The organism is Bacillus sp. FSL W8-0223 (assembly GCF_038006805.1).
Classification (GTDB): domain Bacteria; phylum Bacillota; class Bacilli; order Bacillales; family DSM-4216; genus Bacillus_O; species Bacillus_O smithii.
On the sequence record NZ_JBBOVX010000001.1, the window covers coordinates 3023273 to 3080943 of the forward strand.

Genomic DNA, 57671 nt, shown 5'->3' on the forward strand with positions numbered 1-57671 from the left:
ACCACTTTCTTAATATTTCTTGGGTTATTCACTTGATATAAGTAAATGGAATCTTCCTTTTTGTTAATAATCTGATTCAATTCAAACATACATTTCGTTAATTTTCCAGTTGAAATTTCCCCTTCAAACACAGAATTTTGTGTCCAGTCTAGATACTCACGAAGTTTTTTGCACACTTTTCCAACTCGTTTTTTGTCAACATCATACGTAATAATCACAAACATCCTTACCACCACGCTTTTAAAGGTTTATACTTTTCATCATCTATGACATGCTTCACTAACTTATAGCATTCTAACCGAATTAGGTAACGGTAAGAAGTGCTTCGTTTAAGGGCTCTGTGCTTAATGGTTTGTTTTAAACGTTCTTCCCATGCCATAATAAACTTCTTTTTCCCTTCTTCATTAAGATGACATATTTCTCCTTCCAAATAATCAAAATGCTTTTTAGTCAGCTGTCTTTTGTTTATAAGTGAAAATATGATCGGGTCCACAATGAGTGGTTTGAAAATTTCAGCAATATCTAAACTTAAAGAAAATCGTTTTGTAGACGGTTCATGCAAATAACTTATAGTAGGATTCAATGGAGTTTTATAAATTTCACTAAGTACAGTGCGATACATCAGTGTATTCCCAAATGAAATAAGAGCATTAATAGGATCCCTAGGAGGATTTTTTTCCCGCTTTTCTAGTACAAAATCTTGTTTAAAAATATGGTTAAAGGCTTGATAGTATATATGACGAATTTGTCCTTCTCTTCCCATTAATTCTTGAATGGTTGTTGCCTTTGACAATTGATCGTATAAAACTTGAATGTTCTGAATGTACTCCATCGTCTGTGCCTTATAATTTCTTAAATTTCGTAGCATATGATGAACAGCCCCATGCAAAAATTGATAGGCAATATATAATCTTTTATACTTATCTAAGTAATGCTCACTTTGTTTGACAATGACATACCCTGATTCCTTTCTTTCTCTTGGATAATATGTTCCAGCAAAAAAACCATAGTAATTATAAAATTGCAGTAAAATTCCATATTGGCTTAAATATGTTAATAATTTAGTATTTAAATCAATTTCGCCAAACAAATGTAACGTTCTAATTTTCTCAATGGGAAGAGGAATCTGATTCCCTTTCTCGTCTTCAAAGTAAACCGTATTGTTTTTCCTTTTTAATCTGCCATTTGAAAAAACATAATGATCACGCATCATCTTCATCAACCTCCTTTGCATAACAAAAACCATAATAGGCACAGGACTTGCAATAAGGAACATTGATCACAGCTGGTGGGGATGGTTTATTGATAATTTGATAGATTTCTGCAATAGCCTTTTTCATTTTTTTCTCCATTTCTTTTGTTAAAATGACTTCAACTGTTTTCTTCTCCTTTGTGTAACTGATTAGACCTTTTTTCACAACTCCTCTTAACGAAAGCTGATATAAATAAAAGAGCATTTGCAGCTTATCGGATTCCATCATCTTGCTGGAAAGCTTGATTTCTCTGACATATTCTCCATCTATTGCATCAATTTTAAAAGCATTGTCTATTAAAAGTTCCTTTTTTTCTAGGCGAGGATAAGCGGTTTCATGAAGAACACTGCCCTGCAATACTCGGTCAGATTCATCTTCCATTCCAATTCCTTTTTTGTATAACCACAATTTTCGTTTACATAAACGATAATAAGCAAGATCAACTCCGCCCACCGATGCCGTTTGCTGCATTTATTTTCATGCCACCTTTCTACAGAAAAATCGATTCCGATTGGAGGACTAAACCCTTCTCAGGATTATAATCACAGTGAATATAATATAATCCCTTTAGTCCTTCCAGCTCTGTTAATCCGACTTTTTCTGCCCGGAACTTGTTCACTCCTACACTGTATGCTTCAATTTTATTTCGATATCTTCTTTTGTCTTGTGAAGTTTGAGCATTCTGCCATTCATCCAGTTTTTCTTGAAATTCTTCTTGTTTTGCAAACGAAATAGGAATGGCCTGCACTTGATGGATATCCCGCAATAACTCCTGAGCTTTTCCTTTTTTGAAATCAGGATCATAATGAGGTCGATTCTTTAATTCTTCTAATGTTTGATCAAATTCTTTTTTAAAACTACTATTCTTCAAATTTTTCTCATCATAAAGATCTCGTATCATTTTTTGCTTTGTTGACTCCAATAACAAACCGCCTGGATGTTCTTTCAGCAATGCGAGGCTTCGATCATAAATATCACGATGATACACACCACCCGATTTATTTTTACTTATTCCGGAGACATCCTCTGTAAAAACATGAATATTCGCTTTATCAACAGGTTTTAACCCTTTACGATTGCACCGTCCGTAACGTTGAAATTGACTATCTAATGTGGACATTTCTGTATACAGTAAATCAAAGTCTACATCAAGACTGGCTTCAACAAGTTGAGTCGTTACCCAAATTCCACAAACATTTCTTGTTGTAAAGTCCATAATCTGTTTTTCCAAACGGGCGCGATCCATTTTGGTAAAACGAGAATGTAATAACCATACAGAGGCCCCCATTTCTGATAGATGATCATAAACTTGACAAGCCCGATCTATGGTATTGCAAATGACAAGAATCTTCTTCGAAAAATGATTGCTTGCGATTTCCTCCAATACAGAATCTTCCAGTATTGATTGTTCTCTTACCAAGACATTATGTCTTTTCACTGAATCATCAATAAATTCTTTGTATATAAGAGGTACATTTGATGAAGAAAGTTCTCTTTGAAGTGCTTTAAAATAAAAGTCTGGAAGAGTTGCTGTCATAATCATAAAAGAGCCTCCTATTTTATCAATCATGGTCATGGCTCTAATCAGAACAGCAGCAATTTTAGGATCATAGGCTTGAAGCTCATCAATAATAACTTTTGATGTAGCCATTGTGGCATATTCTTTTTCAAACCCTAGATAATAAAAGGGAAACTTTAATATTTGATCGATTGTTGAGATTACGAGCTTATTCGCATATTCTTTTGACTGGCTATGTACTTTTTCTAAAATTTTGTCGTTTCCTTCTACTTGATCATAAAGATAATCGAGGCTCGTGGAATGAAGTAGGCCTGTTGCTTCTTCTCCCAGATCGACATCTTTTTTAGTAAAAGCTATATTATCTTCTCTCGTGATCCGATTATACATAGCGTTTATGCTCACACGTAGAGGAAGAGTAAAAAAACCTTTCTTTTTTCCCAGCCACAGTAAACCTGCTTCTGTTTTTCCCATACCTGTCTGAGCGACAACCACTAAATGATGATTTTGATGAGACTCAGTAAAGACTTGAAGAGGGTTTTTATTTACTTTTAATCGCTCACGGAAGTATCGGGTTACATGGGCACCTACATCCATTTCGGTTGCTAATTCGATGGGAACGTGGGCTGAAGCCGCATGATCAAGTCGATGTAAAAAGCCTTTTAATAGTATGTACCGATAGTACATATCATCAGAAGGAAGAATTCTACGCTCTATTTTACTAATTTTGGATCTTCGAATTTTTCCATCAATGGGCAAACCAAATTGTTTCTCAATTTCCTCTTTTAACGGCAAAATGTTTTGCTCATAATTGGCTATGATTTGTTGTTTATCCGGTAGAATTCCCCGTTCATGATGATAGGCTACAATTTGAGCTAACAGTTTGGTTTCCTCTTTATCCAAGCCTAATTCCTGAAAAGGAATCGCCATAACAGATAGCAAATTATGCGGGATATTGTACGAACTAGCCTCTGATAAAAGGGATTTTCCTATTACCTTTCGGATTTTATTCTGAAAAACCGCATCTACTTTTCCGATATCATGGTATCTTACCGCCCATTCAAGCAGCTCCCAATCTCGTTCCGACAACAACGGAATAGAAGATTGGTATAATTTCTTAAAATCTTCTAAACGTACAAGTAGCTCATTGGTATGTTCTTGAATCGTTTCCACTGGAGAAGATTTCGCATAAAAAATCATAAAATTCCTCCTATTTTATAGAGGAAAGCGATGAAAACTTTCCTCTATAACAAGATGTTTACGGAAAAAGAACCAAATCCCCATATGGATCCAGTGACACTAATTCAAACTTTTCAATAGGTTCCCCAGCCAGCATATATCCAACAGGAATTTTATTCCAAACTCTTACACCTTGAATAATACGGTACGTCCAATTTAGCTTATACGGAAAGTAAGTTTCATCTGTTATCATTTTCATTGGAACATAAGCATTGTATTTTAAAACAGGTTCATCCTCGCAATCACTTAATTCAACCATTTCACAACGATCGATTCGAACTAAATCTTCCCATCTTCCCAGACTTAAATGAGTGGTAGTGGTTTTTAAGTTTCGCTCAAGATCCAACAGGACTCTCTCATCAGCCTGTACATGAATAAGCAGTTCAACATTATAGAGCATATGCATATAGATCGGCATAGTGGTCACATCTGCCAAATTTGGTTCAAAACCTAGACCATCAAAAGTTAAAGCGAATTCCTTCGTATGATCCTTCTTAAAAAAGTAATGAGTTTGATAATCAGTGACCAACGTATCATATTTTCCTTGAATGCTTATTTTCATTGGGATGAGAGAATTTGCTTTTAACACCGCATGAAGCATCCCTTTTACAGTTGAATAAGGAGGAAGAGGATACGTTTCCGACACTTTGAAAGCAAACGGCTTCTTATAACAAGCTGTTTGCTGATAAAGTTCTAAACGAAGTGCCTTCATTATTGATTCACTCCATAGTGGGATCGAACCTCATTTTTCAGCTCCGTAAAAAAGTCTTCTATTGATCCTGCCTTTCTGTTTAATACACTGTCAAACTCTGCTTCATTTCCAAATACGCCTGAGACATATCCAATATAGGTTTGATCTCGAATGGATTGGCCGACAAAAGTTGTTTCTAATACATCATTTAATCCTTTCACATTCATCATCCATTTATGTGCTTTAGTCTCTAATTTGATCCTTCCTAAGAAAAACGGATTAGCAATCGGATATAATCCACCTATAACAAACAGAGGTGCTAAACTTTCTTGGCGGCCACGTATATTTCGGTTTAATAATTTAATAATTTCAAGCAACTGTTCTACACGGGTGTACCGGATTTCTTTACTCAACTCTATATCTCCATCGATCCCCACTTTATCTAAATCAAGGGTCATTGTATAGGTATACAAACTTTCATGTTGTTCAATATTGGCAAGATTCGGAGTTTCATCAATCCGCTCGGCAAGCCCCATATTATTGAGAAATTCCATATCACTACGGTATGGTTCGAGGGAAACGGCATGGGAAAGCCGAGCAACGGCCGGACGTTTTTGAGATGATTTTCCTGTCTTTAAATAACCAAAAAAGTCCATTTCAACGGAATCGGCAATCGTCACATCTTCCCGAAATTGCAATGTTCCTTTTGTCTTATCAACCGTTTGAAGATTCCATTCAAACCACTCGTTTCCAAGACGGACAATATCGTAACGAATGCTTTGCCTTGAAGCAAAAGTTAACACATCTCCATTTCCCCTGTGAATCTTCTTTAATTCTGAAATGTTGGCAATTCCTTCGCCATAATTTAAAGAATTTCCTTGAAATACGACTGTAAAAGATAATGCCTTACCCATTTGTTACATCTCCTTCAATTTTGATTTGTTCTTGTCCAATTAGACCGGCAATAAATGCACTTGATATCGTTTCAAAGTCCAATCCCTCTTCTTTAAACGAGTCCACAAAAATAGAAGGTACATCAAGTCCCGCAGCCATATGTATACGGAAAATCGTGTCCATAAATCCACTTTTATTCCCCGCTTTTGCCGCATTCAGCAAACGATAAGCAATTCCATCTATCTTTTTCTTGCCGCTGGCTCGATAAGGCTCTCCCTCCTGTTCAGCAATACGGTCTTTCATTAATTCATTTCGCAAATCGCACCCGCGATAATAAACATAAGATATCGTTTTATCATAATTCTTCATATCTTCCACTCCTTTCTTCGCTTGAAGAATTCGTTTTCGTTCACGTGTTGCAAAAAGGGCTCCTTTTGCATGATAAGGATTCTTAATCGCCACACGCAAATAGTCAAAAATAATTTCTTTCGGATCAATTCCTTTCAATATGGCTCTAAAAAATGCATCCTTAAATTCACGGTAATAAAGTAATTCCAACGATTTTCCATAATTCGCAATATATTGAGTAAGATAGGCCGGCATATGATAATAATCAAGTAAAGTTTTTTTTATTTTTGTATCATTACTTGAATAAAACTCAAGAAAAAAATAAGAACTTTTTATTTTCTTCGCTTTATCAATTGATTCTTGCAAAAGTCCAACAATTGCTTCCTCAAAACTGGAACCTTCTCCTCGAAGCTTTTGGTAAGTAAGATTTTCTTTAATCACTTCCGCAAAATGTTTTTGCGAAAGAATCATTCCCGCGTAGCGAAGAGTTTCACTCGCTTGTTCATTTCCTAATCTTCTTGAATAGAACGCCATACCAAAAGGAGCCATAAACATGACTAATCGAGCCACAGCACTTATGGGAACCGGGAGTTTTTTATCAAAATTCCAGTTGAAATTAACAGCATTGTCCTTTGAAAAAGCAAGAGGTAAAAAAATCTTTTCTTCATAAGATTGAGTCGCAATTAATCCTTCTATAAAAGAACAAGGTAACATTTCATTATGAAGATAGTCCATAACTTGTTCTTTATCTGTAAACTTCTTGATTGGCTTTAACAAATTTTTAAAAGGTTTATAGTTTTTATGTTCTTCAAGAAAAGCAACAATCTCTTCAATGCGGGTCGCTGAATCAAGTTTTTCAGCGAACATCAACTCTAGTTTTGCTGGTTGAATAAAATCTGCTTCAATTTTTCGAATATGCTCTTCTGTGCTTTTAGAAAAAAAACTTTTCTGAAGAATGGACGTTTGTCCATAAAAAGGGATTAAAATCATTGATTTTACATAATTTAACGTTAGCTTTTCATTAATAAATGGAGTAGAAGCAATGTCGCCATATTCTTCTATGCATTCTTTAATGAAGGAAGCTTCCTCGGGCTTTTTTATTTCTTTTAGCTTTTCCAATAATTCTTTTAATCTCTGGCATTCCTCTGTTTCAGAAAAATATTTTTTCACTTTTTTATATTGTTCGTTTAGAATTTTTCGAACTTCCGCTGCGAATTCTTTTGTCCGTTCCGGTTGTTTTTTGGCTTGATTGGAATACCACATCGTTTTTCTGACATCACGTTTTACAACACTAAACTGATCAATCAAACCTCTGATAAATTTTTCAGCAAGAGTATCAAGAATTTTATCATTTAACTGAACACCGGTGGAAGTTCGCGGTAACTCTTCTTCCGAGTAGAGCTTAGCCAAACCTATACATCCGGCAGCCATCGGCCACTGTTCCCCGTCAATGTGAATTTGCATTGTTACACCTTCTCACATTCATATTCCACTAAACCAAAATAAGTAGTTCTTTTACCAATACCCAACTGATAAAGTAATTGCAAGTCTTGAGGATTTCCTTCCAACATAAATAGACCTCGATAAGTAGTGAAATATAGATAAACATTTTTATCTATATGTCGATTTCTTTCTTTAATCACCATTTTCCTCATTTGTATCGGGGTAAAATGAAGAGGTTCATAAAGATCTCTGCCCGTAAATTGTTGAATTTGTAAATTTGCATAATAATTCAGTTCTTGTTCATAGCCAGGGTCCGTTGGAGCCAGCGGCTTTCCATTTTTATCTTCAACTAAAATAGGGGAGCACGTCCGAAATACTACCTTGCGACTTATAATGGTAGGCTCCTTTAGCAATTGAAAGTTTGATTGACGCCACACTTGATCATGTACAAAGAATTCTTTCATTTGTCGAAGACCGTTAAAAGCATGGACAACAAACTCCATATCAGGACTACTGATAGTGATGGTTATTCCATCAAGACTAATCGCAGTATCATGAAGGGTGAAATTGTGCAAGTAAGTTGCGAACGAAAAAGGTTTTATCTTATTTTCCGATTGCAAAAAAAGCTTGTTATAATAGCTCTCATTTACCGAACGAACTGCTTCTTTTATTAAACTATACACCCTCATACGGTAAGCCTTATCCAGTTCGCTTAATCGATAACTAACAGAAAATCGCATACGACACCTCCTATTTTTACAATCTCAGCTTTCGCAGTCCAAAATCTTGTTTAAATGCTTGATGTAAATGGTTTTGGGAAGTACAAAATTATCATTTGACATTTTTTAAAACATAAAGAAAGACACCTATTCTTTTGGTAAAATATTGGTGACGAAACCAAATCCAAAAGAAAGGTGTCACCACTATGATAACGAATAAAGACTACTTTGCGCAATTACCAAAAGAAATTAAACAAGGATTTTCCGAATTAAATATTGGATATCATTTAAGAAAAGCGAATATTACGAAACTTTCCGGGTATTCTTGTCTTACTGTTTTCAAACTGATTTTTCTTTTAGTCTTCCAATATAAGAACTGGTTTCGTGCTTTTATGAGTAAACGATCTCAGGATCTGCCCGGAAAGGATACAGTCTATCGCTTTTTAAATACACCAACCTATCATTGGAGAAAGTTTCTGCTTTCATTAAGCAGTGAAATGATCCGTCTGCTTCAACCATTAACTTCAAAAGATCGTGTCACAGCTTTTGTGATTGATGATTCTGTCTTTTCAAGAAACCGTAGTAAGTCGGTTGAACTGTTGGCTAAGGTTTTTGATCACTCTACCCATCAGTACTTGAAAGGGTTTCAAATGCTTACCCTTGGCTGGACCGATAGTTTTACTTTTATTCCCGTTGATTTTGCTCTTCTAAGTTCACCGAAAAAGGAAAATCGCCTGCAAGAAATCAATACCAATATTGATAAACGAACATCTGGCTATAAGCGTCGCCAGGAAGCTCTGAAATCAAAACCGGACGTGGCTTCAGCTTTACTTGATCATGCGCTTGAAAAAGGGATTATAGCTGACTATGTTCTCATGGATTCCTGGTTTACACAAGCGCCTTTAATTGAGAAGATTACGAACAAAGGGTTATTTGTCATTGGCTTGGTGAAGCAATTAAAGCAGCGATACGTTTACAATGGTGAACGTTTCACACTGAATCAACTTTACAAATTGGCAAAACCTCACATGGGTAAAAAAGACATTCGCGGATCCGTTTATGCTACTTTAGACAATGGAATTCCAGTAAAAATTCTATTTGTACGAAACCGTAATAAACGGAGCGAATGGCTTGCCATTCTCAGCACAGATACAACATTAGAAAATGAAGAGATCATTCGTATTTACGGCATGCGTTGGGACATTGAAGTCTTCTTCAAATGCAATAAATCCCTTTTAAATTTAGAGAAAGAATTCCAGGGACGTTCCTACGACATGTTAATTAGCCATACAACCATTGTTTTTACACGATATATTCTCATTGCTTGGCAAATGCGAAAAGAGGAGGATCCTAAGACGATTGGCAACCTTTTTTACATCCTTTGCGAAGATGTAAAAGACATAGATTTTATTACTGCCCTTCAATCACTTATTGACCTTTTCCAAACTTTGGCGGAAGCCGAGGTTTCTTTGAACATGGACATCTTTAAAAATCAAATGAATAAATGGTTGGCCACTATACCTAATTATATCAAGCAATGCTTAAATATTTCTGTGTGCGAAAGTTGAGTTACAATTTAAAACTCTCAAGTAAAAATTAGCACTTTATACCTAGTATTTCAATCCTATATTGCCAAAATTTTAATATTTTCGACATGAACTAAATTTACTAAAAAATAATCGTACACAATTTCTAAATGTGTAAAACTCATTTTCAATTGATAAATCTAAAAAAATAAATCGATCCATTTGTTTAATTTTTTATAATCTAAAAAATATATTGGCCAATAAAGGATGACCCCTAGACAGAAAACAAAATTTTTTGTTCCACTCTGGTTTGTAAATCAATTTGAAACTTGAAAAAAGACGGAGAAAAGTGTTTCTTCCCCGTCTTAGCGATGATCAGTTTATTTAGTAGGTTAATAATTGTGCGCCCATTTGTCCTAATGACATTTTGACAACAGTAAAAGCTCATTGAAACGAATAAAAGTATGGATTCAAATCAAAATCCCTTTTCGCTATAACCTGATTAAGAAAACGGAACATGGACCGTCACTGTCCCATCCACGATGGCAAGGGAGGTATCTTCTGCTTTCTTTCCATTTACCCAAATATCTACCGGTTCCTCGGTCCCATGAATTTTTAACATCAAGTTGTCCCAATACGGCTTATATCCTCTATGGACTTTTTCAAATTCTACTTGGACGTTTCTTTCTTCCTTCCTCACACAAATGCTTTCTTCCCAATACTTCCCCTCTCGATACTGAAATGTTTCGCCGTCGTCTTCATAGATCGTTCCCATAAAAGGATCGGAATGAAGATAAATGTTTACCGTCAGCGTATCTGTTTTCTCGTAAGCTGATTTTTTTCCTTCTTCTTCCGGAATGATCGATCCTGCTTTCACAAACAGCGGCAAAGTAGCAAGGTCCGCTTCCACCATGATATAAGTTCCGCCTTCGTATGTTTTGTTTGTCCAGTAGTCGTACCAAATCCCTTTTGGCAAATATACCACTCGATGATACGTGCTTGGAAGCGTGATCGGGGCGACCAAAAGATGTTCTCCGACTAAAAACTGATCGAATAAATTGAACACATTCGGATCATCCGGATATTCCATCACCAACGGACGCATCACCGGCACACCGGTCAAGTGAGCGGCGCGAAAAAGTGTGTAAAAGTAAGGGAGCATGCGATAACGAAGCTGAATATAGGTTTTCACGATCGATTCAATTTCTTCTCCAAAAGCCCAAGGTTCTTGACGGACGGTATCAATATTGCTGTGGTTGCGGAAAAAAGGCATAAAGGCGCCAAGCTGCGTCCAGCGGGCTAACAGATCTCCCGTTGCATCATGAGCAAAACCGCCGACATCCGAACCGGTCAAAGCTATCCCGGACATGCCAAGATTTAAGCACATCGGCATCGTCATTTGCAGATGCTCCCAAAAACTTCGATTATCCCCTGTCCAAACGGCCGCATATCGTTGGATCCCCGAAAAACCGGCACGTGTAAGGACAAATGGGCGTTTGCCGTTTAACTGATTTTTCAATCCATTATACGTAGCTTCTCCCATAAATAAACCGTAGACGTTATGGAGTTCACGATGAGTTTTCGGGTTTCCGTCATTTTCATGGATGACTTTTAAGTCCATCGTCTTTGTTTCGTTGAAAACGGCCGGTTCGTTCATATCGTTCCAAATTCCTTCTATACCGAGATCTGTGTAAAATGTTTGTTTTTTTCCCCACCACTTTCGCACTTTTTCTTGAGAAAAATCAGGAAATGCGCTTTTTCCCGGCCACACATCGCCGAAATAAACATCGCCTTCTATATATTTACAAAATTGATCAAGGCGGATGCCTTCTTGATATATCGGATATTCCGGATCTTCTTTCACCCCCGGGTCTACGATCGGCACGACTTGGATACCCGCTTTTTTCAAATCTTGAACCAGCTTTCTTGGGTTCGGAAAGCGCCTTTTGTCAAATGTGAATACGCGGTATTCGTCCATGTAATGAATATCCAAATAGATTGCGTCAAGCGGAATTTCTTTTTCCTTAAAGGTTTTGACGAGATCACGAACTTCCGCTTCCGTTTTATAGCTGTAACGCGATTGATGGTAGCCAAGCGCCCATTTGGGGGGTAGTTCCATTCGTCCGGTCAAAGTGGTGTACTGGTCGAGCACATCTTTCGGGCTTGGTCCGGCCAGCAAGTAATAATCCAGTTCCCCGCCTTCCGCCCAAAAAGAATACTCGCTGCGGTTTGATTTCATATCAAAGACGGTTTTGAACGTATTATCGAAAAAAAGGCCATGCGCCTTTCCGTTGCGGATGGTCATAAAATAAGGAATCGACTGGTACATCGCATCAATTTCCGGATTGTGGGGAGCAAAAACATCCGTGTTCCACATCGTCATTTTTTCGCCGCGTTTATCCAAAAAACTTGTTTTTTCCCCAAAGCCGTAAAAATGATCGTTTTCTGCCATCTCTTTAAAACAAATGACCTCTCCTTTTACACCAAAGGCCATTCCTCGCCTGCCTTCCTTTAATAAAAAGCGGGAGTCGGAGCCATAAAAATGGATCCGTAAAGGATGGGGATGGACGGTAACAATTAGTTTACTGCTTCTTATAGTCACAATGCCTTCTCTTTCTTCCGCTTCCCATGACACCTTTTCCGGTGATTTCACGACCGCAAAACTTTGTTCCATTGTCGGTTCCTTCTGGGGATTCATCACTACTCGAGCGATATCGTCACGATAAAAACGGATGTTGACAAAGCCGTTTTCACAATGAAATCGGACCGTTTCTCCGTCAGAGAACCATTTTTTCATCTTTCCAATATCGACAAATTCCTGCTTTTTGTCGTTTTTTTCATTTTCGGGATGAATTGCAAAGCTGGAATCTTCCATTTCCCATCCTCCTTCGACAACCTTCATGACTGTATAAAGATGATTTCTTTGTACTTTTATGATGAAAAAACCTTTTTATTCCTTTATTTTCCTCTTTTTATTGTTTTTCTTCCGTAATATAGCTGTAACGAAAAATAAACTAATCTGTAAATGGTTACAGCCTATTTTCTTGTTACAATGTCATCAAGAAAGAAAAAACGACAATATTTGACGGGGAGAAATCTATGAGGAAATACGCTATAATTTCAGTGGTACTTGCATTGATGTTGTCTGTTGGAAGTCTGTTTTCGGTAAAAGAAGCGGATGCTGCTTATTCGCCAACTGCCGTAGTGAGCATTGCCAAAAAATACATAGGTGTTCCTTACAAATATGGAGGCACGACATCAAGTGGATTCGATTGTTCGGGATTTATTTATTATACGCATAAGCGGGTCGGAAAAATTCTTCCTCGCACAGTGGCTCAATTGTACAAAAAGGGAAAATTTGTTTCCAAATCAAGTTTACGTCCAGGAGATCTAATCTTTTTCAGTACATATAAAAAAGGTCCTTCTCATGTTGCCCTTTACCTCGGAAAGCAACAATTCATTCATTCTGCCTCCAAAGGTGTGCGGATTGATCGATTAAGCAATCCTTATTGGAAGAAAGCTTATATCGCGGCAAAAAGATATTAATTTATCAAGCGGTCTCACCGCTTTTTTCTTTTGACTTTTTTCGTTGGTGAGATGAGAATTATTTTCCGCAAAAACACGCTTTTCCAGAATTTTTCCGAATTTAAGGATGACAGCCAGGCAATCCCATTTAAAACGACTGAATACGTTCGAAATGAACATTTATTAACTTTTGAATGGAATTGAACCTCTCCCATACTCCGCATAATGTAGTTTGAATCGGGAATAATTTTGGTAAACCTTCTGAAAAGAGGTGAACCAATTGACGGATAAACGCTATACCGTTGCCGGTACCGATATTGAAGAAGTCAAAAGACTTAACGCTCAATCCGGCCTTACTTATAACGAGGCCAAACAGCTGTTAGCCGAAAAGATGAACCAATTGTCGACAGCCGATCATAAGAACGAGCTCTCTCATGAGAAAAAATAAACCTTCACTATATCTTATCTTCATTAAAAAGCATCTTCCCATTTCATTTTTGCCGGAAAACAGCAAGCAATGAGCTTGTCGGCTTTATGTCTCCTCCACTTCCTTTTCCTCTCTGCAAGCGAGAAAGATCATGTGTGAGTAAAATGTTTGTGGGAGAAATTCTTAGAATTCCCCGATGAGGGGGTTGGGAACGTAGGTTCGCAATCCCCTCATCGGGGCCACCAAGCAAAGCGCGGTAGGATCCCAAGCAGGAAACATGAAAAAAGGACTCTCTCCCTGGTAAGATGATCATTGTTCACACCATCAAACAGGAGGAGAGAGTCCCATGAATATTCAACAACATCTTACCACAAATTCGTTGACATGGAAAGAGATCGAACTTGATTTGTTTCGAGCCTTGCAAAACGCCTTCACCGAGCTGTTTACGGCTCTGTTGGAGGACATCGACCGACAATTGGCGGAAACCCGGGACAAGCGCCGGTACCACTTGAAAGACAAACGACGCACCACGATTCAAACCTTGTTTGGCGAAGTTACCTTTGAGCGAAACTACTATTTAGACCGAGAACAAAACCGTTACACGTTTTTGCTTGATTCCTTTTTAGCGTTTGATGGATCGCAGTCAATCAGCCCTTGTCTAGAAGAAACGGCGATGGGATTGGCTGTGGAGTGCTCTTCCTATCGCAAAGCGGCTCATACGCTTGCCCAGATGGTCGGGTATCCGGTGATGAGCCATGAGACGATCCGCCAGTTGGTGCTCGAGGCTGAAGTTCCGCTGCACTGCCCGGTTGACCAGCGATATGGACGGGTGCTGTTTGTGGAGGCCGATGGACTGTTTGTCTCTCTCCAAGGGAAGGGAAAACGGGCCAAGGAAGACAAAATCCTGACCGTTCACGAAGGATGGAAGCGCAACGGCTCACGGATCGAATTCGTGAATCAGCGCCATTACGTCCATGAAGGCAAGGGGGAGGTGTGGGAAGGCTTCGAGGAATTTTTGATGAACGAATATGCCTATGATCCGTGTCGGGATCTTCTTGTCATCAACGGGGACGGCGCTCCATGGATTACCGCGTGCCGGGAGTATTTCAAAGGACGGGTCTGCTTCCAATTGGATCGATTCCACGTGGCGCGTGAGTTGCGCCAATGCCTCTCGGGCCATCCACGGTGGCAGGCGATTCGGCAAAAGCTGGCGAAGCAGGATGAAGAGAAGCTGCTTGTGGAACTGAACAGCGCCCTCGGCACGCTGGGGGACGAAGCGAAAGAACAACAGCTGGCTGCCTTGATCCACCGGATCGAATCGATGCCGGGATGCATCCGTGATTACCGGGAATGGCTGAAGGAGCAAGGAGTGGACACAACGGGCATGTATCCGATGGGGAGGGCTGAAAGCGTGATGAGCCAGCTGGCGTATCGGGTGAAATACCGCCGCAGTTGGACAGACAAGGGACTCAGGGCGTTTTTCAAGGCAATGATTGCCCGGATGGATGGGATTCGTCTTTTCGGACATCGTTTAGGAGAAGAATCGTCGCATCCGGCGGAGGAAACGGCATCTACCAAACAGACGATCGTGAACAAGGCGAAACAACGCATCCGCCGTCTTCTTCCAGAGGTAACGCGGAATAACGTGCCATATTTACAGCAATCGTCCGGGACTCCGATCTATCATGCCCTGTCTGAATTCAAGGGATGGTAAAAAAAGGTATACATATTCGTCTGTCATGGCAAGGGATGAGAGTCCGAAAGCGCTTACGGATGAAATTCAAAAAAATGGTTCGCTAACCTATGACTTACATCTATTTTCAGCGAACCAAAAAAATTCCCACAAAGTCTTGACTGACTCAAAGATCATCGCCTGCTTGACGGACGAATATTCCCTAATGAAAAAAACAAAGATTTTTGGAAAAAGAAATACTTGTAAATTGAAAGTCATTAGCATGCTTTGCTAATGGCTTTTTTGAAGCAAAATTCCTTACCTAAGCAAGAATTCCAATTCAAAGACAATGATGGGCTCAGCTCGCTAAATCATATTTCATATGACTAAGTTTTTTTAATTGGCTATCTTGTCCAAACACAGTGACAAGCTATTTCATAAATTATACTAACCAATCTGTTGGGGGGTGAAAGTATGTCTGGCTACGGAGCAAGCGGTTTTGCTTTGATTGTCGTGCTGTTCATCTTGTTGATTATCGTAGGCGCCTCTTTTGTAGGTGGCGGATACGGAGGCTATTAGATCACCTTTTCATAAAGGGGAGGATTCTCATCCTCCCCTTTTACATAGCACCGTTTAAACGAATCCCTTCTTCTTTTATATAATTTTTCAATTGATCTAAGTCCTCATAAATCTCCTGAAGCAAACGTCGATTATAAAAAACGGCAGCGGGATGGTACAGCGGAAAAATCTTATATTTACGATCTGTCCATACCATTTCGCTGCTATCCAACCTTTTTAATTTTTGCACCGGCGTGATCATCATTTTGCCATGAATCTTTTCCAGGTTTCCTTTCATCCCCGTTACTCTTTCCAACGCAATTTTCCCCAACGTAACAATAATTTTTGGCTGAATGGAACAGATGTTATAATCCAATAAAGGAGCATGGGCTAAAATTTCCTTTTGAGTCGGCGTCCTGTTATATTTCTTTACTATTATTTGTCCATCTTTCTCTTTCTTCACGACCTTATAAGGGCGGCTTCTAACAGCGCTGGTAATAAACACATCTTCACGTGAAATCCCCAAGTAATCTAAAAACTCGGATAATTGTTTTCCCGCTCGGCCGCTGAAAGGGATTCCGTTATGGATTTCCGTTTCCCCCGGAGCTTCGCCAACGAGCATAATCTCCGCCTTCTCCGGCCCCTGGCCATAAACAAAACCTTCACAAGGATATTTTTCGATTCTTTTTTGGCACTCTTTCACCAGCGATTCAGGATACATTCCTTGCCCCCCTTTCATGAACCGATGAATCGATTTCTGAATCTATACACAGATGCTTGTATCAGTATTCCTTTTTAAGGCATTGAACTTGTTACTGATTCAATAAGCAGCGAAAGAATTCCCAGAAATATCGTTATTGAAGTTGATATCAAATGAACCTTTTTTAATATTTCGAACGATTTTTCACAAGCATTTAACGATAAATCAAATCGGTAAACGATCATTCCTAAAATAATGGAGCCACTCCAAACGATCAACCCGTCATATGTTACAAGTTTTCTCCAATCCATTATCCAAAAGTAGATAACAGTCGATTGGATTATTACTAAAAATACCGTGGATAGAATCAATAAAATTCTTTTCAACATTGATTCTCCTATCGTTTTCCATAATCTCCTCTGAGAAGTGTCCATGAACAAAAGAAGAAGAGTGACACAAAAAATTCAGTGTAAAGAGTAAGTAAGAAAAAATCCGATGATGCTTGGAAGAGCTATAAGGATGATATTTTTAGAAGTGTCTATTCTCCAGTTTCTATCTTCCTTTGTTTCGGTTGCTGCGTTAGCACGAATTCTATCTCCACTTACTCCCAATCCGGATAGTACTACGGCTAATACGATCAAAAGGACAGAAACAATAAAAAAGATTCGGCTTACATTTAAATTGCTTACAGCACCTGCTATCCAAATGATAAGACTTACAATGATTCCTGTAATAAATGACTTAAGCATATGTTCACCCTCCAATAATTTCCGTTCTTTATGAAGCAAGAACATCGTTTAATGGAAAAGACATACATCTCTTTTACCATCATCTTACCATGAAATCAGAGTAAAAAGAAAAGGAGAACAGCACTTAGGCTATTCTCCTTTTCTTTTGCCTGGCAGCGTCCTACTCTCGCAAGGGGAATCCCCTCACTACCATCGGCGCTGAAGAGCTTAACTTCCGTGTTCGGGATGGGAACGGGTGTGACCTCTTCGCCATCGCCACCAGACGGTATGTAGTTGTCGGAACGATTGTTCCTTCAAAACTAGATAGAAGAAGCAGTTTCACCGATTTCGCGCTTTCTTTTGGTTAAGTCCTCGATCGATTAGTATCCGTCAGCTCCACGTGTCACCACGCTTCCACCTCGGACCTATCTACCTGATCATCTTTCAGGGATCTTACTTTCCGAAGAAATGGGAAATCTCATCTTGAGGGGGGCTTCATGCTTAGATGCTTTCAGCACTTATCCCTTCCGCACATAGCTACCCAGCGATGCCTCTGGCGAGACAACTGGTACACCAGCGGTGCGTCCATCCCGGTCCTCTCGTACTAAGGACAGCTCCTCTCAAATTTCCTGCGCCCGCGACGGATAGGGACCGAACTGTCTCACGACGTTCTGAACCCAGCTCGCGTACCGCTTTAATGGGCGAACAGCCCAACCCTTGGGACCGACTACAGCCCCAGGATGCGATGAGCCGACATCGAGGTGCCAAACCTCCCCGTCGATGTGGACTCTTGGGGGAGATAAGCCTGTTATCCCCGGGGTAGCTTTTATCCGTTGAGCGATGGCCCTTCCATACGGAACCACCGGATCACTAAGCCCGACTTTCGTCCCTGCTCGACTTGTAGGTCTCGCAGTCAAGCTCCCTTCTGCCTTTGCACTCTGCGAATGATTTCCAACCATTCTGAGGGAACCTTTGGGCGCCTCCGTTACCTTTTAGGAGGCGACCGCCCCAGTCAAACTGCCCACCTGACACTGTCTCCCACCCCGATCAGGGGTGCGGGTTAGAATTTCAGTACAGCCAGGGTAGTATCCCACCGGCGCCTCCACCGAAGCTGGCGCTCCGGTTTCCAAGGCTCCTACCTATCCTGTACAAGCTGTACCAAAATTCAATATCAGGCTGCAGTAAAGCTCCACGGGGTCTTTCCGTCCTGTCGCGGGTAACCTGCATCTTCACAGGTACTATAATTTCACCGAGTCTCTCGTTGAGACAGTGCCCAGATCGTTACGCCTTTCGTGCGGGTCAGAACTTACCTGACAAGGAATTTCGCTACCTTAGGACCGTTATAGTTACGGCCGCCGTTTACTGGGGCTTCGGTTCGCACCTTCAAGCAAAGCTTTAAGCGCTCCCCTTAACCTTCCAGCACCGGGCAGGCGTCAGCCCCTATACTTCGCCTTACGGCTTCGCAGAGACCTGTGTTTTTGCTAAACAGTCGCCTGGGCCTATTCACTGCGGCTTCTCGGGGCTATGCACCCCAAAAAGCACCCCTTCTCCCGAAGTTACGGGGTCATTTTGCCGAGTTCCTTAACGAGAGTTCTCTCGCACACCTTAGGATTCTCTCCTCGCCTACCTGTGTCGGTTTGCGGTACGGGCACCTTTTTCCTCGCTAGAGGCTTTTCTTGGCAGTGTGGAATCAGGAACTTCGGTACTATATTTCCCTCGCCGTCACAGCTTGAGGTTAGTGACAACGGGATTTGCCTCGCTGCCCCTCTCACTGCTTGGACGCACATCCAACAGTGCGCTTACCCTATCCTCCTGCGTCCCCCCATCGCTCAAACGGAAAAGAGGTGGTACAGGAATATCAACCTGTTGTCCATCGCCTACGCCTGTCGGCCTCGGCTTAGGTCCCGACTAACCCTGAGAGGACGAGCCTTCCTCAGGAAACCTTAGGCATTCGGTGGAAGGGATTCTCACCCTTCTTTCGCTACTCATACCGGCATTCTCACTTCTAAGCGCTCCACCAGTCCTTCCGGTCTGGCTTCTCTGCCCTTAGAACGCTCTCCTACCGCGGACACCCGAAGGTGTCCACCCGCAGCTTCGGTGATACGTTTAGCCCCGGTACATTTTCGGCGCAGAATCACTCGACCAGTGAGCTATTACGCACTCTTTAAATGGTGGCTGCTTCTAAGCCAACATCCTGGTTGTCTAAGCAATTCCACATCCTTTTCCACTTAACGTATACTTTGGGACCTTAGCTGGCGGTCTGGGCTGTTTCCCTTTTGACCACGGATCTTATCACTCGCAGTCTGACTCCCAAGGATAAGTCGCTGGCATTCGGAGTTTGTCTGAATTCGGTAACCCGATGAGGGCCCCTAGTCCAAACAGTGCTCTACCTCCAAGACTCTTTCCTTGAGGCTAGCCCTAAAGCTATTTCGGAGAGAACCAGCTATCTCCAAGTTCGATTGGAATTTCACCCCTACCCACACCTCATCCCCGCACTTTTCAACGTGCGTGGGTTCGGGCCTCCAGTAAGTGTTACCTCACCTTCACCCTGGACATGGGTAGATCACCTGGTTTCGGGTCTGCGACCCCATACTCATGCGCCCTGTTCAGACTCGCTTTCGCTGCGGCTCCGTCTTTTCGACTTAACCTCGCATAAGATCGCAACTCGCCGGTTCATTCTACAAAAGGCACGCCATCACCCGTAAACGGGCTCTGACTACTTGTAGGCACACGGTTTCAGGTTCTCTTTCACTCCCCTCCCGGGGTGCTTTTCACCTTTCCCTCACGGTACTGGTTCACTATCGGTCACTAGGGAGTATTTAGCCTTGGGAGATGGTCCTCCCAGCTTCCGACGGGATTCCTCGTGTCCCGCCGTACTCAGGATCCACCAGGGAGGGAACGAAGTTTCGACTACAGGGTTGTTACCTTCTCTGACGGGCCTTTCCAGACCTCTTCGTCTACCTCGTTCCTTTGTGACTCCACCATTGGTGTCCTACAACCCCAGAAGGCAAGCCTTCTGGTTTGGGCTGTTCCCGTTTCGCTCGCCGCTACTCAGGGAATCGCTGTTGCTTTCTCTTCCTCCGGGTACTTAGATGTTTCAGTTCCCCGGGTTGCCTTCCTTACCCTATGGATTCAGGCAAGGATGCTGCCCCATTACGGGCAGCGGGTTTCCCCATTCGGAAATCTCCGGATCAACGCTTACGTACAGCTCCCCGGAGCTTTTCGGAGTTAGTCCCGTCCTTCATCGGCTCCTAGTGCCAAGGCATCCACCGTGCGCCCTTTCTAACTTAACCATGTTGGTTTTATCCTAGATGGCGATACTCGGTTTATGCTGCTTCTTTTTTCTATCTAGTTTTCAAGGAACAACTTGGAAGGATGAAATCCTTCAAAACTGAACAAAACGAAAGCGTACAATTGATATCTGTCCAGCTCCGGCTCCTAGGTGCTCGAGGTCACAATCCATCTTGCTGCGGTGGTTGAAATACTACCTCCTCGCAAGCTGTCTTGTGCTTGTCGCACCTGAACAGTCGCCTCTGCTTTTCTTCTTCCTTAGAAAGGAGGTGATCCAGCCGCACCTTCCGATACGGCTACCTTGTTACGACTTCACCCCAATCATCTGCCCCACCTTCGGCGGCTGGCTCCCGTAAGGGTTACCTCACCGACTTCGGGTGTTGCAAACTCTCGTGGTGTGACGGGCGGTGTGTACAAGGCCCGGGAACGTATTCACCGCGGCATGCTGATCCGCGATTACTAGCGATTCCGGCTTCATGCAGGCGAGTTGCAGCCTGCAATCCGAACTGAGAATGGTTTTTTGGGATTGGCTCCACCTCGCGGTTTCGCGACCCTTTGTACCATCCATTGTAGCACGTGTGTAGCCCAGGTCATAAGGGGCATGATGATTTGACGTCATCCCCACCTTCCTCCGGTTTGTCACCGGCAGTCACCTTAGAGTGCCCAACTGAATGCTGGCAACTAAGGTCAAGGGTTGCGCTCGTTGCGGGACTTAACCCAACATCTCACGACACGAGCTGACGACAACCATGCACCACCTGTCACTCCGTCCCCCGAAGGGGAACCCTCTATCTCTAGAGGTAGCGAAGGATGTCAAGACCTGGTAAGGTTCTTCGCGTTGCTTCGAATTAAACCACATGCTCCACCGCTTGTGCGGGCCCCCGTCAATTCCTTTGAGTTTCAGCCTTGCGGCCGTACTCCCCAGGCGGAGTGCTTAATGCGTTAGCTGCAGCACTAAAGGGTGGAAGCCCTCTAACACTTAGCACTCATCGTTTACGGCGTGGACTACCAGGGTATCTAATCCTGTTCGCTCCCCACGCTTTCGCGCCTCAGCGTCAGTTACAGACCAGAGAGCCGCCTTCGCCACTGGTGTTCCTCCACATCTCTACGCATTTCACCGCTACACGTGGAATTCCGCTCTCCTCTTCTGCACTCAAGTCTCCCAGTTTCCAATGACCCTCCACGGTTGAGCCGTGGGCTTTCACATCAGACTTAAGAGACCGCCTGCGCGCGCTTTACGCCCAATAATTCCGGACAACGCTTGCCACCTACGTATTACCGCGGCTGCTGGCACGTAGTTAGCCGTGGCTTTCTGGTCAGGTACCGTCAAGGTACCGCCCTGTTCGAACGGTACTTGTTCTTCCCTGACAACAGAGCTTTACGATCCGAAGACCTTCTTCGCTCACGCGGCGTTGCTCCGTCAGACTTTCGTCCATTGCGGAAGATTCCCTACTGCTGCCTCCCGTAGGAGTCTGGGCCGTGTCTCAGTCCCAGTGTGGCCGATCACCCTCTCAGGTCGGCTACGCATCGTCGCCTTGGTGAGCCGTTACCTCACCAACTAGCTAATGCGCCGCGGGCCCATCTGCAAGCGGCAGCTTGCGCCGCCTTTCAACCTTCCTTCATGCGAAGGAAGATATTATCCGGTATTAGCCCCGGTTTCCCGGAGTTATCCCCGTCTTGCAGGCAGGTTGCCCACGTGTTACTCACCCGTCCGCCGCTAACTTTCAAAAAGCAAGCTTCTTGAAAGTCCGCTCGACTTGCATGTATTAGGCACGCCGCCAGCGTTCGTCCTGAGCCAGGATCAAACTCTCCAAAAAGAAATTTGACTTGGCTTGTTTCGATTGAAACATTGGTTCACGCTTCGTTTTGTTCAATTTTCAAGGATCATCATAACGAATTATATTTTATTACAATAATATTAATTTATCAACATCTGTAGAACCATGTTTATTTAAGTCTATCATGGAACGTCACTCATCAAGCGATTTTTTACATAATATCACCCGATTTAAATAAAGTCAATATCTTTCTTTAACTTTTTTTATATTGCTTGCTACCGGGAATCATATTGCTGCCACTGCGCAACGATATTTACATTTAACTGTCATTAAAAAGTTTTAAATAAATTAAGTAACCACGACCGCAATTCCATTCGTTTAAAAACGGAAAATGAAACGATTTCCTCATATTCTTATTTTATGAATCTTTGACTATATGGGTGCAAGTCCACCGCACTTCTTTTAAAAACAAATGAAGCATCCATCTCTCCTTTTTTATTCCATGCCATCATGTCATTCGGCGGCTAGTAACGAAAAAGGCTATATCTTTCACAAAAAAATGCCTTTCAATCATTCAACATAATTTTTTTCCGCCGTTTGAGAAATTCTAAAATCAAACCGTATTCTAAAATTTTTCGTCATAATTTGCATTTTCTACTATAAACGAAGTAAGAAATAGCCATAAAAACCTCCTGATTGTAACAGTTCAGAAAAAGCTTTTTTTATAATTTTCTCCAGTTGTTTTATTCGGAAAATTTTGTCTTATATTTTATCGTTTTGATATAATGAAAATAGTAAAAATAGGTAAAAAGAAATATGAGGAGGGACCGATTTGTTTAAAAGCTTACGATCCTTTTTTGTTTTTTCTGTTTTTTTATTAGTCTTTATGACAATGGGACTGACCATTTTTCTCTTCACAACCTTTTCCGTCACAACGGCTATGATTCTTTGCTTATGTTGGGGACTGCTGATTTCTTATTTTTTTCTTTCCTATACTTCGAAACATGTTCAACAGCCGCTGCAGGAGTTCGATGTAACGATCCGTTCCGTCACAGATAAAGTCGATTTATCTAAAAGATCCGGGTATCGCTCTCAAAATGAAATGGGGATCGTTTCACATGGATTGAACAAAATGTTGAAAGGTCTTCGAAATATTTTATTGGATGTAAAAGAGTATGCCGTACGGTTTTCTGATGAGTCGGACGAAATCGCTAAAGCGAGCCATATGTTGGCAGGAAATGCTGACACCCTTTCCTCCGTTATTGAAGAGTTGTCAAACGGAATTACCGATCAAGCCAACCGAGCCGATATCTCAAAAACGACAATGGAAAAAATGGTGAAAGACATAAAAGAGGTTGAACAAGGGTCTAATTATTTAAACGAAGTGGTCAACACGGCCGATCATCGTGTCTACGAAGGAAGAGAAAAAGTCAAGCAAGTCAATGCCACGATCATGGAAAGTGTCAAAATGGCTGAATCTTTGAACGAAGCCACTTCCCAGCTGAAACAAGCTTCCTCCAAGGCAAACAACATTCTGCAATTAATTGGCAACATCGCCAATCAAACTAATTTATTAGCATTAAATGCGGCCATTGAAGCAGCCAGAGCCGGAGATCAAGGAAAGGGATTTGCCGTTGTCGCCGAAAAAATTCGTTCTTTGTCAGAAGAAACTTCCAAATCCGTTGAACAAGTAAACGAAATGCTGAAACAGATACAACATTATGTCCATACTTCCGCTTTAGAATCCAAAGCGATACACGAAGTAACCAATCAACAAGAACAATTATCCAAACAACTTGACAACGCCTTTCAAAATATCTCTGATATCATGCACACTGTATCAGAAGAAACGAAAAAAATGACGGATGCCAGCCACGATACGCTGAAAGGAATCGAAAAAGTTTTTTCAGAGATGGAAGCGGTATCATATGCTGCTGCTTCATTAGCTTCCGGTTCACAACAAGCCGCCGCTTCCATTCAAGAACAATCAGCGACGACAAAAGAAATGGCAAACAGGATCAAAGAAGTGGCGGATCTTGCTGTAGAGTTAAGACATCTGTCAGAACGATGGAAAGGTTTAAAGTGACTATGTCTCCTGAAATTGATCTTTCCCTGCCGGCGTCTCGATGGCCATCCATGCACCGAAAATCAAATTAGAGGAGAGGAAAAAGCCCCCTCCTCTCACGCCGTCATATGTACTGCCCCCGGCTATTATATTAATCGATGGCCTTTTTCACTATCCTTTTCATATGAACTTTTCAACCTTTTTTGCATTTTCAAAATGAATAATCAAGGTTTTTTATGTAAAATCAACGATACAAGGTGAAAATTAGCAACCAAATGCTCCTTTCATTCAAAAATCCCTTGATCATGCAACAGTTAAAATTCCGTGTATTAGACAGCTGTATACAACATCGAGCCCATAATATTCGGAGCCCCCTAGCAGGAAGCTCCAATCGAAATTTGAACGAAATCAACGCGAAACGTGCGAGACTACTCTAGGAAAAACAAGCCAGGTGAGACTTCAGGCATGATACGGGCGAGGAGGATCACGGATCACCCGCGGAAGGCAAGTGAATTCCGCGATCCAACAACGCCCGACAGAAAGCTTGACATGAAAGGATGCCCCACTTTTAGGACTGATCCTTTTTAGTGTGTTTGGTTATAGCCTGTCGCTTGATTTTGCGGAAGGTTTGTTTGTACCGGCGCAAAGCGATTGACAGTTGTCTCCGTCGTTTGTCTATCAAATTGCGGTACTTGATAATAACCGCGTTTATTTTGATACAAGAAAATTTCATACGCCATTTCCAAATAGTTTGGAACATTGTCAGCCAATATTCGTCTTAGAACCGGATTGACCGTTTCGGATGCCGCTATCGTGTGAAGAAAGGCAGCCGATTTCATCATTTGCAGCATTTGAGTAGAAATTTTTTGATCATTGATTTCCGTTACGGATTGCGCTGCTTTAGCCGGATTGGAAGGCTTTATCCCATATACGGTGCTATGATCTTGTTTCATCATATATGTCTGCGTTGGATGGGACGGTTTATTCCCCGTTTTCAAAGCTTCTACTGTAATGTTGTAGCTATCGGACACAAATTGATACTGACGGTGCATTATGTCCACTAATTCCGGATCTTTTGCCAATTGGCGCAATATCATATATTGGTCGAGAAGGCTGATCGTGTTGGAAAGCAATTCATGAATTTCAAACAACTCATGACCACCGTGATACATTTGTCCAGGTATATTTTGCATAGAAGGAGCGTTGTTTTGATGGATTGGCTGTTCCATTAGAATTCCCTCCTTTCAAGATTGGGCGGCATGCCCTTGTTTAGAATGCGATGAAATTTGAAGGATTATTCGTTTTGAATTTTCCGCGAGTGCTCGGAAAAACAACGATTAGACGATGAATTCCTGACAATCCAACCGTCATAAGGAATCTTCCGGTTGTGCTTGAAAATATCATTTTAGGCGTACAAAATGTCACAAAGGGGAATGGGAGTAAACAGACATGCGGCAATACCAAACGATTTAAAGACTGTGCTCGAGTTTGTGTTGCAATCATGGTACAATAAAATCAAATAAGAAAATAAAAAGTATTTTCACTATTGGAGGGGTAAAGAATGACAGAAAATTATACGCTAACCGTTCTCGATCATCATAAAGCGAACAAGTTGGATATAAAAAGAATGGCCGTGTACCATATGTTTAAGTTGATCGAGGCGTCGGATTCCAAAAAACAGACTTTCTTTCTGATTTACTTTAAAAACCGATTGCTTGCTGCTATAAAACCTTTGCGTTTCAACGATCATTCCCAATTGTACAAAGCCTTTCAAAACGGAATCGTATTTCAGGCCCCTCATCCTTTTATAGACACCCTCATTCACCAAAATCGCCCTTCTGCGATTCAAAGTTTCCAACATCTTCTGAAACAATGGCAACATCAATATTCTTCTCTCGAAATTGCCCACATTCTCCCTTTATTCGACTCCATTCTTGAAAAAGAGACGATTATCAAGCTGGTTCGAGACATTTTTTATGAATACCGGCGAAACGGCAAATACTTTCTTGCCTATCGAGTCATACGCCTGTTAAAACAGTATGCTCCGGAAAATCCATGGGTAGAACAAATAGCCAACGATCTTGATTTCCGAAAATACGACGACATTTATCAAAACGATGATGCCTTATGGGAAAAAGATAAGCTTATGGCTGAACAACTCTTTTTTGAGCGTACCGCCTATGATGAAAAAGCCTATGCAAAGCTTCAATCCGAGCTTCTCAAACAAAATCGGTTGATCGATGCAGCGGCTTTATCCATCCATCGCCTGTTGCATTCCCGCGCACCGGAGCAAGATTATGAATCATTGCGCACGACACTCTCGACCTTTTTAACCGACCAAGATACAGCCCTCGTTTTGCTCCAGCTTCATCAACAAGGTGCAGCATTTCCGGCCCTTGAGTATGATCTATTTGATCTGCTTCTCAAGCTTCATTGGTATGAACGTGCGGTCAACTTTCTTTTTGATCAGCACTCCCCGATTACGGAATATCAATCTCAACAATTTGCCTCTATCTTGGCTGATCCCGCCATTCAAATGGATGAAATTCAGTTGGAAAAAATTAATACCCTTCCTGTCAACAAACAGAACGCAGGGACAATAGAAAAAACGATCCGATTGATTATTCCTCTTCTGCTGAAAAAACACGATTTGAACTATGTAAAAAAATGGCTTCAGCCTTTTGAAGAAAAGCATATCCCTTTGCCTTCAGCAGCCAAAATCAATCGCATGCTGGCCATCCAAGACGACCCTGATCAACAGTTTCTGCTTGGCGAACTGTATTATGAATTTCAACAGCCCAAGAAAGCAATCGACTGCTTCAGCTGGGAAATGGAGCTTCACCCGAACGATCCGAAACCTGTTCAGTGGCTGGCCAAAATATATAGTCATTTAGGAATGACGGAAGAAGCAAAAGCCTATCAATACATGTACTCCACCATGAAAAAATAAACATTGTATAGGTTCTTCCCGTTCCTTTTATCGTTTTCAAAAGCCGTTGGCCAATCATCATCATTCGATGATTTAGACATCTCTTTTCGTTCCAAGCAAGTAAAGGGCCACGCACGACGCCCTTCGGTCAACGAATGCCATGGTCATCAGTCTCACTAAATATTTTTTCCATGAATCAAACCAATCGAGTAGGAGGGAGCGATTAACTCCCGTCCTCTCACACCACCGTACGTACGGTTCCGTATACGGCGGTTCAATTAAGATAATTGACGCAAGTCTTTATAACTTCCGTGAATAGCTGTTCTCTTTATGCCAGTGGTCACTCCACCCTCCAAGAGGTCTCCCACGGGATTCACCGCTTCCTCCCTCAAGTGAGGTACTACGTTTTCTGTGTTCATCATGACTCACTGAATACCAAGGGCTATTCTCTCTTAATTGTTCGGTCCTTCTTAGTTGTTCTAGACCAACTAATACTATGACCTCTGCTGACTTCTGACGGTTCAGCTACTTATCACTAAGTAGGTTATGAAGAGTACTTCACATATCCGCCAGACCTCCCCGGGTAAGTACATGCACTTTCACACCATCTATCCGCCTCATTTACTCGATATGACCTTCGACAGAAAGAGCTTTGTTTTGTTATGCAAACTCACTCAATCATACCTAGCCTTATATGAGGTTCGTGTTCCTCGGACCGGTGTTTTGCCTCCAGCTTCCTTCAGATTCCGCGTCACCACGGACACCCTTGCTCTTGGCTAACCTCTACTTCTGTCTTCGGGGTTCGGGACTTACACCCTATAGTTCATGTACATGCCGGGCGCACATAAAGAAGACGGACTGATCGTCCGTCTCCAAATATCAATAAAATAATGCCATTTGAATGGGTTGTTGCATATTTTTTCGGGAATTTTAAAAATGTATCATCTTTTTCTACGGAGCAAGTCATTATGATGAAAGATCCTGTCTCCATTTGGAAAAAGCAGAACAGCTCCTTCTTATCCCGCTTTCTTCTCTTGATGAATTCTTCTTTCCTTCAATTTTTCAGAGATTAATGCAGCCACCAGCACATAACGTTTCGGTGCGCTGCCAATATAGTGGAATGGATAGCATGTCGTCAGCGTCAATGTCGCCCGCGGCTTCGGAACGATAACTGTACGATCGTTTTTTGGAACGATGCGAACTTTGTAGACTTTATAAGTAAACGTTCCTGCAGATGTTTCAGCAATCAACAAATCATTTTCCCTAACCTTTCCCAATTTTCGAAATACCGTATCCCGATGACCGCTCAACACACAATTATCTTTTTCCCCCGGCAATACACTTTCGGCAAAATGACCGACTCCTTTCGCCAGTTCATCCTCATTTGTCCCTTCGTAAATCGGCATACTGGCATGGAGCTTCGGAATAAAGAGTTCGCCAAACTTTTCACCCTGTTTTGGCCGGGCTGCATAGAACGGTTCTTCTTTTAGAGGCTGTACAGCTTGTTTTGCGTCGACCTGAACAGCCTTTTAATTTTCGTATTTTTCAGAAAAGAAAAGAGATTTCAAACTATTCCCGGTTAGGTAAAGACCACCGATCAGGAAAGCAACAGCGGCGATAAAAATCAGTCCATTTTTTTGTAAAAAAAGATTCATGAATGGTTCACGCGCCATTTGCGCAGTAATACGGCACCAATCAACAATGCGAAAATTCCGGCGAGTAGCTGTTCCATATAATGGCCGGCCGTTTTCGGCATCAGTCCGCCTTTAACAGTATGTTTGATCAGATGTGCTTTCGGCTGCCCTTTTGCGGCGCTGCCATTTATGGCTTTATTCACCGTATTTTCAATCACATCCGAGCCAAACAGATCAGCCGTAAAAATCATATCTGCCAAAAATTCTCCATGATCATTATAAAGTTCAATGAGCAAATTGCTTCCATTCGTTTTTTCCAACGTAATCAATTGCTTCCAGGACAGCGGGGTTTTCCGGCCGTTTTTCTCTAAGTAAAAACGGGCATCCATATGAAAAAGACTCAAGAAGTCGTGAAAAATATCTGCAAGTTCGGTAAGTTGAGCGTCCGTTAGATCAGAGGCGCTATCGAATTCCCCAATCGCTTCCATCCGACGATTCAACTCTTCCAATGATGGCAGCAACTGTTGCTCGTCTAAGTTTAAAGACTTCAAATGATCGATCAGCCGTTGTGTCTCCTCTTTAGTCAATCCAAACGGGGAAAGGGCATCGGCAATCGAATCGACATCCAGCCAATTTTCTTTGTTTTCCGGCATAAGCGCATAAAACGAAACGGTGTCTTCCAACGGGTTCATAAATTTATAAACATCGCGGATATCTTGGCCTTTTTCCAGTTCGCCGTATTCCACAAGCATTTGTTCCAATTCATCTTCAGAAGAAAACCCATACCTTGTCAATAAATCTTGCAAATCATGATCGTTAATCGGATTTCCAAGAACTTGTCTTACCTCTTCCACCGAATCAAATGAATCTAAATCTTCGCCATAAAATTTTTCCAATTGACTATTGACTACTTCTTTCGACATTCCTATTTTTTGAAGATATTGAGTCAGTTCTTTCTCTGGCGGTGCAGCAAGCTCAAGCGAAGGATTTACAGACAAAACAATAGCGGCAGACATAATGACGGCAGCAACTTTTTTCAATAAAATCCCCCCTAAAATATTATGATCCCACTAAATATAAAGGAAAACGACAAGAATAAATAGAATTGTAAATTTTCAGGAAATATGATAAAATACTTTCCATTTTCACCATGATCCGACAAATCCCTTATGGAAAAATCAGCTTTGAAAGCATAGAAAACGTTCTATTCAATTATTTATTTGCCTTCTTTCCTCAAAAAAGTATTTCACGTCGTCATTACCCAAGAATGCTGAAAATGATTTTCGGTAAAAATGAACCTATCTTATTTGAACGGCGTCTTTTGTAAAGAACAGAAACGGACGATCGATTTTTGAGAAAAAAGACGAAACAGTCCATATTATAAGGGAAATTTGAGTGATTTCCACCCGATTTTCCCCGATCTTCCGCATCTGAATTCCGGCACCGGCAAATGGATCCTTAAATCTCCTATAAGAAGGCGTCCCATTATTTTAGCAAAAAATGTCGTTCCGATCTATCAACCATAGAAGGCTCGAGCTTTTCTTCACAGGGGGTTGAAAAAAGGTGGATCAAGAACTCACCAATTTAATACAAAAGGCCAGGAGCGGGGATTTGGAGGCGTTCTCTACACTGGTTTCCAAATATAAAGGCCAAGTATTCCGCCATGCTTTTTCGATCGTGAATGACCGAATGGAAGCGGAAGATATCGCTCAGGAAGCTTTTGTAAAAGCTTACTCATCGCTATCCAAACTGGATAATGACTTTGCCTTTGTTTCTTGGCTGACAAGAATCGTGACGAATATTTGTTACGACAAATTAAAAAAAAGAAAAAAAATACAAAAATTGCAGCTGCAAAGCAAGGATCGAGCCGAACACATGAGTATGACCTCATCTATCGATCGGACACAATTGAAGCTTGAAATTCAGGAAGCGATGCAAAAATTATCCCCGGACCAGCGCACCATACTTTCGCTGCGCGACATCCAAGGATATTCGTACGATGAAATTTCCAAAATGTTAAGCATTCCCCTTGGTACAGTGAAATCACGCATCCATTCGGCCAGAATCGCGTTGAAAAAAGAAATTTTCGGAGGCGAGCACAATGAATGACCATGTTCATGAACTCCTGTCAGCGTTTATTGATGGAGAATTAAACGAAGAGGAAAGAAAAAAAGTAGCAGACCATGTAGCAGAATGCCGTCAATGCAGCACTGAGCTAAAAGAACTTCAATGGCTGAAAGAAGAACTGTTTGCCGTTTATCATTCCATCGAAATACCGAATGTTCAATTTGAACACTCTGTTGTCCGGAAAATAAAACAAATCTCCTCGCCGTATCGCCCAATGAATCGATATGTTCGTTGGACTATGAGTTTCATCGCCCTACTAATGGCTGCCTTCATTCTCTCGAAAATGGGGAACGTGTTTTATGTAGGAATTACACTGGCCACTTCCTTTGTGCATATCGGATTAAGCGTGACTCATGCACTGGCCTCGGTTCTTTCGTCCATTCCATTGCTCTTTCTCGCTTGTGTTATCATTTCCATGGTTATTTTAGGAACATCGATTTGGGCCATTCAGTTTTTGCTCAGGGTAAAAAGTCTAGAATAGGGAGATGTAGAACATGAAAGGGTTTAACATTTTGAGTGCCTTTCTTTCCATCATGGTTTTGACTTTGCTGATCGTTCACCCTGCTCTGGCAGCAGATAAACTTATAATAGACAAAAAAGATGTCATCGTTCCCGAAAAAGAAAAAGTGGAAAATGTGGTTGTACTTGGAAATGACGCCGAGATCAGCGGACATGTCAAAGTCGGAGTCATCGTCGTGAACGGTGACCTTACGATGAACAAAACAGCCGTTGTAGGCGGTCCTGTCATTGTGATCGGCGGTCATGTTCATCAAGAAAAAGGGGCTCGTATCTCCGAGCATCTCATCACCGTTAATCTAAACGATCCCATGCAAAACAGCTTTATCTTCGGCGGATTTCTTTATTTATTCACTTGGGGCATACGGCTTGCTTTTAGTATTATATTAGTGATTGGCACCGTACTGTTAGGGATTATTTTGAAACGCAGAACATTCAGACACGAAGAACTTTTATTGAAAAGACCCGGTAAAACGTTGATCATTGGATTTATGGCAAGTTTAGCGCTGACAACGTTATGCACGCTTCTGGCTCTCACCATTATTGGCATACCGGTTGCCTTGTTGGTATTTGTCGCAAGCGCTCTTTCCTTTTTTATCGGATTGCTTGTATTCAGCAAAGAATTGGGCAAACAATTGAAATTCATGGATGGCAAACCTGAATGGCTGAAATTGCTCTTCGGTTCAGCGCTGGCGGTCTCTATGATTAATTTTCCTGTCGTTGGAAGTGTCTGTCTGCTCTTGCTCATATGGTTTTCATTGGGCATTGCCATGACATGGCTTTTTTCAAAACCGCTCTTTGAAAGGAGAAAAAGCAAAAACTCTGATTAATTCATAAAGGGTTTTTGTTTTTTCTTCCTCGACCCGCTTTTTCTGACATGAACTTTTTTTGGACAACCTCAGTCTTTTCTATTGATCACAAAGATTATTGGGGGAAGAAGAATGTCAAAAGTGACGAAAAACAAAATCCTTATTCTTTCGGGTACGTTCGGACAAGGACACCTCCAAGCTGCCAAAGCTCTGGAAGAAGCCGTTCAGCTATGTTTTCCAAATGTGCAGCCTGTTGTTTTCGATTTTATTGCATGGGCTCATCCTCATATGTATCCAATTAGCAATTATCTTTACATAAAAGGATTGAAAGTCTTTCCTCAACTATATGGATTTTTTTATCAAAAAACCCATCCAAAAAGCGTATTTTCAACAAGAATACAGTCGTTGTTTTTCGTTGGACTAAGAAAGATGCTCCAATTGCTGGAGAAAGAGAAACCCGCGGTCGTCGTCAGCACCCATCCATTTGTGTCTGGAATACTTTCTAAACTGAAAGAATATGGATTAACGAATATCCCTATTGTGACCGTGATTACAGATCATACGGATCACAGTTGTTGGATTCACCCTTTTACGGATCTTTACATAGTAGGTTCCAATGAAGGGAAAAAGAGATTGCTCAGACGAAATGTCCCGGAAGAGAAAATTGCCAGTACGGGAATCCCCATTCAGACAAAGTTTCTTTATCCTTATAAACGCGATGAATTTATTGTCAAGCACGGACTGGATGCCGAGCTTCCTACCGTTTTGATTATGGGAGGCGGAGATGGCCTTTTTGGCAAAGGGTTTCTCAATTTGCCGACGCTTGAATCCATCCCGGAAACTCTGCAATTGATTATTTTGTGCGGACGCAATCAGAAATTAAAACAAAAGTTGGAAGTAGAACTAAAACAGTCTAAACATCGGATTCATTTATTCAGTTATGTAGAATATGTCCATGAACTGATGGCAGTTTCGGACATCATTATCACAAAACCGGGAGGAGTGACCACGTCAGAAGCTTTGGCCATGGAGCTGCCCATGATTCTCTATCATCCTCTGCCCGGTCAAGAACAAGAAAACGCTCGTTATTTAACAAAATCCGGAGCAGCCATTCTGTCTGAAAATCCCGATGACTTAATCTATCAAATTTCCAATTTGATAAAAAATAAGCCGCTCCTGCTGAAGATGAAAAAGAACTCTGAAAGAATCCAAAAAAAAGCCGCTGCATTCGATGCGGTGTTGGCCATTTATCAACTAATGGCCATGACAAGCCATCCTACTTACATCGTGGCAAATGGACTCCAATTGAAAAAACGGAAATCAGCACGTTTTTTTAAAAAAAGAACGTCTATCCTCCACATCAACGGCTGAACCGTTATAATAGGATAAAGATAGGGAGATTCCTGTGTCATCTATGAATCTTCCTAGGCCTTGTAGAGAAGAAAGGATTTTGATTTATGGAGAAAATCATGATCTGCTTTTTTGTCTTTTTATGTTTTTATATGTTTATTCCTTATCTATTATCCTTTTGGTTCGGTGTTGGAGCATTTCGAAAAGGGAACGGTGAAAGCCAAGTCGCTTTCACTTTCGACGATGGACCCGATCCCGTGTATACCGCTCAACTGCTTGATCTTTTAAAGAAATATGGGGTCAAAGCCACCTTTTTTGTCGTCGGATCGAAAGCGAAAAAATACCCTAAACTCATCTTACGAATGCACAAAGAGGGTCATTTGATCGGAATTCATAATTACGTCCATCGATCCAATTGGCTGATGACTCCTTGGTCCGTTGTCCGCAACTTGCGGGACTCCGCGGCCATTGTTCAAAATATCACCGGCGTTCGGCCGTCTTATTACCGTCCGCCTTGGGGTCTGATGAATCTCTTTGATTTTTTTCTGCACAAAGAATTTCGCATTATTTTATGGTCTGTTATGGCAGGCGATTGGCGCAATAAAGGAACGAGCTTAATTATACAGAATAAGCTTCTGAAAAGGATTAAGCCCGGGGACGTCGTTTTGCTGCATGATTGCGGAGACACGCCGGGCGCCCATATTGACGCTCCTTACTATATGTTAAAAGCATTAAAAGAAGTTTTGAAAGAGTTGAGGCAGCGTGACATTCAATTTGTCCGTTTAGATGAAATGATCGATAAACGTCCTATGAAAGTCCTCCCAAAACGCTCCCAACATCATCGAAAAAGATAGAAATATTTAGGAAACGGGCGGAAGTTTTTTCTTCGCCCGTTTATTCCGTTTTCTCCAAATGACCTCGTTTGGAAGCTTTGATCATATTTAAGAGCCTGGAAATTTCGATCATCAAAATGATCAAGCTTACCCAAACTCCTCCAAACGTATAGCCCGCCACTAAATCACTTGGATTTTCCGACCCTAAATAAATGCTGCTGACTGAGATCAGTGCAAATATCAGCATTTCTAATACAACAATCAAAACATTTCCCATTTTTCTTTGACTATGCCGAAGCACGATGTACAGAAAAAAGATGTAAAGCACAACCCATAAAAAACTTAATTCGCTCGGGAAAGATTGGCTGAACATGTTTGCAGCCGCAATATAGCTGAACAAAATATGGAGGCCTTTGCTTAAAATAAGAGCTCCCAGTATGCAAATGACATAATATTGGAATTCCAACCATTTGTTTTTTCCTTTGAAGAAAATCCATATAATCGTTAAAAAACCCACAAACAAAAGAGAGTTTCGCGACAATAAGGAATACATAGAATCGATCGTCTGTTTCCAGCGAGGATCCACTATATACGAGACGACAGCCTTCGTGATGGTATTAAATTGTCCAAATTCATTTTCGATAAAATCTTGAATCATCCCTACCATCAGACTGAACATAGCGATAAACACAATGGCCATCCCGAAAATCAGCAGCTTCATGCCAAGGAAGCTGTGAAATCGTTTAAACATGGCTTCAAATAACAAAATCAAGTTTTCTCGAATCTTGCGGATGTTTACTTTAATGTATAAGTATATAGCATACACAAGACCAATTACGACGCAGCCAATGATCATATATAATTTGGCCTCTTGATGAAATTGCTCCCATTTTGGGCCGAAAATTTTTCCCAAAAAAATGAACGTCCCTACCCACAGAAACACGCCGATATACGCAAAAACAACAAAAGATCGAAAAGGCAAGCGGGTGATTCCCGAAAATAAACTAGTCACATGACGAACGCCGGGAATAAAAAAAGAAAATAACAATAATCTTCTTCCGTATTTTTGATTCCATCTTGAAATTCTTTCTATTTTCTCCGGTCCTAAATGAAACTTGCTTCCATATTTATAGAAAAAAGGGGCTCCCAATTTAAATCCAATCCAATAGGAAATCGTGACTCCTACAATTCCCCCCAAGCCCCCAAAAAGGACAGCGAGAGCAAAATGGACTTTTCCTTGATAAGCAAGAAAACCGACATAGCTCATAAGAATTTCGTTCGGGACAGGAACAATGATCAGCTCCAGCATTAACGAAAAGAAAAGGACGATGTATCCATATTGATCGATTAAATGGATCAATAAGTGCAACTTTGAACTCCTCCTGATTTTGAAGCATTCTATCGTAAAAGACTTTCCATGATTTCCAAAAGTTCAGCTTCATTTAAAATCAAATGATCGGATAGATACTATCTATAGATCGCCCCTCTCCATCACATCGATTTTTTTCTTACCATCATCCCTGCGTCAAACACTTCTTCTGTCATCGTTTTTGGTGGAATTTTGATCTATTTCGAAACAAATCGGTTTCCACTTACCCAGAATCGCCATGGGTAGTCTTTTGCTTCTCCCGTATTTTCGATGCCGATTCTCTTTCCTTGTGAAATTGCCTCAGGTACAAATCCTTTTGCTATAAACAAGGGAGGTTTTTGAAGAGGACGGCCATAGTCTGCCATTGTAATCCCTAAAGCCTTCGTCAATTTGCCGGGGCCGTTTGTCAGCTGGCGCACGTCCTTAATCTTGCTTCTTCTTTGAAACATCAAATCGATGCCGTCATAAGGTTCAAGAGCACGAACCAGCACCGCTTCCGGCTGTTCTTTGCCGCCGCTTACAACATTAAACAAACAATGGGTATGCATCACGTATGTATAAGCCAACCCGGCTTCATGAAACATAATCTCCGTCCGTTTTGTCCTTCTGTTGCCATAGCTGTGGGCTGCGCGGTCTGTCGGGCCCATATATGCTTCCGTCTCTACAATAAAGCCAGAGGCTATTCCCTCTTCCGTTTCTTTTACAAGCAAACAGCCAAGCAAGGCTTTTGCCAATTCAAGGGTCGGCTTCTGGAAAAATTCTATCGGCAATGGTTGATACTTCATATGCCCTTCCATTTCTTTTTCCTCCACTTTGTTGTTATTCCAAGCTTCATGATGATACTATCGAAATTCGCTTTTCTTTTCATTACAAAGAAAAAACCTAAAAAAAGCAAGGCACCTGCCTTTAAAACGCCTTGCTTCAGAATGTAGACAAAAAGGCATCCGAATGGGCATAACCGGACGCCTTTTTGTCTACACTCTCTGAGGCCGCATCAAACTTAATCAGTCTTCAATACAGCCGAGGATAATTTTTTAAACAAAAAGTATTTACAATGTTATAACGATGTAATAACATATAACTAGAGAATAGAGTCTGCCCGCCCCCTATTCTCATGAATTCGTACAGGTTTCTACTTCCTTGTTATGTCAAAATATTTTTCCACAACGTCTATCACTCGTGATTCAAAATCACTATTGATAGGCGTTATTTTATGGTTTCTTAGTACGATCTCACCTTTGTCTTTTCGCAACTCGACTTCAACGGTGTCGCCCTCATTTAATTGTATTTCTTTCAGCATATCTGCAGGCAAATTGACACCTAATGAGTTGCCTATCCTTCTGATTTTTCTTTCCATTCAATCACCACCAGCCTTTATTATAGCAATTTCGCCCGCTTAATATGCCAGAGACCATAATCATACTTAATCATGCTCCATTCCCCTGAATGGATTAAAGGGACTATCATCAGCCTTTTCAAAAATAGCAGCTAAAACATTTTGGGAATTAGATATTGGATCCTCTTTTTTTATTGCCATCACAAACGTCCGAAAGAGGGTAGAATTCATAAAATAAAGGGGATCCGTTCCCCTTTAATGCAAAAAATATTAAGAAAATACACCATAGCAATAATAGATCTGTTATATTGTGAGTAAGGAAAACGGAAATAAAAGAACTAAAAGTTAAGAGAAAATGATTGCAACGATCCATTTCAATGTTACCAAATCGGAACTTTAAGAAAGAGAGCATATACCAGAATGGTGAAAAAATGACTATTCTTATTGGGAAAAAGTTGTTTTTGATAAAAATTTTCCTTGTATTTTGAAACTGCTGCTGATAAAAAGGGATTTTTAAGGGGTCTGATAGGGACATGAAACATGAGGGGACAATTAAAAAAATTGCAATAGGATGGCGAACAAGATGAATAAAAACACTTTAAGCCAAATTTCATTTGTATTGTCCGGCATTTCAGTTCTTATATTCGGAATTATCAAAAGACAAGGGCTGACAGCATGGGGGCTTTTTGTTTTGTTCTTTGTTATAGCGATTTTGCTTCGAAACTATGACAAAAAACGATGAGCAATAAAAAATGACCAGAAATCAAAGCATTATCCTTCCAGAGTATAGACAAAAGGCATCTGAATGGACATATTCGGATGTCTTTTGTCATTTTCATGCTTTTAAAGATGGCGGTCAGACCAAAAAGTTTATTTTATGCTATTACCGGACTTTTCGATGATCGGCAAGCCACCTTATTCACATTCATCGCAGCAAAAGTATCTTTGCCAGCATTTCATCCATCTCTATTTTTTAATGACACACAAAAAAGCTATCGGCAAATCCCGGTTTTGGATTTGCCGACAAACGAAAAGCAAGGCGCCTTTAAAACGCCTTGCTTTTTTGGACTTTATAATGGGGCATGCAGGGTTCGAACCTGCGACCTGCTGATTAAGAGTCAGCTGCTCTCCCAACTAAGCTAATGCCCCGTCTTCTTAAGAACATCTATTATACTACCATAATTTACTTTATAAATCAAGCCTTTACGGATGAAAGTTTTACCTCAAAAAATCCGGGGAGCGCGAATGTTCCGATATGGATTGAATCGACATCAAGAGAAGGCGACCGGTGATTCATACGGAACGCTCCCCTTATTAGGTTAAGCCGCCTTCTCACTTTTACGGTTTGATTTCTCTACCCAGTAAGCCGCTCCTGCAATGAGGACAACCAGCACAATCTGCGGAAGGATCGTTTCCATTGTCGGATAAAAACCGATCCATTCAATATTAGGCAAAGATGCCAAAGTATGCGCCGGAAGCAACTTGGCAACTTGCAAGGCATGGACGCTTACTCCGAGAATTTTAAACGATAAAAAGTAAATCAGCACAGTAGCAACCAAGAAAAACGGTCGAACCGGGATTTTGACGCTGAAATGAATAATCAAAAACCCAACGATGAACAAGATGACCAACGCTATTCCGATTCCTGCCAGCAATCGGCCGACACTCATCGAAGGAGCCATCCCAACATAAAAAATGATGGTTTCTGCTCCTTCTCTGAAAATAGCAAGAAAACTGATCAACGACATCGTCCAAAGACGGCCGCCTTCAAGCGCTTGATTCATTTGCTGCTGAATATATTGATTCCATTGACGAACATTGGACTTATTATGCAGCCATGCCCCCACCGTCAACATCATCACAACGGCCGCGATTCCGGCAAACCCTTCAATATACTCACGGCTGGAAGCACCTGTCATTTTGGAAAAGGCCAAACTTAACACGATCGCAAACAATGCACTGGCGAGAATACCAGCGCCGGCCCCTCCCCATATCCATTTTTGTTTTTCCGCCTGATTCGTTTTTTTCAAAAAGGCGACAAGAGCCGCAATTACAAGCAATGCTTCCATGCCTTCACGCAGCAAAATCAAAGCAGCGTCCCAAATGCTGTAGCTTGTTTGTTTCATTAGAGACTCGAGGCGGGAATGTAAGTCATTGATGATGGCTTCTGCCTTATGGATATCACCGCTGTTGGAGCTTAAAATACTGACTGCCGCCGGTACTTTCGTCTCCATATCATTGTACAATGCAGCGTCCCGAGTTTGAACTTCCCCTTCTACCATCGGCCAAATCGTTAAAACCTCATTTAAGGAGGAAACGGCCTTTGATTTATCATCCTTTTGGATCGCTTGGACACTATCCTTTAATAGTCGGTTTAAATCAGAAAGAGTATACTCTTTTGAGTTCGTTTTGGCGGACGCCTTTCCGGATAAAAAGTCATCAACCGATTGTTTCAATGACTGAAGGCTGTCTGTTGCCTTTTTTTGATCCACTGGCTCTTGGGTAAGAGCAATTCGCAAAAAGGACATATTTTTTTCGATTTCTCCATAAGAGGCAACACTTTGTTGTCGAACAGCCATTTCCGCCTCTCGATTCCATACGGTCTCAAATTGGCGATATTGATTATAGGCTTGTTCCCATTTTTTACTTTCAATCAAAGTTTTCATTTGTTCCATCATCGGCTGCAGTTGACGGACTTTATCTTTTTCTTCCTCTTTATTACCTTTTGATTGCTGTTCTTCCAAAAGAATCAGCTGGCTTGATAAAGCGGAGAGAGCATGACGGAGATCCCCTGCATTTTTTTCGTGTAAAGCTTTTTTCGCCTTTTCCAATTCTTGGTTGATCCGCTTTACCTGTTTGCCGCTTGGTTTTTGAAGCGTATTCCATTCTTGCTCAAATTGCTGGATATCCTTTTGAATGACATCCCAGTCAGCTGATGATTGCGTATGCGTTAACGCATCACCGATAGGAACATACAATTCATCATACCCTTTCTCGGCATAAGCAGGAGAAATCTTTAGAAAACAAACCAATATGCCGATCACGACGATGATGATGTGAGATCGTTTCAAAATATCATCTCCTCATTTCCAAACGAGACTCTATTCAAACAGAGACTCTCCGATATAGCCGCCTTTTTTTACACCGGGGAAGCAGGCAAAAATGGCGCTTCCGCGATGGGTAATATATTCGTTTAATTTGTCGTTTTGAGAAAGCCTGGATTGAATGGGAATAAATTGCCGGCTAGGCTTGCGTTGGTAGCACATAAAGAGCAAGCCTGCGTCCAAACTTCCGGTTTTTGGATCCATCCCGTCGGCATAAGAATACGAACGACGCAAAATTTTTTCCGTTCCGTCATGATGCGCCAGCCGAACATGTGAATCGACCGGAATGTAATATTGACCATCCGGCCGTTTTTTCTTTAAATCAAGAGGATCGAATTCATCTTTTTGGCCAAGCGGAGCCCCGCTTGCTTTATGACGGCCAAAAGTCTCTTCCTGGTCGCGCAAACTGGACCTGTCCCATACTTCAATATGCATTTGAATTCTTCTGACGACTAAATAAGATCCGTTGATTAGCCAATTAGGCCCGTCTCCCGGCTGAACCCATACATACTGGTTCATTTCTTTTGCATTGTGCACAGCAGGATTGACCGTTCCATCTTTAAATCCAAATAAATTCCGCGGCGTATCTTTTTTGGAAGAAGCCGCTTGCTTGGAACGCTGAAATCCGGCTTGCGCCCAGCGGATCGTCGCTTTGCCGCGGGCGATTCTGACCAAATTTCGAACCGCATGGAAGGCCACTTGGGCGTCGTCTGCGCATGCTTGAATACATAAATCTCCTCCGCACCATTTCTCATCCAACGCATCGAGAGGAAACTTCGGCAGTTCTTTTAATTCTCCGGGTTGCTTACGCTTTAAGCCAAAGCGATCCTTTCCATCTTTTACAAAAAGCGTGGGCCCCACACCAAAGGTAATCGTTAAATTAGAAGGCGAAAGCTCCTCTGCTTCTCCTGTATCTTTAGGGGGCAAAAAGTCGTTGCCGGAATTCTCTCCGACCGGCTTTCCGGCCGTCATCAAAGCGGCGGCTTTCGTCCAATCTTGAAAGAGTTGGATTAATTCTGATCGGCTCTCAGCTGTTACATCCATTGCAGCAAAGTACACATGATTTTGCATTGGTGTCGCAATTCCTGCTTGATGGGCACCATAAAAAGGAACGGTTTCGTCCTCTTTATCTTCTTCGGCCGCTTCCGGGAATAAGTTCGTCATCGTGAGCAGACTTCCGGCGCCGCTAGCCCCAAGCGCAAGGCCAATTCCTCCGGCTCCCGCTATTTTCAGCATATCTCTGCGGGAAATCTGCTTAGACAAAAAAGTTGGTTCTTCCGGTTGTTTCTTCGATTGTTCCGTCATTATGATTCCTCCACAACAATGCCCATTTTGGAAAGAGGCTCTGCCAGTGCATCAATCGCTTGGCTTAATTCTTTTACCTCTGCGGACGTTAACTCAGTGTATGGAACATATCCGTCGCCTTTTTTATGCTGATTGAGCAATTGGTTGACTTGATCAAAATGACTTCCGATTTCATCCGAAAGCTTCTTGTCTTTTTTCTCTAAAGCAGGCTTCAGCAACTCATAAATTTTTTCAGCTCCTTGGACATTTGCGGCAAAATCGTATAAATCAGTATGGGAATAGCGATCTTCTTCCCCCGTTACTTTCGATGTCGACACTTCATTCAATAAATCAACCGCACCGGTAATTAATATGTCCGGCGTCACTTTGACCGTTTCTACTTTGGCACGCAGCAATTTTACATCTTTCAACAATTGGTCTGCATATTGCTCATAGCCAACTGTCGTGTTCTCTTTCCACAAACCTTTTTCAATTCGATGGAATCCCCGCCATTCCGATGCCGGAACATCTCCTTCACGGGCGTCAATTTCAGGATCGAGGTCTCCAAATACTTCTGCAATCGGTTCTGACCGCTCATAATGCATCCGAGCCAGCGGATAAATTTGTTTTGCCTTTTCTATGTCACCGCTTTTGACAGCGTTTGTAAATTGTTCCGTGTCTTTTACAAGTTCATCTATTTCTCCAATGGCATAGCCACGATACTCTTTTGTGACTTGCGCCAATTCTTTTGACTGCTGCGTTGAAGCACTTTTGTCCGTCTTCTTAGGCTCAGAGTCTGTTTTAGAAGATTGAGAACAGCCGAATAACAGGCTGGATGATAACAATGTCACGAATGCAGCTTTCCAAATTTTCACTTTTCTTTTTCCTCCTCTATAGATGAATATGTATTCTATCAATCGAATAAAATATCAAACCATTACAAATGTATTATATATAATAATGAGAATCATTTTCAATACTATTTTCATTCATTTTTCACAAAAATCCAACAAAAAGAGAAAAAACCAATTATTTGTCTGAAAAATAAAACTGTTTTACAATAGAATTAGATTCATATAATCGACATGGTAGGAGGGGTCCCTATGGGGAAAACGGAAGTCGTACGTCAGCCGGAATACGAAATTGATTCTGTATTTTTAGAGCGCTGGTCTCCACGTTCATTTTTAGAAAAAGAGGTGCCGGAAGATATCCTGCTTAGCCTGTTTGAAGCGGCACGATGGGCGCCGTCTGCTTTCAACCTTCAACCATGGCGCTTCATTCTGGCTAGGACTAAAGAAGACCGTGAAAAATTCATGACGTTCATCGGTGAATTTAACCAAACTTGGTGCAAAAAAGCTCCCGCATTCGCTTTGATTATCTCTCAATTGACTAGTGAAAGGGGCAATATCGGTTCTCACGCTTTCGACGCAGGCGCCGCTTGGGGTTATTTATCCTTGGAAGCAACGAGAAAAGGCTTGATTACGCATCCGATGACAGGAATTGATTTTGACAAAGCTCGTGAAGTATTGAATATTCCGGAAGACTATGCGATCGATGCTCTTATCGCCATTGGCTATCAAGGAGAAAAGGAAGCTTTGCCGCTACACTTGCAAGAAAGAGAAGTGCCATCCACTCGCCGGCCTGTGAAAGAATCCATCTTTGAAGGCAGCTTTGGCGAACCGCTTAAATAAGCAGTGGTGTACCTCTTATCTTTCACACATCGTACATATCTGTTACGTTTCTTTGATCGTTTTTATTGTTTTTTCTGGCGTTTTCGTTTTAATCGAATACGCCAAGAGCTAAGCGGTCGAGTATAGGTTCGATCGTTTTATCGTGTGATTACAAGCTATTTTGAATGAATATTGAACGATTTTTTCTCGCAAAAAAACGGTGCCCCGGAAGTCAGTTAGATAACCCGGGGCACCCTTTTTAATGTAAATCTTTTTATAGTATGATCGCGAATTTCATTCGCTTTCCGCGAGCGAACCGCAGCCTTCTCGCTCGTCCCTCGCTGCTAGGTATCGCCTAGTCTTGCTTTTCCCGCAGGAGTCTCGCCCATTTTGAGATCGTCACATTAAAATGTACCTAATGGTAGCCGTTTTGGCCATTAGCTGAACCGGATGTTTTCCCTTTCGGCTTTTGCTTGCTGTTTTGTTTCGTTCCGCCGTCTTTTTTCTTAGCCAACGAACTCCCTCCTTCGCATATAGGTAACATGCATTCCTTAATATGCGCAAAAAACGGAAGAAAATTTATCCCTTATTTACAAAAAAAGAGCGTTGATTACATCCTGCTGAGAACACTCGCCCTTTATGCCTCGATTGGTCTACTCTCCATCCTTCGAGAAAAAATCCTATTTATTCCCTTTAGTACATTTTTAAAGCATAAAAAAACCCAGCAACCTTTGTTGTTGCTGGATCGTTCTTTTGGGTCAAATCCCCGGAAGTTATTCCCCTAAATCCACATTGTGGTACACTTGCTGAACATCTTCTAAATCTTCTAATGCGTCAATCATTTTTTCAAATTTGGCTTGATCTTCTTCTGAAAGGGTAACGTAATTTTGTGGAATCATCGTTAATTCCGCCACTTTAAATTCCGTTATTCCCACATTCTTGAATGCTTCTTGAACGGCATGAAATTGATCAGGGTCAGCATATACGATAACCGTGTCATCTTCTTCAAATACGTCCCGTACGTCCACATCTGCTTCTAATAATAATTCCAGCACTTCATCCGCTGTTTTCCCTTCGACTCCAATAACCGCCGTGGCATCAAACATATAAGCTACGGATCCGCTCACACCTAAATTACCGCCATTCTTTCCAAACGCTGCACGCACTTCTGACGCCGTACGATTCACATTATTCGTCAGTGCGTCCACGATCACCATCGATCCATTTGGTCCGAATCCTTCATAACGAAGTTCATCGTAGTTTTCATCGGAACCGCCCTTCGCTTTTTCAATCGCACGTTCAATAATCGCTTTAGGCACATTATACGTTTTCGCACGTTCCAGTACCACTTTTAACGCACGGTTGGCTTCCGGATCCGGTTCTCCTTGCCGGGCCGCTACATAAATTTCACGTCCAAATTTCGCATAAATACGACTCATATTCGCATCTTTCGCAGCTTTTTTATCTTTTATATTATTCCATTTACGTCCCATGAAGTTCCACTCTCTTTCCGACACAAAATGATTCACAACACTTTTAAAACATCCATTCAAGGTGTGGAGACGGAATTTTTCATAAAACCACTAAATCATATATGAAGATGACGCACTTATCTGCTTTTGAATTATACACCAATTGCATAGGTGGTTTCGAGTGTTGTTTCATACGTTTCAAGAAAAAGATACAATATCTTCTATTCCGCCTGTTTTTTCCTTATTCCAGGATGAAACATGAAGGAATGCCGTTTTTGCTGCTTTTCACGCAAAATTTACTATCATTTTCCGATTCAGAAAAATATGGATAAGTTTTTTATCCTTTACGGAAACGATCCTTTTGCTATTAAACTTACTGAGACAAGCATCCCTGCCAAACACATTGGTGAAACGGCAAAAAAAGGACCATCAGCAGAAAAGCAAGTTTCTGCTGATGGTTTTTATTGGTCATCTTGATCTTTATTCATCAAACGCAAAGCTTCCCGATATTGATCATCTTTTATGGGATCTTCCACTTTTGAAGGATTTTCCTCATCTGAATGGTCGGCGTCTTTCGAAACTTGCTTCCAAAAGTTTTTCAGCACTTGCCGATACTCGTCATCCGCCATGATCGATTGAAGATCTTCATCCTCGTGATGCCGGACATGATCGTCAGATTGGGAGAGCGGCGGCCGATCTGTTCCGGACTCTTCCTCTTCTTGACGTTGAGTATGTTCTTCCTCCGATCGGCCTGATGGTTCCTTAGTGACGGCACGGGTATTGACGGTCACTAAACCGGTGAGTACCAAAATCGAAAGGATGATACAAATAATCGTTGTCAGCATCCGGTCATCCCCCTATTCTTCCTCTGCCATTTTCTTGGCCACCCGAGCCACCCGCTCACCAAGGGCCCTTCCCAATTCCAACCCATTGTTGTCAATCGGTTCAGGGGAGTCAGGCGGACAGCTGATTCCCACGCCATAATACGAACCGTAAAAAGCATTTTCAGGAATATTACCCGGCAAGCCGACGACAATCATTCCATGGTGAAGCATGGGGGTGATCAAATTCAGCATGGTGGATTCAACACCGCCGTGAATCGTAGCAGTCGTGCAAAAAACGGCTCCAACTTTATTCACCAGCTTTCCTTCCGCCCAAAGGTAGCCGAGACGGTCAATCCAAGTTTTCAAGCCTGAACTGACCGTGCCAAAATGTCCCGGTCCTCCCCAAATAATGGCATCCATTTCCGGAAGTTTATAAATATCGGCATCCTTCACATGATCGATGAGGACTTCCGCTCCGGGCACTTTCTTCGCACCCTCCGCAATGGCTTCAGCGAGAGTTTTGGTATGCCCGCCTTCGCTGTCATACACCACATAAATTTTCATAGGATCTACCCTCCTGTTCTTTGAAACTTAAGCTTACACTTCCTTCGGCCGCTCAGAAGGAGAAGGAAGCATTGGAACATTCCGCTTTCTTTTTGCCGCTTTATCGCGTACTTTGTCTTTTCGGACATCGCGCAAAAATAGACTTAGGATGAGCCCGACGATACATAACCCGGTTGCCCAATAAAAGGCATCATTAATTCCATTCACATTGGCTTTCAGCAAGATTTGGCTGTAAAGCGAAAAAACAGAAAGTTGCTGAGCCATTTCCACCGGCAAATGCGTCGCCCCCGCCATCGAATGGACAAAAGCTTGAAACGACTGCATAAACGTTGGATCAGCTGTGCTCATGCCATCCGCCAAGTTCGCATAATGGAAATTGGTTCTGTTGGAATAGATAGTGGTAATTAAACTGGTTCCTAACGCACCGGATATTTGGCGAAGCGTATTCGTCATCGCCGTTCCATGGCTGTTCAAATGTCTAGGCAATTGATTCATTCCGGCTGTCATAATCGGCATCATTAATAACGACATTCCAAAAGAACGAATCATGTAAAGGCCTAAAATATGTTCATAAGAAGTATGGATGGATAAGCGAGTAAATTCATAGGTTGTCAAGATCGTGACAATTAAGCCAACTGCTGCAAGCGGCCGGGGTCCTACTTTATCAAACAGCATACCTGAGACGGGCGACATCACCATCATAACAAGTGCACCCGGAAGCATTAACAATCCGGCCTGAAGCGGTGTAAATCCCCGCAAATTTTGCAAATAAATCGGCAGCAAGAAAATGCCTGCAAACATGGCCACTGTGATGATCGCGCTAATCACATTGGATAACGAAAACATGTCGTATTTAAAGACACGAAAATCAAGAATTGGTTTTTTCGATGTTAATTGTTGAATGACAAAGGCTACAATGCCTATCAAACCAATGACAATCGTTGTGAGGACAACAGGATCCGTCCATCCGTCTGTTCCCGCTTCACTGACTCCATATAATAGCGAAGCCACGCCTATTAAAGACAATAAAGCTCCCAAATAATCGAGTTTGATTTTTTTCGGCTCCACAATGTTTCGCAAGGTAAAGAAGGAAATCAGAATGATTAAAATTCCCAGCGGCACCATGGCGTAAAACATAATACGCCAAGAATAGTTTTCAATCACCCATCCTGATAAAGTAGGGCCGATGGCAGGCGCAAACATCATCGCCAAACCGAAAATCCCCATTCCTCTTCCGCGCATTTCCGGAGGGAAAACAAACATAATGATCGTCATAACGAGAGGCTGCATCACTCCGCCGCCAATCGCTTGAATTAAACGACCGATTAACATGGTGGAAAAATTAGGGGCAATTCCGCATATAAAAGTCCCCAACGTAAAAAATACCATGGCCACTAAAAACAAAATCCGGGTGCCGAAACGTTCGATTAAAAAGGCTGATAACGGAATCAACGCTCCGTTGACTAGCATGAATCCTGTAGACAGCCATTGGATCGTCGTAGCTCCAACCCCAAAATCCGTCATCATATGGGGCATGGCAACGCTTAGAAGCGTCTGATTCAAGATGGCCAAAAACAGCCCCAGCATGAGGACCGCCAATAACGGGATATGCTGCCAGATTCCTCGGTTCGTTGTATCAGCTGATTCAGAAGCCATTCTCGACTGCCTCCTTTCCGATTGAATTCATGACGATTATTTAGAAATTTTCACTTCTGCGTTCATGCCAGGCAGAACTTTATCCGATGGATCTTTGATCGAAATTTTCACCGGAACTTTTTGTGTAACTTTTGTGTAGTTTCCGCTGGAATTTTGTTCAGGTAATAAGGAGAAAACAGAGTTCGTTGCATATCCGATTTCTTCTACTTTGCCATCAAATGTCGTATCCGGATCGCCATCAACCGTTATGGTTACTTTATCTCCTTTTTCAATGTCCTTAAGATCGGTTTCTTTAATATTGGCCACAATGTAGAGGTGACTCAAGTCAGCTGTTTGAGCCAACGTTTGTCCCGCTTGAACAATTTGATTTTTTTGCACTTGATTTTTAATAATGGTCCCTTTTTCAGGAGATGTTACCGGAATCGTCGTTTTGCCGTCAGAAATTTTTCCAAGCAAATCGTCCTTCAAAACTTTATCTCCTTCTTCTCCGGTCCAGTCCACTAATTTGCCGGAAGCTGTCGCCACAACCGGAACCATATCCGCTGATACTTTTGCATCATCAGTTTTCAAGTAGTTCGTGGTTTGATAGTAATAATAAGCTCCTCCTGCCAACAACAAGATCACGACAATGATCCCTACTAAATTCAATAGAACTAAACGTCCTCTTGACATTCTCTTTTTCTCCTTTCATCTATTTATACTTACTCTATGCATTTAACATAAATAGAAACCGGAAGTTTTTCACAAAAAACCTCCATGAAGCGAACCCAGTATAAATGAGTCATTTCCATCCCTTAGAACAAAAAAATTCCTGTGAAAGGTCATTTTTTTGCTCAAGACACCTTATCGCCACCCCTTTGAATAACCGCATTTCTTCTTTGGCGATACTGGTTTTTAAAAATCCTGAATGATTGAAAATCCTCCACCCAGGATCCGCCGTTTCAATCAAACCGTTCGAAAACAATTCCAGTCGCAAGAGGCTTATTTCTTCGCCCATAGCCATTCTTTCGAAACAAATTTCCGAAAGAACTAGCAATCTCCCAACTTCCTATTTGTGGATTAGTTCACAATCCCTTTTTTAGCCATAAACCATGCTAAAGAACTGAAACGGATGGTTAACCTTTTTTCCATTGTCTGCATATAAAAGGTCGCCGCTTTTGAAATTTCGTCAACCATACGGAATGGAAACGACCGATGGTGAACGGTTCAAGTATTCTTATTGAAGTGAGCACTTGATTTTTTATGGATGGATGACAGCGATCCAATCATGCCTACTCCTCGGCGATGGAATGAATCAGGTCATGTTGATGGCACTCGGCTCACTCCTTTCCTAAATAAAAATTTAAGCGATTTAAATATTATTACAGACAAGTTCACAATGTCAACCATTTTGTCACAATTTTTTTTCTTGGATTCTTGCTCTTTTCGAAACGAGAAAAATGCGTCTGATCTCCCAATAAAAGCGCATTTATGAGAATAAAAAAATAAAAGTAGTACCTTCTGGCCAAATCATCCTACTTTTTATTTGTCTTGTGAAAGTTTGACAACACCTTTTAAATTGTTTAATATTTAATTAGGTAAAATATCAGCAGGGATATGAGAGGACGAATGAAGATGCTCCAATACGAAAAAGAGTTTTTAGATAAAATGGAAATGATTATGGTTTCTATTAGTAAAAAACTGCGCCCATTGATAGAAAAAAAAATGCAGCCATTCGGGATTACCGGGCCCCAGTATCATATCATGAAAATGTTGAAGCGCGAAGGTCCTGCCCGAGCGACTCAATTAGCGGACATGATGAATGTGAAACCAAGCGCCATTACTGTGATCATTGATCGATTAATTGAACGCGGGCTTGTCGAAAGGTGCCACTCCGACACAGATCGACGAGTAGTCATGATGCAATTGACGAAAGCCGGCGAAGAGCTGGTGGAAACTGTCAGTGTATCTTTCAGTCAACTGATGGGCACCTTTTTTTCTCATTTTTCCAACGCGGAATTGATGACCTTTTACCAATTATATAAAAAGCTTGATCAAGTCATCGACGAGGTTTTGTCCGAAGAAAAATGATCCCTTTTTGAAAGCAGGATAGATCAACGTCGAACAAAAAGTCGGTTCCTGCTTAGGAGCCGGCTTTATCGATCCGCCATTTCGTTTTCACATCAAAAAAGCAGGATTTTTCCAATTGAAAACGAAACGCCGCCTGTTCTCCCGCTTTCCATCCTTTATCGGAAGGCACTTTGGCTAAACATGGTTGACCTCCGACGAGAAAAGACAAAATGGTTTCGGCGCCCATAAACTCGACTAATTGAATTTTCGCCGTCACGGTTGCAGAATCTGTCATCCCCTCAGAAAACGCGATAATGTGCTCCGGGCGAATGCCTAGAAGGACCGTTTGCCGATCATACCCGCGTGCTTTCAAAAACGATGCTTTCTGTTCCGGCAGCTTAAAAAACAGGTCGCCGATCTGAAAGAAACCATTTTCCAACCTTCCAACGAAAAAATTCATCGCGGGGGAACCGATAAATTCGCCGACAAATTGATTAGCCGGATTTTCATACACTTCTTGCGGTGTTCCCACCTGCTGAATTTCCCCCTCTTTCATGACAACCAGCCTTGTCCCCAACGTCATGGCCTCTACCTGATCATGCGTTACATAAATAGAAGTCGTTTTTAGTTGTTGATGAAGCTTTTTAATTTCATTTCGCATTTGAACCCGGAGCATCGCATCTAAATTGGATAGCGGCTCATCGAATAAAAACGCCTGCGGATGACGAACGATGGCCCTTCCCAGCGCTACCCGCTGCCGCTCGCCTCCCGACAACTCCCTCGGCTTCCGATCCAGTTTTCCTTTTAACCCCAGCACATCTGCCGCCCATCGCACCCGCTTATCGATCTCTGATTTAGGGAGTTTTTGCAGCTTTAAACTGAAAGCCATATTTCCGTAAACGGTCATATGGGGGTACAAAGCGTAATGTTGAAACACCATGGCCAAGTCACGGTCTTTCGGTGGAATGTTGTTGATTAATTTTCCGTCTAAATATAAATTCCCTTTTGTAATCTCTTCAAGCCCCGCAGCCATTCGCAACACCGTTGATTTTCCGCTTCCAGACGGACCTACAATCACGAGAAACTCTTGATCTGAAATATGTAATGAAAAATCCCTTACCGCCTCTATGCCGCCGTGATACACTTTAGAAACGTGTTCAAACCGGATGTCAGCCATTCATCATTTCCCCTTCCCGAACGCCTTTCTCCCTTCAAGTATAAACTTTCCCATTTATGAAGCAAAAATTTTTTCGAATCGGACACACTATCAACGAAAGGAGGAATGCGATCATGGCAAGAAACAACAGACCTCTTGTACCCGGTGCCAGAAAAGCGCTCGATCAGCTGAAAGCGAATATCGCCGGCACTTCTCGTCCCCAAGATGCCAAATTTGAAGCGGCAAAAGAAGCGGGCGTTCCGTTAAAAAAAGGGTATAACGGCGATCTGACATCTGAACAAGCCGGAAAAATCGGAGGAAAGATCGGCGGAAATATGGTGAAAAGATTGATTGAATTGGCAGAAGAAAACTTAACGAAAAGAAAATAAGCACGTGGTCTCCTCCAAGCCCCTTATAAAGGAGGAGTCCTTTTTTCATTCGCTGTAAGTTTTGTGCTATAGTAATAGAATAGAAAACCGAATGTCGCTTCATTCTCAAAACCTATGATTCAACCAAAGGGAGATGAAAACAATGGGTTTAGTGAATAAGGGTATGACGGTTTTACATTTTGATGAAACATACAAACTGCAGTCAAAACTTCAGCTTTTTCCTCACGAAAACATTGACTTCTACGATCTCCAACACGTGAACTTATACTGCGAACAAGATTCTTTAACCAAAATCGAACAACGTCTTGCCGAAAGACGAAAAAAAGGGATAACGCTGATCGGAAGCGGAAACTACCATTATGTCACATCCTCTTTGTTAAAAAAAATCAAAGAGCCCTTTACGCTTGTCTTATTCGATCACCATCCTGACATCGGCCGTTCCGACGAATCAGACACATTGCTTTCTTGCGGATCATGGGTATCCTATGCCCTAAAGAACATTCCCATGCTGAAAAAAGCCGCGATCATTGGACCAACCTCTCTTAAGAATCAGGATTCTTCTTTACCTAATGCGACCATTTTTCCATACAACAGCCACAGAGTTTCTTCCAAGATGATTCTTTCCAACATACCAACAAACACCGTTTATATCAGCATCGATAAAGATGTGCTCAAGAAAACAGACGCCATCACCAACTGGGATCAAGGACAAATGTCTCTCGCTTCATTGCTCCATTATATAGAGGAACTGCTGCAATATAAAAACGTATACGGAATGGACATATGCGGAGAAGCGAAATTCTCGCCCGATCAGTATTTCGATCCAAACTTTCAAGACGCCCTTCGCAAAAACGAATCCGCTAATATCAAAATTTTGCAAACTTTTTTTGAAGGAGCTTCCCATCTAAAAGGAGCATAACGAGACCGTCCTTGTTTTCACAGTTGTCAGATTCCTCATTTATTAGCTGATTCGGTCATAGTGTTATTTGCCACTTTTAACGGAAGTAATGGAATGGCCGCATAAAGAAGACTTCAAATCTTGATACTGAACCAGCTTGCATCGTCAGAGGGAAGCAAATCCGTTCGTTCATGCACTGCTTTCCTTTCTCAGGAAAGCAGTTTTTATTTTGCTTGAACGGCAGTCCTGCCATACAGATTGAAAAGGTCCATAATCATAAATGAAAGAACCTTTCAAAAAATTTTTGCCAAGAGGAGGAAGAACAAATGAAGATCAATGAGCAGCTCGTATTAGTAACCGGCGGAAGCAGAGGTCTTGGCGCGGCAATAGCCCGTTCTTTTGTCCGAGAAGGAGCACAAGTCATCATCAATTATTACCAAAGCAAAGAAAAAGCTGAAAAATTGGCGGAAGAACTCGGACATCGTGCATTGGCGCTGCAAGGAGACGTTCGCAGCAAAGAAGATATGGAAAACCTGTTTCGAAAAGCAGAAGAGCATTTCGGAAAATCGGTCACGACCATTATTCATAATGCACTGATTGATTTCCAATTTGATTCCGATAACAAAAAAGACGCCTTTGCGATTGAATGGGAAGATGTTCAAAAGCAGTTGGAAGGGAGCGTACGCGGAGCGCTGAACATCATTCAAGCCGGTTTAGAAAAAATGAAAGCCTCCAAATTCGGCCGAATCATCACCATCGGAACCAATCTTTTTCAAAATCCCGTCGTTTCCTATCATGACTATATAACAGCCAAGGCGGCATTGCTTGCGTTGACGAGAAACATGGCACAGGAATTAGGCCCATATAACATCACCGTCAATATGGTGAGCGGCGGATTGCTTAAGACAACCGATGCCAGCCGAGCCACTTCGGATGAAGTATTTAAACTAATTGAAGCAACCACTCCGTTAAGACGTGTGACTTCTCCGGAAGAACTGGCAGACGCCGTCCTCTTTTTCGCCTCGCCGTGGAGCCGCGCCGTGGAGCCGCGCCGTGGAGCCGCGCCGTCACGGGCCAAAACTTAGTTGTCGACGGCGGATTGGTGATGGACTAACGAAACGGCACTTACATTTGCATATGGGAACATGGAAAACTTGGTTGACCCGAAAACGCCGTTGGAAAGCACATTTTGATTCCGTCCAAATGAGGAACTTGGATGATGCTGATAAGTAGGTGATCAGCATCCTTTTTTTGTCCGCTTAAATCAGTTGAAAAAAACAGGCCGGCTCATGTTGTTTTCCCTTTCCTCTAACAAGGCCCGCCGTTATTTTGGATTCCCAAGCCAAAATGTATGTACGTCCATTTTCTGTTCCGCCTATATACGTATTTTCCACATTTTTCCTTTTTTCGCTAAAACGAAGGCTTTTTACCTATTTCTCAAAAACAACCATTTTTTGTCATCCTCCAACTCATCTTTTCGAACAAACAACATAATATGGTAAAGGAAAAAGGAGGTGAACAACATGGGAATCCGATTTATTAAAATCGCGGTTGTTTATTTTGTCATTGGCATTTTATTAGGATTATATATTTCGTTATCCCATTCATACATCCTAAGCGACGTGTACACATCCATTCTTTTGCTCGGCTGGACATCTTTAGGCTTAGCCGGACTGATTTATCATCAATTTCCTCAACTCGGCACCACAGCTCTAGGAAAAACACATTTTTGGCTTTATAACATTGGTTTTCTAGTGTTGATAATTGCTCTCGCTTATTTGCAGTCAGGATATCCGTCAGCCGAACCTGCAGCGTTGGTAGGACTCATTCTCGTGGTCATTGCAGTTATCCTTTTTGCCATCAATGTCTTGTCTAATTTAAAAAACAGCAGCACTTAAATACGGTGCAACTTCCATCAGTGGGGTTTTTCTGTCACCCCACTGATGGTTAGTGGAGCAATCGGTCATTTGAGGAATTTTTCTTTTATCTGAATATCTTTTGAAGCAAAACTTCCAAAGCAAAATCATAGATGTCGTAACGGGTGTTGGTATATTCAACGAAAGCCCAAAAAAGAAGACGTTCATTGTTGACTAAATGGAACGTCCTTTTTTCATTTTTCTTGAATATCATCCGTAGGCTTTATATCCCAAACTTTGATTGATTCGTTGGGCGACAGGTGATTTTTGATGACCATTTGGATCTAGTATTCCTAATTCGCCAGCTCTTTTTAACGCTTGAATCAGAAGTTCGCTGTTTCCATTGCTGCGAAGTCGGCGTTCTTCGTCTGCTGACATATGGATCACATTCTCTGGATGAATGGGTTCCGTTGCATTCTCCATCATATCACGAAAACCTTTGCCATCTAACATCACCCAATTATTTTTTTCCTCTATTACATGTCCTTTATATCCATAAAGAGAACGAAGCAACAAAAGCTGACAATTAAAATGAAAATTGGCAATCTGTTCTTGGTTTAATCTACTAAACATGATTCTCACTTCCTTTTTTATCGATGAGAAAGGTTCATAAAAACAGCCATCTCTTCCAAGAATCTTTTTGAATTACGATATTGAACAGAAACACCACTATGGCCTTTTACTTCAACATGATAAACCATCTATCCCCCTTCAACTTCAGCGATTCCTATAACAAAGATTCTTTCATTATGAACGGATTGGATTGGCGGCGTTGTTCCTATCCTTCTTGAATAAGCTCAATCATAAAGTGCCCATTCTACTCATCCTTCATTTTTATCGGCTTTATAAACTAAATTTTTATAATGTTGCTAAAAATCCAAATATCTTTCATCACCTCCGTTTTAATGGACTAAACCGTCCGTCTAAAAAACGATAAACGCGAAAAAGCGAAAAAGAATTCGCCAAAATGTTCATCTATTCCGATGAAAAAGCGGACTTTCCGGCTAGGACAGGCTGGCAAGTTCGCTTTTTTCTCGTTTTACAAATCATTGGTCGTTGACAGAAGCAAAAATATTGTTATAATTAATATCAAATTAATGTTAGAAAATCTAACATGAAGCGGGTGCAATGAAATGAAAAAGATCGAAGCCATTATTCGACCGGAAAAAGTAACCGAGACGATTAAAGGATTAAAAAATATAGGGATTACAGGTTTTACGGTTTCTCAAGTAGTCGGCAGGGGCAAACAAAAAGATACTCAAGGGGTGTATCGGGGAAAAAATTATAAAGTGACGCTCCATCCTAAAGTGAAATTAGAAATTGTTCTATCGGATTACATGGTGCAACCGACCGTTCAAACGATTATTCAGTGCGCTCAGACAGGAGAAGACGGCGATGGGAAGATTTACGTCTACCCGATTTTGGAAGCTTATAATATTCGGACCGGTACATCCGATTGGAGCATTGATGATTTAGCCAATCAAGGAGGATGAGATCGATGCAACTAACCTATATCAATACCGTTTGGGTTTGTCTCGCAGCGGCGATGGTGATGTTCATGGAAGGCGGATTCAGTTTGCTGGAATCCGGTTTCGTTCGCACGAAAAACGCGGTGAATGTCACGATGAAGATTTTTGTTGATTTAACGGTTGGCGCTCTGGCCTTTTGGATCATCGGCTTCGGCATTATGTTTGGGAAAGACGCTTTCGGGTTGATCGGCACCAGTCTTTTTGGCAGCCCTGAAAACATTCACCTTACTCTCCATTTACCGAGCGCAGCTTATATTTTGTTTCAAATGGGATTTGCGGTAGCCTGCATTTCCATTATTTCAGGAGCTGTAGCGGAACGAATGAGTTTTAAAGCTTATGTGTTAACAGCCGCTCTGATTGCGGGCATCATCTACCCTCTTTCCGGGCACTGGATTTTTAACAGCGAAGGCTGGCTGGCCAAGATGGGAATGAAGGATTTTGCCGGATCAGCGGCCATTCACGCGGTCGGCGGATTTGCTGCGTTGGCGATGGCCAAATGGCTGGGACCGCGTAAAGGCAGATTTAACTCCGACGGCAGCGTCAACGTGTTTGCTCCAAGCAATATTCCGTTAGCTTCGTGCGGTGCATTCATTTTATGGTTTGGCTGGTTCGGCTTTAACGCCGGAAGCACATTAGACGCCTCCAACACTCATCTTGCATCGATTGCATTAAACACGATGCTGGCCGGGGCAAGCGCCGGCACTTCCGCCCTTCTCTTTACCATTGGAAAATACGGAAAAGCAGATCCAAGTTTAACGATCAACGGCGTTTTATCGGGTTTAGTCGCCATCACAGCGGGCTGCGCGTATGTCTCGGAGTGGAGCGCGATTATCATCGGAGCTGCGAGCGGAATCATCGTCATTTATGCTACACTTTTCATTGACCATTTAAAAATTGACGATCCGGTCGGCGCAGTGGCTGTCCACGGATGCAGCGGCGTGTTCGGGACGATCGCAGTGGGCCTGTTCGATTCCACACAAGGGCTGTTGACCACCGGGCACTTCTCCCTTTTAGGCGTTCAACTGCTGGGATCCATCGTGGTCATCACCTGGGGCCTAATCAGCGGCACAGTCATTGCGAAAGTAGCCGAGAAAACAGTGGGCTTCCGCGTCGAAGAACGAGAAGAAGACGAAGGGCTGGACATGGCTTACCATGGAATCCCGGCTTACAACGATTTAGAACGATTTGCAGACATTCCGAGCAATCTTTATAATTTTGAGGAATCCACCGGCATCACCATCGCCCCCGTGGAAAGCAAAAAAATCTCCGGATAATCTTGATTGGCTTTTCATAAGACTATAACCACCTCACAGGCCGGCTTAACAAGCCGGCCTGTTTTGTTTATTGCTTCTTCCAACCAATCTCATCTTCATTTCGTACCTATCTCTTCCATTATCTCTGAACTTCTTAAGCTTCAAAAGCACTCTTTTTTCCCACAAGGATACAATAAGGATATAGTCGTTGAACCGTTATCGTCATAGCCAAAAAGAAGAACAGGAAGTATCTAAACTTTTTTCTTTTCGGTCTTTTCGATAAAATGGAAATATCCGTTTTCATAAAGAAACAGATATTTTGGATGACAGAGGCGAAAATCATGTTACAACAGTTCAATGCACAGCTGGAAAAAAGAATGCCGATTATCACGCCGGTCAGCGTGATCCTTGGCGTATTATTCGCCCATTCTTTGCATTCCTTTGCTTTTTTAGTTCCGTGGCTTTTTGCATTTATGACCTTTGCCGGCAGTTTGAGTTCGAATTTTCGATCGTTTAAAGAGGCCGTTCTGCACCCGCTGCCCATTTTTTTAACTTTGGCCATCCTCCATATTTTCATGCCGCTTGGCGCATGGGCTTTTGGCCATCTTGCTTTTCATGGAGATCTTTACAC

The 57671-nt window shown here is 41.9% G+C and carries 48 protein-coding genes, 1 tRNA gene, 3 rRNA genes and 2 pseudogenes (2 of these 54 running past the window's edge); 22 read left to right on the forward strand and 32 right to left on the reverse strand.

Features of this window, described 5'->3' with window-relative positions:
* The 8 genes in view from cas2 to cas6 are tightly spaced (at most 58 nt apart) and all read right to left on the reverse strand, a layout consistent with a single transcriptional unit that may run on beyond the window.
* Positions 1 to 224 carry the 5' portion of a CRISPR-associated endonuclease Cas2 gene (gene cas2 / locus NST81_RS14560; protein WP_003352573.1) on the reverse strand. 40 nt of this gene lie to the left of the window's left edge, so the window shows 224 of its 264 coding nt (coding positions 1-224); it begins with the start codon at positions 222 to 224; its stop codon lies off the left edge, out of view.
* A 2-nt stretch (positions 225 to 226) separates the two neighbouring features.
* Entirely contained in the window at positions 227 to 1213 is a 987-nt protein-coding gene (cas1b, locus tag NST81_RS14565) for a type I-B CRISPR-associated endonuclease Cas1b (protein ID WP_341030117.1), read from the reverse strand.
* Positions 1203 to 1724 (reverse strand): CRISPR-associated protein Cas4, encoded by a 522-nt coding sequence (cas4, locus tag NST81_RS14570; RefSeq protein ID WP_341030118.1) that lies wholly within the window; start codon positions 1722 to 1724, stop codon positions 1203 to 1205. Before cas4 ends, cas1b begins: the two co-directional genes overlap by 11 nt.
* 19 nt (positions 1725 to 1743) lie before the next feature.
* Positions 1744 to 3969 (reverse strand): CRISPR-associated helicase Cas3', encoded by a 2226-nt coding sequence (gene cas3, locus NST81_RS14575; RefSeq protein ID WP_341030119.1) that lies wholly within the window; start codon positions 3967 to 3969, stop codon positions 1744 to 1746.
* 58 nt (positions 3970 to 4027) lie between these two features.
* Positions 4028 to 4720: a type I-B CRISPR-associated protein Cas5b gene (gene cas5b, locus NST81_RS14580; RefSeq protein ID WP_341030120.1), complete on the reverse strand. Its 693-nt coding sequence runs from the start codon at positions 4718 to 4720 to the stop codon at positions 4028 to 4030.
* On the reverse strand, positions 4720 to 5613 hold the full coding sequence (gene cas7i, locus NST81_RS14585) for a type I-B CRISPR-associated protein Cas7/Cst2/DevR (protein WP_341030121.1): 894 nt from the start codon (positions 5611 to 5613) through the stop codon (positions 4720 to 4722). The genes cas5b and cas7i overlap by 1 nt, the downstream gene beginning before the upstream one ends.
* The gene (locus NST81_RS14590) at positions 5606 to 7405 is read right to left on the reverse strand and encodes a hypothetical protein (protein ID WP_341030122.1); all 1800 of its coding nucleotides are present in this window, start codon (positions 7403 to 7405) and stop codon (positions 5606 to 5608) included. Before NST81_RS14590 ends, cas7i begins: the two co-directional genes overlap by 8 nt.
* A 2-nt stretch (positions 7406 to 7407) precedes the next feature.
* Positions 7408 to 8124 (reverse strand): CRISPR-associated endoribonuclease Cas6, encoded by a 717-nt coding sequence (gene cas6, locus NST81_RS14595; protein WP_003352582.1) that lies wholly within the window; start codon positions 8122 to 8124, stop codon positions 7408 to 7410.
* A gap of 185 nt (positions 8125 to 8309) precedes the next feature.
* On the opposite strand from cas6, the gene NST81_RS14600 reads away from it, so the two are divergent.
* Positions 8310 to 9671 (forward strand): IS4 family transposase, encoded by a 1362-nt coding sequence (locus NST81_RS14600; RefSeq protein ID WP_087960047.1) that lies wholly within the window; start codon positions 8310 to 8312, stop codon positions 9669 to 9671.
* A 460-nt stretch (positions 9672 to 10131) separates the two neighbouring features.
* Here NST81_RS14600 and NST81_RS14605 read toward each other — a convergent pair whose 3' ends face one another.
* Positions 10132 to 12504, reverse strand: coding sequence for a glycoside hydrolase family 31 protein (locus NST81_RS14605; RefSeq protein ID WP_341030123.1), 2373 nt, complete (start codon positions 12502 to 12504; stop codon positions 10132 to 10134).
* A gap of 224 nt (positions 12505 to 12728) precedes the next feature.
* Here NST81_RS14605 and NST81_RS14610 point away from each other — a divergent pair, with 224 nt between their 5' ends.
* From NST81_RS14610 to NST81_RS14625, 4 genes are all read left to right on the forward strand, one after another.
* Complete coding sequence (locus NST81_RS14610; RefSeq protein ID WP_328203678.1) at positions 12729 to 13175, forward strand: C40 family peptidase; 447 nt, start codon at positions 12729 to 12731, stop codon at positions 13173 to 13175.
* Positions 13176 to 13434: 259 nt separating this feature from the next.
* Positions 13435 to 13602 (forward strand): hypothetical protein, encoded by a 168-nt coding sequence (locus NST81_RS14615; RefSeq protein WP_270584731.1) that lies wholly within the window; start codon positions 13435 to 13437, stop codon positions 13600 to 13602.
* Positions 13603 to 13927: 325 nt separating this feature from the next.
* On the forward strand, positions 13928 to 15295 hold the full coding sequence (locus NST81_RS14620; RefSeq protein WP_003355652.1) for an ISLre2 family transposase: 1368 nt from the start codon (positions 13928 to 13930) through the stop codon (positions 15293 to 15295).
* Between the two features lie 432 nt (positions 15296 to 15727).
* Positions 15728 to 15832, forward strand: coding sequence for a YjcZ family sporulation protein (locus NST81_RS14625; RefSeq protein ID WP_082142338.1), 105 nt, complete (start codon positions 15728 to 15730; stop codon positions 15830 to 15832).
* A gap of 40 nt (positions 15833 to 15872) precedes the next feature.
* Here NST81_RS14625 and NST81_RS14630 read toward each other — a convergent pair whose 3' ends face one another.
* The 5 genes from NST81_RS14630 to NST81_RS14650 form a co-directional block, all read right to left on the reverse strand.
* Positions 15873 to 16532: a uracil-DNA glycosylase gene (locus tag NST81_RS14630; RefSeq protein WP_328203831.1), complete on the reverse strand. Its 660-nt coding sequence runs from the start codon at positions 16530 to 16532 to the stop codon at positions 15873 to 15875.
* Positions 16533 to 16975: 443 nt separating this feature from the next.
* Positions 16976 to 17260: a DUF5316 family protein gene (locus tag NST81_RS14635; protein ID WP_341030124.1), complete on the reverse strand. Its 285-nt coding sequence runs from the start codon at positions 17258 to 17260 to the stop codon at positions 16976 to 16978.
* A gap of 147 nt (positions 17261 to 17407) precedes the next feature.
* Positions 17408 to 17523: ribosomal RNA gene (gene rrf / locus NST81_RS14640) — 5S ribosomal RNA — on the reverse strand.
* Positions 17524 to 17599: 76 nt separating this feature from the next.
* A 23S ribosomal RNA gene (locus NST81_RS14645) occupies positions 17600 to 20532 on the reverse strand.
* Positions 20533 to 20792: 260 nt separating this feature from the next.
* Positions 20793 to 22347, reverse strand: a 16S ribosomal RNA gene (locus tag NST81_RS14650).
* The 16S, 23S and 5S rRNA genes sit together here, the layout of an rRNA operon.
* 793 nt (positions 22348 to 23140) lie before the next feature.
* Here NST81_RS14650 and NST81_RS14655 point away from each other — a divergent pair.
* Positions 23141 to 24394 (forward strand): methyl-accepting chemotaxis protein, encoded by a 1254-nt coding sequence (locus tag NST81_RS14655; protein WP_341030125.1) that lies wholly within the window; start codon positions 23141 to 23143, stop codon positions 24392 to 24394.
* 563 nt (positions 24395 to 24957) lie between these two features.
* On the opposite strand, the gene NST81_RS14660 is transcribed toward NST81_RS14655, so the two are convergent.
* A complete protein-coding gene (locus tag NST81_RS14660; RefSeq protein ID WP_270584713.1) occupies positions 24958 to 25602 on the reverse strand; it encodes a spore coat protein in 645 nt (214 codons plus the stop codon).
* Between the two features lie 332 nt (positions 25603 to 25934).
* On the opposite strand from NST81_RS14660, the gene NST81_RS14665 reads away from it, so the two are divergent.
* Positions 25935 to 27323: a hypothetical protein gene (locus tag NST81_RS14665; RefSeq protein ID WP_328204240.1), complete on the forward strand. Its 1389-nt coding sequence runs from the start codon at positions 25935 to 25937 to the stop codon at positions 27321 to 27323.
* Positions 27324 to 28318: 995 nt separating this feature from the next.
* Here the strand turns inward: NST81_RS14665 and NST81_RS14670 are convergent.
* Together NST81_RS14670 and NST81_RS14675 are read right to left on the reverse strand one after the other, a co-directional pair.
* Positions 28319 to 28957, reverse strand: a pseudogene (locus NST81_RS14670) (class D sortase).
* Positions 28954 to 29976, reverse strand: coding sequence for a processed acidic surface protein (locus tag NST81_RS14675; protein WP_048623998.1), 1023 nt, complete (start codon positions 29974 to 29976; stop codon positions 28954 to 28956). The pseudogene NST81_RS14670 and the gene NST81_RS14675 overlap by 4 nt, the downstream one beginning before the upstream one ends.
* Positions 29977 to 30499: 523 nt before the next feature.
* On the opposite strand from NST81_RS14675, the gene NST81_RS14680 reads away from it, so the two are divergent.
* The 5 genes from NST81_RS14680 to NST81_RS14700 all read left to right on the forward strand — a co-directional run bounded on the left by NST81_RS14680 (position 30500) and on the right by NST81_RS14700 (position 34592).
* Positions 30500 to 31045, forward strand: a complete 546-nt coding sequence (locus NST81_RS14680) for an RNA polymerase sigma factor (RefSeq protein ID WP_048623999.1) — start codon at positions 30500 to 30502, stop codon at positions 31043 to 31045.
* Complete coding sequence (locus NST81_RS14685) at positions 31038 to 31544, forward strand: anti-sigma factor family protein (protein ID WP_048624000.1); 507 nt, start codon at positions 31038 to 31040, stop codon at positions 31542 to 31544. Before NST81_RS14680 ends, NST81_RS14685 begins: the two co-directional genes overlap by 8 nt.
* A gap of 13 nt (positions 31545 to 31557) precedes the next feature.
* A complete protein-coding gene (locus NST81_RS14690) occupies positions 31558 to 32409 on the forward strand; it encodes a hypothetical protein (protein ID WP_327796504.1) in 852 nt (283 codons plus the stop codon).
* A gap of 111 nt (positions 32410 to 32520) precedes the next feature.
* Positions 32521 to 33759, forward strand: coding sequence for an MGDG synthase family glycosyltransferase (locus NST81_RS14695; RefSeq protein WP_341030126.1), 1239 nt, complete (start codon positions 32521 to 32523; stop codon positions 33757 to 33759).
* A gap of 86 nt (positions 33760 to 33845) precedes the next feature.
* Positions 33846 to 34592, forward strand: a complete 747-nt coding sequence (locus tag NST81_RS14700) for a polysaccharide deacetylase family protein (RefSeq protein ID WP_328202790.1) — start codon at positions 33846 to 33848, stop codon at positions 34590 to 34592.
* Positions 34593 to 34632: 40 nt separating this feature from the next.
* On the opposite strand, the gene NST81_RS14705 is transcribed toward NST81_RS14700, so the two are convergent.
* The 3 genes from NST81_RS14705 to NST81_RS14715 form a co-directional block, all read right to left on the reverse strand.
* Positions 34633 to 35940, reverse strand: a complete 1308-nt coding sequence (locus NST81_RS14705; protein ID WP_341030127.1) for a VTT domain-containing protein — start codon at positions 35938 to 35940, stop codon at positions 34633 to 34635.
* A gap of 197 nt (positions 35941 to 36137) precedes the next feature.
* Positions 36138 to 36737: a DNA-3-methyladenine glycosylase gene (locus NST81_RS14710; protein ID WP_412678318.1), complete on the reverse strand. Its 600-nt coding sequence runs from the start codon at positions 36735 to 36737 to the stop codon at positions 36138 to 36140.
* A gap of 335 nt (positions 36738 to 37072) precedes the next feature.
* Positions 37073 to 37297, reverse strand: coding sequence for an AbrB/MazE/SpoVT family DNA-binding domain-containing protein (locus tag NST81_RS14715; protein WP_328202796.1), 225 nt, complete (start codon positions 37295 to 37297; stop codon positions 37073 to 37075).
* A 562-nt stretch (positions 37298 to 37859) separates the two neighbouring features.
* Between NST81_RS14715 and NST81_RS14720 the strand changes: the two genes are divergently transcribed.
* Positions 37860 to 38018, forward strand: a complete 159-nt coding sequence (locus NST81_RS14720; RefSeq protein WP_003352615.1) for a hypothetical protein — start codon at positions 37860 to 37862, stop codon at positions 38016 to 38018.
* Between the two features lie 334 nt (positions 38019 to 38352).
* On the opposite strand, the gene NST81_RS14725 is transcribed toward NST81_RS14720, so the two are convergent.
* The 4 genes from NST81_RS14725 to efeO all read right to left on the reverse strand — a co-directional run bounded on the left by NST81_RS14725 (position 38353) and on the right by efeO (position 42539).
* Positions 38353 to 38425, reverse strand: a tRNA-Lys gene (locus NST81_RS14725).
* A gap of 170 nt (positions 38426 to 38595) precedes the next feature.
* The gene (locus tag NST81_RS14730; protein ID WP_048624006.1) at positions 38596 to 40347 is read right to left on the reverse strand and encodes an FTR1 family protein; all 1752 of its coding nucleotides are present in this window, start codon (positions 40345 to 40347) and stop codon (positions 38596 to 38598) included.
* Positions 40348 to 40377: 30 nt separating this feature from the next.
* Positions 40378 to 41685, reverse strand: a complete 1308-nt coding sequence (gene efeB / locus NST81_RS14735) for an iron uptake transporter deferrochelatase/peroxidase subunit (protein WP_341030128.1) — start codon at positions 41683 to 41685, stop codon at positions 40378 to 40380.
* Positions 41685 to 42539, reverse strand: coding sequence for an iron uptake system protein EfeO (gene efeO, locus NST81_RS14740; protein WP_003352620.1), 855 nt, complete (start codon positions 42537 to 42539; stop codon positions 41685 to 41687). Before efeO ends, efeB begins: the two co-directional genes overlap by 1 nt.
* Before the next feature lie 228 nt (positions 42540 to 42767).
* Here efeO and NST81_RS14745 point away from each other — a divergent pair, with 228 nt between their 5' ends.
* Positions 42768 to 43355: a nitroreductase family protein gene (locus tag NST81_RS14745; protein WP_048624008.1), complete on the forward strand. Its 588-nt coding sequence runs from the start codon at positions 42768 to 42770 to the stop codon at positions 43353 to 43355.
* A 752-nt stretch (positions 43356 to 44107) separates the two neighbouring features.
* On the opposite strand, the gene NST81_RS14750 is transcribed toward NST81_RS14745, so the two are convergent.
* The 6 genes from NST81_RS14750 to NST81_RS14775 form a co-directional block, all read right to left on the reverse strand.
* Positions 44108 to 44827, reverse strand: coding sequence for a YebC/PmpR family DNA-binding transcriptional regulator (locus NST81_RS14750; protein ID WP_327796510.1), 720 nt, complete (start codon positions 44825 to 44827; stop codon positions 44108 to 44110).
* 440 nt (positions 44828 to 45267) lie between these two features.
* Positions 45268 to 45651 carry a hypothetical protein gene (locus NST81_RS14755; protein WP_341030129.1) on the reverse strand — a complete coding sequence of 128 codons (384 nt, stop codon included), beginning with the start codon at positions 45649 to 45651 and terminating at the stop codon, positions 45268 to 45270.
* Between the two features lie 12 nt (positions 45652 to 45663).
* The gene (locus tag NST81_RS14760) at positions 45664 to 46194 is read right to left on the reverse strand and encodes an NAD(P)H-dependent oxidoreductase (RefSeq protein WP_048624011.1); all 531 of its coding nucleotides are present in this window, start codon (positions 46192 to 46194) and stop codon (positions 45664 to 45666) included.
* Between the two features lie 33 nt (positions 46195 to 46227).
* Complete coding sequence (locus NST81_RS14765; protein ID WP_341030130.1) at positions 46228 to 47850, reverse strand: DHA2 family efflux MFS transporter permease subunit; 1623 nt, start codon at positions 47848 to 47850, stop codon at positions 46228 to 46230.
* 36 nt (positions 47851 to 47886) lie between these two features.
* On the reverse strand, positions 47887 to 48522 hold the full coding sequence (locus NST81_RS14770) for an HlyD family efflux transporter periplasmic adaptor subunit (protein WP_048624013.1): 636 nt from the start codon (positions 48520 to 48522) through the stop codon (positions 47887 to 47889).
* 109 nt (positions 48523 to 48631) lie between these two features.
* A complete protein-coding gene (locus NST81_RS14775) occupies positions 48632 to 48847 on the reverse strand; it encodes a hypothetical protein (protein ID WP_341030131.1) in 216 nt (71 codons plus the stop codon).
* A 617-nt stretch (positions 48848 to 49464) separates the two neighbouring features.
* Between NST81_RS14775 and NST81_RS14780 the strand changes: the two genes are divergently transcribed.
* Complete coding sequence (locus NST81_RS14780; protein WP_003352630.1) at positions 49465 to 49920, forward strand: MarR family winged helix-turn-helix transcriptional regulator; 456 nt, start codon at positions 49465 to 49467, stop codon at positions 49918 to 49920.
* Between the two features lie 52 nt (positions 49921 to 49972).
* On the opposite strand, the gene NST81_RS14785 is transcribed toward NST81_RS14780, so the two are convergent.
* Positions 49973 to 51076, reverse strand: a complete 1104-nt coding sequence (locus NST81_RS14785) for an ABC transporter ATP-binding protein (protein WP_341030132.1) — start codon at positions 51074 to 51076, stop codon at positions 49973 to 49975.
* A 113-nt stretch (positions 51077 to 51189) separates the two neighbouring features.
* On the opposite strand from NST81_RS14785, the gene NST81_RS14790 reads away from it, so the two are divergent.
* The 4 genes and pseudogenes from NST81_RS14790 to NST81_RS14805 all read left to right on the forward strand — a co-directional run bounded on the left by NST81_RS14790 (position 51190) and on the right by NST81_RS14805 (position 54240).
* Positions 51190 to 51444: an alpha/beta-type small acid-soluble spore protein gene (locus NST81_RS14790; RefSeq protein ID WP_048624017.1), complete on the forward strand. Its 255-nt coding sequence runs from the start codon at positions 51190 to 51192 to the stop codon at positions 51442 to 51444.
* A 142-nt stretch (positions 51445 to 51586) separates the two neighbouring features.
* On the forward strand, positions 51587 to 52363 hold the full coding sequence (locus NST81_RS14795; protein WP_341030133.1) for an arginase family protein: 777 nt from the start codon (positions 51587 to 51589) through the stop codon (positions 52361 to 52363).
* Positions 52364 to 52668: 305 nt separating this feature from the next.
* A pseudogene (locus NST81_RS14800) lies at positions 52669 to 53456 on the forward strand (3-oxoacyl-ACP reductase).
* Positions 53457 to 53865: 409 nt separating this feature from the next.
* Positions 53866 to 54240: a hypothetical protein gene (locus NST81_RS14805; RefSeq protein WP_048624021.1), complete on the forward strand. Its 375-nt coding sequence runs from the start codon at positions 53866 to 53868 to the stop codon at positions 54238 to 54240.
* 228 nt (positions 54241 to 54468) lie between these two features.
* On the opposite strand, the gene NST81_RS14810 is transcribed toward NST81_RS14805, so the two are convergent.
* Positions 54469 to 54831: a hypothetical protein gene (locus tag NST81_RS14810; protein ID WP_328202828.1), complete on the reverse strand. Its 363-nt coding sequence runs from the start codon at positions 54829 to 54831 to the stop codon at positions 54469 to 54471.
* A gap of 560 nt (positions 54832 to 55391) precedes the next feature.
* Between NST81_RS14810 and NST81_RS14815 the strand changes: the two genes are divergently transcribed.
* The 3 genes from NST81_RS14815 to NST81_RS14825 all read left to right on the forward strand — a co-directional run.
* Positions 55392 to 55751, forward strand: coding sequence for a P-II family nitrogen regulator (locus NST81_RS14815; protein ID WP_048624023.1), 360 nt, complete (start codon positions 55392 to 55394; stop codon positions 55749 to 55751).
* A 5-nt stretch (positions 55752 to 55756) separates the two neighbouring features.
* Entirely contained in the window at positions 55757 to 57061 is a 1305-nt protein-coding gene (locus tag NST81_RS14820; RefSeq protein WP_341030134.1) for an ammonium transporter, read from the forward strand.
* 320 nt (positions 57062 to 57381) lie between these two features.
* On the forward strand, positions 57382 to 57671 hold the start of the coding sequence (locus tag NST81_RS14825) for a bile acid:sodium symporter family protein (protein ID WP_341030135.1). It continues 679 nt past the right edge of the window; only the first 290 of its 969 coding nucleotides appear in the window; its start codon is at positions 57382 to 57384; its stop codon lies off the right edge, out of view.

Bases quoted from the DNA above. Each gene is read 5' to 3' on its own strand.
- NST81_RS14760 (WP_048624011.1), bottom strand. From the start codon at position 46,194: ATGAAAATTTATGTGGTGTATGACAGCGAAGGCGGGCATACCAAAACT.
- NST81_RS14660 (WP_270584713.1), bottom strand. From the start codon at position 25,602: ATGGAACAGCCAATCCATCAAAACAACGCTCCTTCTATGCAAAATATA.
- efeB (WP_341030128.1), bottom strand. From the start codon at position 41,685: ATGACGGAACAATCGAAGAAACAACCGGAAGAACCAACTTTTTTGTCT.
- NST81_RS14790 (WP_048624017.1), top strand. From the start codon at position 51,190: ATGGCAAGAAACAACAGACCTCTTGTACCCGGTGCCAGAAAAGCGCTC.
- NST81_RS14815 (WP_048624023.1), top strand. From the start codon at position 55,392: ATGAAAAAGATCGAAGCCATTATTCGACCGGAAAAAGTAACCGAGACG.
- NST81_RS14805 (WP_048624021.1), top strand. From the start codon at position 53,866: ATGGGAATCCGATTTATTAAAATCGCGGTTGTTTATTTTGTCATTGGC.
- NST81_RS14775 (WP_341030131.1), bottom strand. From the start codon at position 48,847: ATGGGCGAAGAAATAAGCCTCTTGCGACTGGAATTGTTTTCGAACGGT.
- NST81_RS14695 (WP_341030126.1), top strand. From the start codon at position 32,521: ATGTCAAAAGTGACGAAAAACAAAATCCTTATTCTTTCGGGTACGTTC.
- cas5b (WP_341030120.1), bottom strand. From the start codon at position 4,720: ATGAAGGCACTTCGTTTAGAACTTTATCAGCAAACAGCTTGTTATAAG.
- NST81_RS14625 (WP_082142338.1), top strand. From the start codon at position 15,728: ATGTCTGGCTACGGAGCAAGCGGTTTTGCTTTGATTGTCGTGCTGTTC.
- NST81_RS14750 (WP_327796510.1), bottom strand. From the start codon at position 44,827: ATGGGACGTAAATGGAATAATATAAAAGATAAAAAAGCTGCGAAAGAT.
- NST81_RS14590 (WP_341030122.1), bottom strand. From the start codon at position 7,405: ATGCAAATTCACATTGACGGGGAACAGTGGCCGATGGCTGCCGGATGT.
- NST81_RS14770 (WP_048624013.1), bottom strand. From the start codon at position 48,522: ATGTCAAGAGGACGTTTAGTTCTATTGAATTTAGTAGGGATCATTGTC.
- NST81_RS14755 (WP_341030129.1), bottom strand. From the start codon at position 45,651: ATGCTGACAACGATTATTTGTATCATCCTTTCGATTTTGGTACTCACC.
- cas4 (WP_341030118.1), bottom strand. From the start codon at position 1,724: ATGCAGCAAACGGCATCGGTGGGCGGAGTTGATCTTGCTTATTATCGT.
- NST81_RS14715 (WP_328202796.1), bottom strand. From the start codon at position 37,297: ATGGAAAGAAAAATCAGAAGGATAGGCAACTCATTAGGTGTCAATTTG.
- NST81_RS14785 (WP_341030132.1), bottom strand. From the start codon at position 51,076: ATGGCTGACATCCGGTTTGAACACGTTTCTAAAGTGTATCACGGCGGC.
- NST81_RS14710 (WP_412678318.1), bottom strand. From the start codon at position 36,737: ATGGAAGGGCATATGAAGTATCAACCATTGCCGATAGAATTTTTCCAG.
- NST81_RS14610 (WP_328203678.1), top strand. From the start codon at position 12,729: ATGAGGAAATACGCTATAATTTCAGTGGTACTTGCATTGATGTTGTCT.
- cas1b (WP_341030117.1), bottom strand. From the start codon at position 1,213: ATGATGCGTGATCATTATGTTTTTTCAAATGGCAGATTAAAAAGGAAA.
- NST81_RS14635 (WP_341030124.1), bottom strand. From the start codon at position 17,260: ATGCTTAAGTCATTTATTACAGGAATCATTGTAAGTCTTATCATTTGG.
- cas7i (WP_341030121.1), bottom strand. From the start codon at position 5,613: ATGGGTAAGGCATTATCTTTTACAGTCGTATTTCAAGGAAATTCTTTA.
- NST81_RS14720 (WP_003352615.1), top strand. From the start codon at position 37,860: ATGAATAAAAACACTTTAAGCCAAATTTCATTTGTATTGTCCGGCATT.
- NST81_RS14600 (WP_087960047.1), top strand. From the start codon at position 8,310: ATGATAACGAATAAAGACTACTTTGCGCAATTACCAAAAGAAATTAAA.
- NST81_RS14685 (WP_048624000.1), top strand. From the start codon at position 31,038: ATGAATGACCATGTTCATGAACTCCTGTCAGCGTTTATTGATGGAGAA.
- NST81_RS14795 (WP_341030133.1), top strand. From the start codon at position 51,587: ATGGGTTTAGTGAATAAGGGTATGACGGTTTTACATTTTGATGAAACA.
- cas6 (WP_003352582.1), bottom strand. From the start codon at position 8,124: ATGCGATTTTCTGTTAGTTATCGATTAAGCGAACTGGATAAGGCTTAC.
- NST81_RS14820 (WP_341030134.1), top strand. From the start codon at position 55,757: ATGCAACTAACCTATATCAATACCGTTTGGGTTTGTCTCGCAGCGGCG.
- NST81_RS14690 (WP_327796504.1), top strand. From the start codon at position 31,558: ATGAAAGGGTTTAACATTTTGAGTGCCTTTCTTTCCATCATGGTTTTG.
- NST81_RS14605 (WP_341030123.1), bottom strand. From the start codon at position 12,504: ATGGAAGATTCCAGCTTTGCAATTCATCCCGAAAATGAAAAAAACGAC.
- NST81_RS14780 (WP_003352630.1), top strand. From the start codon at position 49,465: ATGCTCCAATACGAAAAAGAGTTTTTAGATAAAATGGAAATGATTATG.
- NST81_RS14620 (WP_003355652.1), top strand. From the start codon at position 13,928: ATGAATATTCAACAACATCTTACCACAAATTCGTTGACATGGAAAGAG.
- NST81_RS14665 (WP_328204240.1), top strand. From the start codon at position 25,935: ATGACAGAAAATTATACGCTAACCGTTCTCGATCATCATAAAGCGAAC.
- NST81_RS14810 (WP_328202828.1), bottom strand. From the start codon at position 54,831: ATGTTTAGTAGATTAAACCAAGAACAGATTGCCAATTTTCATTTTAAT.
- NST81_RS14630 (WP_328203831.1), bottom strand. From the start codon at position 16,532: ATGTATCCTGAATCGCTGGTGAAAGAGTGCCAAAAAAGAATCGAAAAA.
- NST81_RS14745 (WP_048624008.1), top strand. From the start codon at position 42,768: ATGGGGAAAACGGAAGTCGTACGTCAGCCGGAATACGAAATTGATTCT.
- NST81_RS14765 (WP_341030130.1), bottom strand. From the start codon at position 47,850: ATGGCTTCTGAATCAGCTGATACAACGAACCGAGGAATCTGGCAGCAT.
- NST81_RS14700 (WP_328202790.1), top strand. From the start codon at position 33,846: ATGGAGAAAATCATGATCTGCTTTTTTGTCTTTTTATGTTTTTATATG.
- cas3 (WP_341030119.1), bottom strand. From the start codon at position 3,969: ATGATTTTTTATGCGAAATCTTCTCCAGTGGAAACGATTCAAGAACAT.